We start from the raw sequence: 57,671 nt of genomic DNA on the forward strand, positions 1-57,671 counted from the left end.
AATAAAATTATGGCACCAATTAGCATTATCATATTGCTCAGGAATGTCTATGCCGCTAAAAGCAAGCATACCTTTGATCCTGTTTTTGCAGCGGGTGAGATCTTTCCATATTCTTTTACGATGCCTGAAAAATACACGGTCAGCTTCCTGTTGTTCATCCGGAATGCGAATACTATGTAGCACTCCTGATTGCAGACGCAGAGCTATGTTACGAGCGTCACGAGGATCTGTTTTCTGCAGCGTGTCTTTCTGAGACTTAGGAATATCAGCAGGATTAACTACCAAACACTCAATGCCTAACTGGGTCAACTGGCGTTGTATCCAAAATCCGAACTTGCCAGCTTCATAAGCAGCTTTATACTTTGCTCCAGGAAAGTGTTGGTTGAGGAAAGCAGCCATAACAGAAGGATTTGGTTTTTGATGAATATTTTTGATAAACATGTCATTTAAATAAATGCCCAGGTTCCAGCTGGCTTTATGAATATCCATGCCGACAAAAATGGTCTGACCTTGGAAATTTGTTTTAATTTTATTCATACTGTTGAGGTTTTTATAATGAAATTAAAAGTTAGTGTAGCGTTTTTAAAATGACTACTTTTTTAACTGCCTCAACAGTTCTTTAAAGGTTACATGGAGTCTTTGCAATTGTGGGGCGGACAGTTATAAACTCAACATTTGTAATTCTATGGGCATTTGTACATATGTTGGGCTAGTGTTTTTCATATGTCCCACCATCGCCAATACGTAAACCGTTTGCAACCCTAACAAGCACTTCATGACAAACAAGGGTGTAGCCTGAAAAATAAATTTGGCATTTCATGGTGATATTTCTGAAATAAAAGCCACATACCTATAAATGCAAAGCTTATGACCATTGCGGAAATCGCATTCGATCTCAAAGACCCGCAGCAGCGTGAGAAAAACTTTGAACACTTATACAAGGAAGTATTTCCTATGGTCGCTGATATAGTAAGTATACAAGGAGGTTCGTTTCATGATGCGAAAGACATTTTTCAGGATGCATTAATAATTTTTTATGAAAAAACTGTAAATGGAGAGTTAGATGTAAAACTTTCAGATGAAGCCTATATCGTAGGGATTGCCAAACATTTGTGGATTAAAAAGTTCAAATCCCATTATAGATTATTATCACTTGACCTTTGGGAAAAAGAAATTAGACTTCCTGAAGATTACTCTGAAATAGAAATAACGAAAACAAACCGGTTACTTCATTTACTGGAAGTTGCAGGAAAGAAATGCATAGAACTGCTTCGCTCTATTTATTACGACAAACTATCTATGAACGAAGTATCGCAGGTACATGGATTTTCAAACCCTCACTCTGCATCGGTACAGAAATACAAGTGTATTGAGAAAATAAAAGTTATTGTAGAACAAAAATCATTAAACTATGAAGATTTCATGGAATGATACTCGTCATATCGAGCGGTATCTGAATAATGAGCTTTCAAAAGAAGAAAAAATACTATTTGAAGCACGACTTGTCCTCGAACCCCATTTTAAATTAAATGTTGGGTTACTAAAACAAATTCGTTCTCTCATCAAACTTTACGGACGCAAGAATATGAAGGTAGAGATTGGAAAAATACATCACAAACTCTTTCAAAATCCGGAGCATGTGATATTTCAGAAACGAATACAACAGCTTTTTAAAGACAATTAAATTATGATTAATTCCAGTATCATTCCGATGGTCATTGATGACAATGGCGGACGGGGAGAGCGTGCTTATGATATTTATAGTCTGCTGTTAAAAGAACGAATTGTTTTCTTAGGCACTCAGATTGAAGCCCAAATGGCCAATGTGATTGTTGCTCAATTACTTTACTTGAATAGTGTGGATAAGAAACAGCCAATTCATCTTTATATTAATAGCCCTGGTGGTCATGTGTATGCAGGTCTTGCCATTCATGACACCATGCAAATGATTGAGGCACCTGTTTATACCTATGCGATCGGTTTTACTGCCAGCATGGGCACGGCTTTACTGTGCATGGGTGAAAAAGGATATCGTTATGCATTGCCACATGCTACTATTCACATGCACCCCACAGGCGGCGGAACACAAGGATATACAGAAGATGTGCGTATTGCAACCCGTGAACAGGAACGATTGCAAACCCAGCTATTTCATTTGATGGGCAGGGGCACCGGACATTCATGGAAAGAGCTAGAAGACTATTTCTTACGGGATCGCTATCTTAATGCGGAAGAAGCAAAATCGTACGGATTAGTGGATGAAATTTTAGGAGATTCAAGTGATGTGGTTCATCTTGATTATTCTGAATTAATTATAAATACTCGTCAACAATTAGAAATTTGACATACTTTGTTGGCATGATTATTTTAATAATAAAACTAATGTTCTACTAGTCTAGTTTTGTTCCTGACCCAACAGATATATAGTTCCGCTAATTGAGAAAAATTGGTTGTCGAAGCTACTTCATGGAAAGAACACAAATGTGATCCCTAAAAAATAAGAGGCGATAATGAATTCTCGACATGGCGGGCCTTGTTAGTTGTGGAGGCCTTTGTTTTAGTTATCGTTTTTAAAGTAATCTAATCAACGAACGCTTTTTTAATTTTTTCTTCTGTTCTTTTCGGTCTTTTTATCTTTGTTCTTTAAACAAAATTGCATGGTTAACCTGCCTATCTTATTTGTTATTATTTATGCGCTCTGCATTGTAGTTTTTTTTCTTATACCAAAACAGGCATTTATCTCTTTAATACAAAGAGACATCGACAAAGATTTTGATGTTGACAATTTGAAAAAGGTTAATCCTTACGCTTTAAACTATTACCGACTTGTGTTACTAGTAGCAGCAATAGTTGCGGCTTTAATCCCATTTATATTAAAGGTAATTTTTTATTAGCCGCCATTTTTGGCTATCAGACACTATAAAAAGGATGGACACAAAGAAAGCCTTAATACTGCTACTAAGGCCTATTGTACCAGAGGGTTAATAAGCAATTTCTATGGATGTACTAAAGTAGGTATTATTTAAACACCACATCGTTATTAAGAGTAATTTATTTCTATAAGAATTGGCAGTCCTTCATGTGTTTGATGGTTATTAAAGAGGACATGAACAACTGCCGGTTATGAAGATTGAACGTGTTCCACTTTTCGCGTTGCAATTGTATTTATTATTCTTAGGGGTATTGCAACCTTCAAAGTCCAACACGAAGAAAAAGTAAGGTTAAGTAGCAGAATACATAAGTCTGTTTTGTAAATCAACGGGCAAAAGCGAAATCGAAGTTAGCGGCTGTTATTGTGGTTGACTTATCAAGGTGCCAAAAAGCCTACGGCATAAACACAGATCCCTCCTCACAAAACCCCTCATTTATTCCGTTTCCTTTTTGGCTCTTTTAGCCGCTCTTCTACTGCTTTCTTTTTTTCCGTTTTTTCTTTTGCAGAGCATTTTTTTACCAACAGATTAAACATAAAAGCAGTATGAAACACACGACACGCCTTTCTTATCTCTTGGTTCTTATCTGGGAAACGGAGTTCGAGCAGGCAATGAAAAACTATTTCACTTTCCCCTAATTCAATCAGTAATTAATATTTATTTATAACCACTTCAACTCCCCTTCAGGAGTTGGGGCAAAATTTACAGCTATGGTACTCGTAGGAAGAACTACAAAAGATGCAGCTGTTAATCAACTAAAAGATGACAAACAGGTAATCAATTTCACTTTGGCTATTAACGATTATTACAAGCCAAGAAACGGCGAAGGAAAAAACAGCGCAAACTATATCAATTGCTCCTATTGGATGAATGCAAAGTTAGCGGAGCGAATTACAAAAGGCACATTGGTTGAAGCAACAGGACGCATTTATGTTAATACTTACATGGGCATTAATGGGGAGCCTAAAGCCTCTTTAAACTGCCATGTAAACAGTATCAAATTGCATAGCACTGCAAAAACTAATAAAACAACAGAATGTGCATTAAACGCTGCCACCATCACTGAACCATTAGAAGACCTACCATTTTAAATTAATCAATTCAAAACAAACCGCAGTTGTATCGCCTGTGGGATATAAATTAAAGCTGGGTAATTAACTATGGTAGATAACATCAATTTCAATGAGCAAACAGGCAAACACAGTTTCTTTTCCGTAAAAGAGAAGTCATGGCATGGATTGGGACAAATAGTTGAAGAATATCCGGATTATACCGTTGAAAAAAGAAAGTTGTTTACTTATGATAACGAAAACAATAATGGCAATCTAGATATAGATATTATTATTCCTGAAATAGAAGTACGGAATTACTTCGTCACAGTAAGAACAGATACCGAGCAGGTATTAGGGTGTGGTAGGCAAAGACCATGAAATAGTACAAAATACAGACGCTTTTGCCTTCTTTGATGCTATTGTGGGGTGGAGAAGGTATTATGTATGAAACCGGCGGAGCTTTGGGAAAAGGAGAACGGATTTTTATTATAATACGGTTCACAAGTAAAGCAAGACCCTATTTTTTGCCTACGTCCGAGGATGATAAAACGGCTGATATACAAAAGGTAAAGTTGGCTGATGAGGATTTAGTTGAAATAACAGGGATTAAACCGGGAATAGACGAAAGAAGTGTTACCGCAGAACTTACAACCGAATACAAAAATGTCACCCCCTTTTCGGTTTTGACACCCATAAATTTCAAGGCGCGTCCCGTCCATAAAGCCTATTTTACTTTATATGACGATGGCTGGAGATTGGAAAAGAAGCGCTAATGTCGGAAGTATGACTGTCTGATTCAAAAGCGTACTCCTGTAAGCTTCCTTCCATTTTCCAAATCATTTAGAAGGACTAATATCCTAAAAAAACCGTCTCCCCTCGAGGGGACGGAAGGGGTGATTTAAAAACATTTACTCGAAGTGGTTAGTCATCATTAGTAAGAGCATTTGACTGGCTAAAATTTTGCCACGTATTGTTCGTAAATCTCATGAATTCTACCTTTATACAGACCGGGATTTTTTGCTGTATGAAGATGAAAATGAGGGGTATGAAAAGCAAAAACACAAATAGTGAGTGGTTCAAAAATTTGATTTTATTAGAAGGTTTTTTAGATTAAAATGTACTCTTTTTAATAGCTATTCCAACTCACGCCTTTCTTCAATTCATTTACTTATCGATAAAAAGGTTGCGGAAATCTCGGCAAGGCATTAATGTGCCTTGTACCGCACATGGGCACATGGCAAGATGTACAAACGTTATACGTTTGAAATCTTGCCCCTTCACTCGGAGCTCGTACGGGGTCACTATAGGACAGAAAAATAATTGTTAACAACATAGTTCACATTATGAAGAAGCCGGAGAATGAGGTGAAAAAGAAAATGGTGGTTATGAGGATGAATCATTCTGAATTGGAACGTTTGGAAAAACTTCAGAAACAAAGTACCGAAAAGTACCTGAGCAATTATTTAAGAAAAGTGGCTTTGCAAAAACCGGTAATAATTAAATATCGTAACCAATCAGCGGACGATTTTCTAAAAGACATGTTAGAACTTAAAAAAGAGCTACATGCAATAGGAAACAATTTTAACCAGGTGGTAAAAAAATTACACTTGCTCGACAAGATACCGGAGTTCCGGGGATGGATACTAGACAACAGGGCTTTGTTTCATGTTATGGTAAAGAAGGTTGACGAAATCAAATTGCGAATGAATCAACTCTATGAACAATGGTTGCAAAAATAACAACACCACACCGCATAAAAGATGCATTGAACTACAACGAGAGTAAGGTTCAAAAAGGACAGGCGGAATGCCTTCTGGCTGCAAACTATTTACAAGAGCCAAAATCTATGAGTTTTTATCAGAAATTGGCCGGTTTTGAGAACCTAAATATGCTAAATGACCGGGCAATAACAAAGACTATTCATGTATCATTAAATTTCGATCCACGTGAAAAGTTGAGTAAAGAGGTGCTTGCTACAATAGCTGCTGATTATATGAGGAGCATCGGTTTTGCCAAGCAGCCTTACCTGGTTTATCAACACCTTGACGCTGGTCACCCTCATATTCACATTGTCAGCACTACCATTCAGGATGACGGCAGACGCATCAGCACCCACAATATTGGAAGAGACCGATCTGAGAAAGCACGTAAAGAAATTGAAAGCTGCTACAATCTGATGAAAGCTTAAAACCAAAAACAAGATTTTGCGCAAATAAAAGCTGTTGATGTATCGAAAGCGCTATATGGAAAATCTGAAACGAAGCACAGCATATCTAATGTTGTCAATACGGTTGTAAATCAATACAAATTCACGTCGCTTCCTGAACTAAATGCTGCGTTGAAACAATTCAATGTAACCGCAGACCGGGCGCAGAAGGAGGGAGGATCCACAAAAATCGTGGTTTGGTTTATCGGATACTTGATGAAAATGGCAATAAAATAGGCGTTCCAATAAAGGCTAGTTCATTAAGTAGCAAGCCGACCCTTAATACCGTTGAAAAAAAATTCACAGCAAATGAAATGATGCGGGAGGTACTCAAACGACAAACAAAAGATATTGTTGAGGCGGTTTTAAAAGGGAATCCTCAACACTTTAAAGATTTTATGGATGAACTTCAAAAGAAGCAGGTGTATACAGTGTTGCGTCAAAATAAGGAGGGACTTATATATGGGATAACATTTGTGGACAACAGGAGCAGATGTGTTTTCAATGGAAGTGATCTAGGTAAGACGTATAGTGCGGCGTCTTTGCAAAGTCGCATGGCAAATAATGGAGGAGGAAGTAATAAAAATATTGCCGGGCAAAAATTATCAGACAGCATGAATTTCAATAGCAGTAGCAGAAACAGTTTAAATGTCGTGCAGAATGAGCAAAAATCCAAAGAAAAAGATTTGCATAATGAGACATTGCTGGAGAAACTCATAACTCCGAAAGAGGACAAAATGTTCGTGCCTTTCCAGCTGCTGCAAAAGAAGAGACATAAGAAGAATAGGAATTTAAGATTATAAACGTTAAAAAAATTAATCGCGATGTCAGCAAATACAGGTGAGAATGAACGGGGGCTTCGAAATGTAATTGAAATGACAAGAATGATCAGCATCGTTATCTTGTTACTACATTTTTATTATTACTGCTATCAAGCGTTCGCAGAAAGGCAGTGGACAACAATTCTAACGGACAGATTGTTATTAAACATAAAAACAGCGGGACTGTTTAATAATTTTCATATTTCAAAAATCATTGCTCTCGGATTTTTGTTTATTTCATTAATTGGAGCGACAGGAAGAAAGGATGAGAAATTAGTTTTTCAACCTATTATTATTCGTTTGTGTGCAGGTCTGCTGCTATATTTTTTTAGCTGCTTCATTTTTAAAATCAGCCTTTCAAATCAAACAATTGCTTTTGCGTACATTGTTACTACGGCCACAGGGTTTGTAATGGTCCTCTCAAATGGTACCATGTTAAGTCGGCTTCTTAGTGTTCGTTTATCCAGGGACATTTTTAATTATGCAAATGAAACATTTCCACAGGAGGAGAGATACCTGAGAAACGACTATTCAATTAACCTTCCGGCAAGATTCGTCTTCCAAAAAAAAGCAGAGGAAAAGTTGGATAAATATTATCAATCCCTTTGATTGTTAGTAATCGGGTGCCCTGGTTCAGGTAAGTCATGGTTTGCAATTCAACATGTAATCAAACAGCATATAGAAAAGGGATTCGCCATGTTTATTTATGATTTCAAATTTGATGACCTGACAAAGATTGCCTATAACGCTCTTGTAAATACTGAGCCCTGAATTGGAAGTGTTGATTAATCCATTTATTACCGCATACCAAAACGATGTGATGGAACAACTTGAAGGGCAGATAGGTACGACAAAAATTGGAATGGCAAGACTTGCCTCACCTCAGTTGTACTGGGTGTTGTCGGGAAGTGATTTTACTCTTGACATAAATGATCCCAAACATCCCAAAATTGTTTGTATGGCTAACAATCCGGAGAAGCAACTGATTTATGGAGCGGTACTATCCCTATACGTCACTCGTCTCACCCGCCAGGTTAATAAGAAAGGCAGGTTAAAATGGAGTCTTGTTTTTGATGAATTTCCGACTATATTCTTCAATCATATTGATTCGCTAATTGCAAATGCAAGAAGTAACAAGGTAGCAACTACTCTAGCCATGCAGGATTTTAGTCAACTCAAGAAAGAGTACGGTAAAGATCAGGCGGATTTAATTATGAATGTGACCGGAAACATTATCAGTGGGCAGGTGATGGGTGAAACGGCAAAGCAACTTTCCGAAAGGTTTGGCAAAATTCTGCAGGAGAGGGAAGGGGTTTCAATCAATCGAATAGATACTTCGGTTAGCCGTTCTACGCAACTTGACTTTGCCATTCCTGCTTCGAAGATTGCTTCACTATCCTCCGGTGAATTTGTAGGAATGGTAGCAGATGATCCGGATAAAAAAATAAGACTAAAAATGTTTCATGCAGAGATTATAAATGACCCAACAAAGCTTGATGAAGAGGCAAGAAAGTACAAGGACTTGCCGGTGGTTTCCAACGTGAGTGAACAACAGGTGATGGATAATTATTTTCAGATTAAGCTGGACGTCACAAAAATTATATCGAAGGGAGTAAGCCAATTAAAGAAGGAGAGGCAAGACGAGGAAAATTTATAGGTCAGGAAATTTTAATAATACTCTTTTTACCGTTGGGATTGTTGACTACTAAGCCATGCAAAATATGGAAGTCATGGTTGGATTAGCAGCTCCTCCAGGAGAAATTTTAATAGCATGATAGCGTTTCAAATACCAGGAAATTCTAAGCTAACCGAGGTAATAATTTGTCCTCAGATGTATAATTAATTCTTCTACATGTTTTGACACCCTGATTTTCGGATTCTCGGGACAAGGCTTACTATTAATAAGAGCTCTTTCCCCTTCTCGTTCATAATCCCGTTTCCATTTGTAATACGTCTCTCTGGAAACACCGAAATACCTGCAAGCTTTTGAAACATTTCCTATCTCTTTTCAATAATTAAGGACTTTTAACTTATAACGAATGTCTGCAATTCCTTTTGTATTCATATAACAAACTTTGATTAACAAGGTAAAAACTAAAAACTGTCAACCAAAGTCTGAATTTTCATAATTTACAAAGGACCGCGCCGCACCTCCGACTCCAAGCCACACAGCCAGCTTTTTCCTGTAGAGTGGTGAAACTCACAGGCTTTCAATTTCTCGGTTCTCCTTTCTTGCTTTCCACCGGCTTCCATCTAAAAAACTTTTTACTAAAACCTGCAGCAGCAGAATGGCGGTGCCTAGTGCTAATATTATTTGTAGCCCATTAAACCCTAATAGATTTAATGCTATAATTTGTGATAATTGTTTCATAACGAGCTTCTATTTGTATCGATGAATACTTGATTTGTCTAATAATTTTCCTTAATCGCATTTACTTCTCACTTCCATCCTCCGCCCAACGACCGGTATAGCTCTACCTTTGCACTTAATTGTTCACGCGTTATTGCAGCTAACTCCAGCTCGCTTTGCAATACATTGCTTTGCGCTGTAATTACTTCGAGGTAGTTTGCCATACCGGTTTGAAATAACATGTTGGCGTTTGATATCGCCTTTTGCAACGTGTTTACACGGCTTGTTGCGATGCTTTTTTCAGTTTGCAGTTTTTCGATTCTTACCAATGCATCTGATACTTCACCAACTGCATTCAGTACTGATTGCCTGAACTCTATAACCGTTTTCTCCCTGTTAACTTTTGCTAATTCGTATGCAGTTGTAAGCTGCTTTTTCTGAAATAGCGGTTGAACTACACCACCTGCAACAACACCAAACAACGAGGCAGGAATGTTGAACCAGTTACTTGCCCTGAATGAATTAAGACCGCCGCCTGCTGTAATAATTAATGATGGATACATATTAGCCTTTGCAATACCAACCTGGGCATTTGCTATGTTTAAAGCGAGTTCATTACTCTTCACATCAGGTCTACGGCTAACCATTTCTGAAGGAACACCGGAGCTCAAACTATCGGCAATATTTACCTGAGCTAGCAAAACATTTCTTTGTATTCTGCCAGGTAATTCGCCTGCTAAAATGCTTAAAGCATTTTCCTGTATGGCAATGTTTTGTTCGAGCTGTGGTACGAGCGATGCTGCCGTTTGTTGTTGTGCTTCGGCTTGCTGAATGGCTAAAGCAGTTACTTGTCCGGCATTGTATTGTAATTTTATAATTCTTAATGTACTGTCATTTAAACCAATGTTTTTCTTTGCAATTGCCAGTTGCGCATCAAGCATCAATAAGCTATAAAAGCCTTGTGATACACTTGCTACAATGTTGGTTTGTATTGCTTTTTTAGCTTCTTCGGTTTGAAGATACCCGGCTAATGCACTTGCTTTCTGGTTTTTTATTTTGCCCCAGATATCTGCTTCCCACGATAAGTTTATGTTAGCAGAATAATCTTCGACATGAGTGGTGCCTAAAAAAGATTTAGCACTTAAACCGTTTAAACTATTATCTGAAGGACGGTTAGAATTTGCTGTCACATGAAGCCTTGCATCAGGCAAATATGCCCATTTGGTTTGTTTCAATAACAACTGGGCAGCTTCAATATTTTTTACAGCCAATTGCATGTCGTAATTTTTAGCAATGGCCTTGTCAATCAGCTTTTGCAATAAAGCATCTGTGAAGAAACGTTTCCATTGTATGTCTGCAATGCTTGTCTTATCTTCTGTAGCTGCGTTTCTAAAGTTTGCCGGCAATTGTGCTGCGGGCTTTTCAACATTTTTTGAAACATTACATGCAGCCAACACTACAAGTATCAGGATAAAAGCTGCACTATTTTTAATTCTGGTCATTTTGTTTTGTTTTAGCCCCAAACTCCTAAAGCGGCTTTTGAGCTGATGATTATTTTGTTACAGTACAACTGTGCGACGCAACGATGATGCTATGAAAACCTGAAGCTGGTACCATAATTCCTTCCCTTTTTTCTTCGGTTTCGTTCAGCTCATTGAGGAATTTTTGGTAGCCAACATTTGTTCATTTTTCACCTCCCGTTGTGTCACTCACTTGTACGGTTTCTTTTTATGGCAGCGTTGGCTTCGATACCATAACTGCTTTTTTTATTCATGTTTCTTACATCTCACATTAAGCCAAAACGGCGTTTTGCTGATGCAATGGTTCTATATGATGTGGCCTGATAATCACCTTTGGCCTTCCGGTTATTTTTTCTTGTAACGATTGAAAAATGATAAAGAGAACCGGGATGATAAAGAGACCTAAGATTACACCTGTTACCATTCCGCCGGCAGCACCAATGCTTATAGAATGGTTACCCTGCGCTGATGGACCAGTTGCTATACTCATCGGGAATAGTCCGAAAACGAAAGCCAGCGAAGTCATGATGATAGGACGTAACCTCAACTTTGCTGCTTCTATCGCCGATTGTACCAGTCCAAGACCTGCTTTGCGTCTTTGAACAGCAAATTCAATAATCAGGATGGCGTTTTTAGCGAGCAAGCCTATTAGCATAATTAAGGCTACCTGTACATAAATGTTGTTTTCGATACCTGTTAAACCTAAGACCACAAACACACCGAAAATACCTGTAGGGATAGAAAAGATAACTGCAAGTGGCAAAAGGTAACTTTCGTATTGGGCAGCCAACAGGAAGTAAACAAACACCAGGCAAAGTATAAACACAATAACTGCCTGTCCACCTGATGAGATTTCCTCCCGTGTCTGACCCGAAAACTCGTATGCATAACCGGATGGTAACTGTTCTTTCGCTGTCTCCTGAATTGCCTTAATAGCATCGCCCGAACTGTAGCCAGGTTTTGGGATGGCATTTACCTGAATAGAGTTGAAAAGGTTATAACGTGACGCTGTTTCTGAGCCATAGACACGGGTTAATTTTACCAGCGTATTTATCGGCACCATGTCACCGGATTTGTTCTTTACAAACACACGGTCAATAGATGCAGGGTCCGTTCTATCAGCAACATCGGCCTGAACAACCACACGGTAATATTTACCAAAACGGTTAAAGTCCGATGCTTGTGCGCTACCAAAATAAGCTTGCATGGTCGCTAAAACATCTTTTACATTTACGCCCAATTGGTTGGCTTTATCATCATTGACCTCTAACTGCAACTGAGGATAATCTGCTTTAAAAGTGGTAAAAGCAAAGGCGATTTCTTTTTTCTGCATCAGCTTGCCGATGAAGTTGTTGGCCACACCGCTGAACTTATCGAGCTTGCCACCGGTTTTATCCTGCAGTACAAGGTCTAGCGCCTCCACGTTACTAAAACCAGGTACAGTTGGAAAGCTGAAGACGAAAAATGTCCCGCCATTTACTGCTGCTAACTGTCCACGTATGATGTTTTGTATGGCATTGATGTCCTTTACTTCACCCCTGTCTTTATTTGGTTTTAACAGTACAAAAACTACCGCTGCTGAAGGACTGTTTGAAGACGTCAATAAGTTAAAACCTGATATCGCTGTAACAAATCTTGCTGATGGCAAAGCCCTTAGTTTTTCTTCGGCCTGGTTAAGGATTTTTGTAGTTCCGTCAAGTGATGTTCCTGACGGTGTTGAAACAGAGATAGCAACAAATCCCTGGTCTTCTGTTGGAATGAAACCTGACTTGGTAGTGTTTACAAGGTAAACGGTAATCAAAGTAACCAGCGCAAGTCCACCCATGCTAATCCATTTGTGACGGATAAGAAATTTTACTCCGCCTACATAACGGTTGGTAACGGTATTAAAGCTGCTATTAAAACCATCGAAGAATTTTTGTTTGAAGCTTCTCTTTTTGATGATAGCACCATCTTCGCCAGCTACATGTTTATCTTTCAAAAACAAGGCAGCCAAAGCCGGACTTAGCGTTAAAGCGTTCACCGCTGATATTACAATAGCTATTGCCATCGTAAAGGCAAACTGCCTGTAAAATATACCAGTTGAACCACTCATAAAACCGACAGGCAGAAACACTGCCGCCATCACCAAGGTGATAGAAATAATAGCACCTGTAATTTCATGCATTGCTTCGGTGGTAGCTGCTTTTGCAGGAAGATGCTTCGTTTCCATTTTGGCATGGACGGCCTCTACCACCACAATAGCGTCATCTACTACAATACCAATTGCCAATACCAATGCAAACATGGTAAGCAGGTTGATGGAAAAACCAAAAAGGCTCATGAAAAAGAACGTTCCTAAAATCGCAACAGGAACTGCTATTGCCGGAATTAGTGTTGACCTAAAATCCTGTAAGAAGATAAACACTACAATAAATACCAGGGCAAAGGCCTCAAGCAATGTGTGCTGAACCTGGGAGATGGATTCATCAAGGGCAGTTTTGGTTCGATAAAAATTGTCGTACTTAATTCCTGCAGGAAAATCTTTTGATGCTTTTTCCATCAGCTTATCAATAGCTACCTGAATCTCGTTTGCGTTTGAACCCGCTAATTGAATGACACCAATACCAATACCGTCTTTGCCATTTAAATGTGTTGCACTCGTATATGAATACGCTCCCAATTCAACACGGGCCACATCTTTTAAGTGTAAAACAGAACCATCTGCATTTGCACGGATAGCAATGTTTTCATACTCCTCCGGTTTCGTCAGCTTGCCTTTGTATTTAATCACGTATTCAAACACCTCACTGCTATGTTCGCCTAATTTGCCGGGAGCTGCTTCAAGGTTTTTGTCCTGTATTGCTGCCATCACTTCAGCCGGAGTAATTTTGTAAATCGCCATCTGACTTGTGTTAAGCCAAACACGCATGGAATAATCTTTCACTCCACCAAATATGGTTGCAGAGCCTACGCCGGGAATACGTTTTATCTCTGGAATAATATTAATCTGTGCATAGTTGGCAACAAACGTCTGGTCATATTTTTTGGAATCCTCTGTGTAAATACCAATCGCTTCTATGAAACTGTTTTGTTGTTTGGTAGTGGTTATACCTTGTTGCACCACTTCTGCCGGTAATTGGCTAGTAGCCTGTGTTACACGGTTTTGCACGTTTACTGCCGCCTGGTCAGGACTAGTGCCTTGCTTAAAGAAAACGGTGATAGCCAATGAACCATCGTTGCTGGCGGTAGAGCTGATGTAACTCATATCTTCCACACCGTTGATGCTTTCCTCAAGCGAAGGAGCAACGGAACGCAAAACGGTCTCAGCGTTTGCGCCCGGGTAAACAGCCCTGACTAAAACTGCAGGCGGAGCAATATCAGGAAACTGCTGCAGGGGTAAGCGGACTAATCCCAGCACGCCTAATATGACTAATAAAATCGAAATGACTGTAGCCAATACAGGCCTTTCTATAAATCTTTTAAACATAGTAATGAATTGAAGTTGAAATTGTCTGAACCTGGCTTTATAGGATTGAAGGATTTTTTGGAAATGGAGATTATTGAATATTTCTTTTCTTTCGTTCTAGTAAACCTGTTTTTTCGAAGTCAGCAGAAGTTTTCTAATTAAGCTCCGGTTGTGTCACTCACTTGTACTGTATCTTTTCATGGCTGCTTTTCTCGCCTTCTCTTTTGTCTGAACTGGGATTTATGGGATTATTGGGAAATGAGCTCCCCTACCCGTCATTGCGAGGAGGAGGAACGACAACGAAGCAATCTGCTCTAAAATAACAGCAGGTTCTGATACAATCATCAGATTGCTTCGTCGTACCTCCTCGCAATGACGATACAAGTGCAACCGTACAAGTGAGTGACACAACGATGTTGAACAGTGTTGTTTAGCTCACTACCAAATCAAAGTTTTTGAGGTGTTTTTACGATTTAGCCGGCTTTCCCGCCATCGTGACTTCTGCCGTATTTTTTGCTTTTTCCGGTTTTACAATAAGGCCTTCAGTCAGGTGGTCGAGGCCACTGAAGACAATTCGGTCTCCTGGTTTTACGCCATCTTTTACGATGTAGTCGGTTCCACTTTTTCCAACGATATTGAGGGCCTGTTTGCTTACCTTATTGCTGTCGCCGACAGCGTAAACAAATACTTTATCCTGCACCTCAATAGTAGCAGTTTGCGGTATCAATAAGGCATCGGTATGTTGCTGCTGCAACCTGATTTTACCGGTATTGCCAGAGCGTAAAAGGCTTTGAGCATTGGGGAACACAGCACGAAGGGTGATAGCTCCGGTGTTCTTGTCGAACCTACCGTCAACCATATCAATTCTTCCCTTTTGAGGGTAGAGGGTGTTGTCAGCCAAAAGGAGTGAAACCGGCGGTAGTTTCTTCAATTTATCGTTCAGCGTATTTCCCTGGTATTGAGATTTAAAACGAATAAAATCACTTTCGCCGAGAGAGAAATAGGCATAGACTTCATGGACGTCAGAAAGCTGGGTAAGCGGTTCTGGGTCAGTCGGTGAAACGAGGCTCCCACGTTTTTTAGGAAGCCGTCCGATAAAACCACTAACTGGCGCTTTTACAAGCGTATAACCCAGATTAATTTTTGCGGAAGAAACAACTGCTTTTGCCTGTACAGCATTGGCTACGGCAATTTTGCGTGCTGCCTGGGCAACCTTTAACTGGTAGTCAGAAACCACTTTGTTTTGTACCAAAGGAGTCAACTTATCAATTTCTAACTGCGCATTTGTAATCGCTGCTTCAGCAGCCTGAAGACTTGCAGATGCATTGTTTAATTGCGCATTATAAGTTTGCGCATTGATTTTAAAAAGGGGTTGTCCGGCGATTACATACTGTCCTTCATCCACCAAAACTTTTTCGAGAAATCCTTCTGCCTGCGGCCTAATTTCTACGTCAACTTTTCCTTGTAGTGATGCGGTATAATCTTGCTCGGTCACAGCAGATGCGGTGGCGACGGTAATAACTTCTGCTGAAGGAGCTTCAGCAACCGGAGTAGCAGGTTGTGGTTGTGAACATCCGACGATAAGGATGATTGCACTTAATAGAATACTAATACTTTTCATAATTAAATCATTTAACAGCGTTAAGCTAGTTGGTCAAAAAAAACGGTTTTTCAAACCGGCAAAAGCAACCGTACAAAAAACAGCGGTACAACATTAACAGCACTAAGTAATTTAACGGCGTTAACCTTTCGAAAAAAAAAAAGGGTTATGCAGTAATAGCCCTTATAATACCATCAATAGCGTCTTTTAGAACTTGTTTATTCATCTCGTCTGACGTACCACGGTTAACCAGGTTGATAGAAACAAGACCATGTACTACAGACCAAAATGTATAATATCTCCTGCATACTTCGTCTTCAGATAGCTCTTTTCCAGGCATTAGTTTTCTGATAGCGTCCGTAATTAATTTTCCTGGCGCCTCAGCTTCAGGTGTTTTTTGCATTGAACAACAGTTCATCTGAACGCCGAACATCAACTGGTACAATTCCTTTTTCTTAAAAGCGAAATTCCAATAAGCCATCCACATCGCCTCCAGCTGTTGGGCCGGATGCTCGTGTTTGTTTTTCGCTTCTTCCATTTCCTTTGCTAAATAGAGATATCCTTTCTTATTAAGTTCTGCTAATATTGCTTCTTTGTTAGAAAAATATTCATAAATAATCGGCGCAGTATATTCAATCTCGTCGGCAATCTTCCGCATGCTCAACGCCTGCCATCCTTCTTCTTTCACGATCTTATAAGCTGCCTCCAAAATTTTCATTTTGGTATCTTCTTTTAATCGTTGAATTCTTTCTTTACTTGCCATTGCGTTTTTCCTTTACACACATAAATCGTTTAACACTGTTAAGTAAAGGTAAGAACGTTTAAAATTAATATCCAAATTTTTTTTGAAAAAAATTTAAAATAATCCTTCCTGCTCAATATTGCGATTAGCATGATAGTAGAGGTCTTCTATAGGAGCTTTATATCGGAAGCGGGCATTAAGTAATCCTCTTTCTATTCGTCTGTTTTGCCTGTCATCCCATTCTGCTTCTACCATGTTTGCTATCAGTTCATCAGGTATAGTTTTGTATCTGATTAGTTTCCAGGCTGGCCTTAAAGGCTCTGAACATGCCGAAGAACTTCATCTTTCGCATTTTGTCGAGCGTGTTTGTGTTCATGTTGTTTATTGTTTGATTATTGATAATATTGTTGACCTCGTATGTTATCATAGGTAGGCATCAGCATGTTGTCTTCACTGTTTTCTTCATCGTAGAGGTCCATACCTTTTTATAAAATAGTTTGTATGTTTTGTAGTTGTAGATGCGATCAGCCCAATGCTCTTTTGCATGCAGGAATCAAGCGGTAGTTACTTGCTTTTCGTCCACAGCTTAATATACCTGTGCACGATTTATAAGCTTGTTCGGGTTGCTGTTTTCGGTCAAGTATTTTGACTATGTAAAGGTTTACGTCATCATTAATGGATTCTGCTCATTCAATAAAAACGTTCAGGTGTCCATTCGGTAACAAAGCGATGGGTAGAGGCAAGACGTTCCTTATCCGTAGTATAGGTGTATGGACTTTTGGTGCGTTTATGTAACGCAAATGGGCTCATAATGAAGAAGACTTGAACATTACACTGCCTGATGAATGAGTTGTTAAATTGGATTTATTTAATGTCCCACCTTTAGCAACACTGAAGAAAACCATTGCCCCTGCCAATCCGTTTTCTTCCGCATGCAAAACTTTCCACTGCAAGCAGCTTCTAAAGTTGTTTCCCTGGCTTACCCTTTTTGGTTATTACCTAGAAGTAAAACGCCAATTATAAGTGTAGCAAAAAGCCAGTCGTTTCAAACAATGAGCTGTTTTCTCATTACTGTATACATTTTTACAACCGCTAGTTTATCTCGGCTACAGGTTGTTTTTAACCAAACGGACATATATTAGTTACGAGAAAAAAAAGATTCTAAATATAAGTCTATAAATTTGGTGGACTAATATTTTAACTTACATTTGTAATGAAATCATTAACTAATTCGATTGGATTGGCCATAGGAAACAATGTTAACGTTCTAACTTTAATATCATGAACATTTTAACTACAAACGGTCTTTTAACGTCATTTAGTTACAACACGAACGTACGTGTTTCACGCTCCGCTTGCTGCAACTCTATGGGTTGTTGTTGCTAATCTTTTCCACTCAAATCCGTTTTGCCCCAACGGCATTTTCTATTTCTTAATTTATTTCTGATTACTTGCAGTAACTGTATAAACTTAAGTTTACCGGGAGGTAGCTAATGTACTGGTACGTTTAATTAAACAATTAACAGGATAGTTAGTGAAATACGTTCCTCTTAAAATTTATAAATGAAACAGCTATTTATAACCCCAACAGCTAATCGCCCCAGTTCAATTAATGTATGGTGTCAATTAAGACTTTAAAAATCGCTAAAATAAAGGGGAGCTTTTTAGTTGCAGCTAAAAAGTATTCTCCAGCAATTCATACATAAAAGGTCAGAACTGTTTGCAGCAGTTCTGACCAGGAAAAACAAGACCTGGCGTGGGAACCAGCATACAGTAAAACACTGTATAGGCATCTTATTTTTTAAACCTAAAACAAATATAATGAAAAAGCATTTACTCCTATGGGTATGGCTTATAGTACTATCTCCTGTTGTTATTTACGCTCAATCCGTTAAACCTACTATCAATTCAACTCTTTCAGGGAAAGTTATAGATGATAAAACGAAGGCAGCCTTGCCTGGAGCAGTTGTTCATATCAAAGGCACTACACATGAAGTGGTAACCGATGAAAATGGTGAATTTGATTTCATTACTGGGCAAAAATTACCTTATACACTTGCAATTAGCTATGTTGGTTATAAATCAGGCGAATTTATAGCACACAAAAATTACGTAGAAGTATCGCTACATGCAACAACTAACCAACTAGATGAAGTGGTAATTGTTGGTTATGGAACGCAAAGAAAAAGTGATATAACAGGTTCTGTAGGAACAGTTTCTAAAAATCTTTTAAATCAACCCGCAGCTTCTTTCGATAATTTATTACAAGGTGCAGTTCCCGGGGTGGCCGTAACACAAAGCTCTTCGCAACCCGGAAGCACGGCTACAATAAGGGTGAGAGGAGGAAACTCTATCAGTTTCGGTAATGACCCTTTATATGTTATAGACGGTTTTATCATTTATAATAACAATAGCTATGCAAATACTGGTGCTTCCAATGGGGTAGGAGTGAATGCATTATCAACTATTAGCCCCAGCGACATAGAGTCGATAGAAATTTTAAAAGATGCATCAGCAACTGCAATTTATGGTTCCCGCGGTGCAAATGGAGTGGTTATAATCACGACAAGAAGAGGCAAAAAAAGTGGTACTGAAATTAATTACAGCACTTATTTCGGAACGCAGAAAATCAAGAAGAAACTTGGACTGCTTAATGCCTCTCAATGGGCTTCTCTTGTAAATGATATCAATGTTAGTGATAACAAGCCTATCATCTTTTCAGACTCTGCCATAGCAGCTCTCGGTGTTGGCTCAGATTGGCAAAGTGCCGCTGTTAAAGATGCGTCCATTCAAAACCATGAACTATCCTTCTCCGGTGGCGATGACAAGTCAAGATTTTTAATTTCAGGCAATTATTATAACCAGGGTGGAAATGTGGTAAATACTGGTTTTAAGAGATATTCCGCAAGAATAAACTATGAAAGAAATATCTCCGAAAGATTTAAAATTGCTACTAATGTTTTTGGCAGTCAATCAGTAGAAGACAAGCTTTTTGGTAATGCTTATAACAGTATCAATTTTCAAAGCACTTCATTTTCAAACCTGTTGCAGTTATCTCCTGTTCCTAAAATTTACAATGAAGATGGAACGTATAATACGTCAAGCCCTTATACTGCAACCCCTACAAATCTTTTGCAGGACATTACAAAAACTACAAATCGTAGTTATTTAACGAGAGTATTAGCAAATGCATCGCTCGAATACAAAATAATAAAAGATATAACACTTAAAGTAACGAGTGGTGCTGACTTGCTTAATACAAAGCAAAATTACTATTCACCTTCTTTTGCCGGTTCTCCTGCTGGTAGTTCTACAGGTTATTCTACACAAGGTTATGCTTCTGTCGGTACTGCAAACGTTACCACCTGGATTAACGAAAACACGCTAACCTATGACCATGTTTTTCAAAGCAAACATTTTGTAAATGTTTTGGCAGGGTACACGACGCAGCATCAAAAAGATGAGACTGCTGTTGCTTCGGCTCAGAAATTTCCTAATGACCTTACGACATTCAATAACCTGAATTTCGCAAGTACGCCTGTGCTTTCTACATCAGACGCCCGTGAGTCTTCTATTAATTCGTTTTTAGCAAGGGTAAATTATTCTTACCTGCATAGATATAACGTTACTTTATCTGCCCGTGCTGATGGCTCATCAAGACTAGGTGCTAACAATAAATGGGGATATTTTCCTTCTATCGGTTTATCGTGGAATGCAAGCCAGGAGGATTTCTTTAGTAATATAAAAGGAACGTTTAGTAATTTGAAAGTGAGGTTATCTGCAGGAAGAACAGGGAACTCTGAGGTTCCGCCTTATAGTTCATGGGCAGCGCTTACACCCACTAATTATTACTTCAGCAGCACGTTGGTTACTGGCATTGCACCCGTTCAGATCGCCAATCCTAATCTAAAATGGGAAACAACAACACAATATAATGCGGGCGCAGATGTAGGATTTTTTAATAATAGGGTAAACGTGTCTTTTGATGCTTACTATAAAAAAACAAGTGACCTTTTATTGAATGTGCCCTTCCCTTTATATTCAGGATATGCAAGTTCGCTTCAAAACGTTGGAAGTGTCGAAAACAAAGGCATTGAATTCAGCATTAGTTCAGACAATATAAGAAGTCGTGACCTTACCTGGAAATCGACCTTGGTTTTTGCCGCTAACCGGAACAAAATTCTGAGCCTTGGAAAAGGTACAGAATATTATTTTCCAATTGCGCCGACCGGGTATGTGTCGCCAGTAATCGTAAAGGTTGGACTACCTGTGGGAACTTTTTGGGGGTATAATACGGATGGCTTGTTAACTGCCGAAGATGTTTCAAAAGGTACACCTGTTTTAGCAGGAGTGCCACAGCAGCAGGGAGATAGGAAATATATTGATACAAACGGGGACGGAGTGGTGAATACAGCCGATAAGCACAACCTTGGAAGTGCACAGCCTAAGTTCACCTTTGGCTTCTCCAACTCAGTAAACTATAAAAACTTCGATTTATCCTTTTTCTTCCAGGGTTCTTATGGTAATAAGATATTCAACTTTTTACAACAAAAACTTGAATTACCCACTTTATCCTTAAATGCGTCTTCAACCTTACTCGACAGGTGGAGCCTAAGCAATCCTAACGGCAAGGTTCCAAGAGCTACCAACGCGCCTGTGTCACAGGTTACAGACCGATATATTGAAGATGGTTCTTACCTAAAGTTGAAGAACATTTCTTTAGGCTATAGCTTTTCAAAAGGTCTTATTGAGAAAATTCATGCTAAACAACTCCGCCTATATGTATCAGCACAAAACTTGGTAACCCTAACCAAATACACAGGTTACGACCCAGAGGTCAACTTCTTCGATACCGATAATACTAAACAAGGAATTGACTATGGCGCTTATCCAAGTACAAAAACATTTCTCGCTGGTCTGAACATTACGTTTTAATCGTGAAAAGTCAAAAGTCGAAATTAAAAAGTAAAAAACAGCTATTATTCACGGTTCACCATTCACCATTTACTACTCACACAACTCACTTTAAAACAATGAAAAAGTTATCAATATTATTTGCATTAGGAGCGGCGGCATCTTTGTCGTGCAATAAACTGGTTGAACAACCGAATTCAATCATTACCAATTCTCAATTTTATAAAACACAGTCTGATGCAATTGCAGCAGTCAACGCGGTATATAGCACGCTAAATTCAGACCCTGCCGGAGACTTTCCTATGTATGGCAGAAATCTAAATTTGCTTACCGGTAACGGCAGTGATGACCAAATATTTAGTCAATCAAACACCAACCCTGACGTAAGGGCGCTTGGAACCGCAACTTATGTACCTGCAAACGACCGTATAAAGAAAAACTGGCAACAGCATTATTTTGGGATTAGCCGCGCAAACGTAGCTATAGACAATATCCCCAATATTGCTTTCGATACCACTTCGCGCTCGCGTCTTGTTAGAGAAGCAAAGTTTATAAGAGCATTATTGTATTTTAACGTAGTTCGTTTTTGGGGTGATGCTCCACTTATTTTACACGACCCGGCAAGCATTGATGTTGATGCATTGAAAGTGAAACGATCACTTAAGGATAGCGTATACGCACAAATTATTGCTGACCTTACTGATGCTACAAACCTTCCTAAAACTTATGGCGCTTGGGATAAAGGAAGAGCAACAAGCGGGGCAGCCCATGCTTTATTAGCTAAGGTATATGTTAACCGCAAAGAGTGGGATAAGGCTTTGGCAGAATTAAATACAGTAATTAACGGAGGCTATGGATATGACCTTTTTCCAAACTATAAAGATGCCTTTCAAAAAGCGACAAAAAATGGAATTGAACATATTTTTTCCGTGCAATTTGAAACTGCCCTTGGTGCAAAGAACAGTACACAAAATTTGAGCACTGGAAATTTCGGTTCTTTTAATCCTTCTGTATATCCTGGTGACCTACCTGCAGACAGCACCCTTTACCTGATGTACTCAACTGATGATACAAGGAGAGATGTTACATTTTTTACCAGCCAATACAACGCTGCTACAGGTCAAACCGTAGATTTTGGTGCACCTCGTCTAGCAAAATTTATCGATTATTCTTTATCACTGCTTACCAATCAATCTCAAAGCGGGATAAACTTTCCCGTCATTCGTTATGCAGATATTTTGTTGCTACAGGCAGAAGTCTTAAATGAATTAAATGGTGGCCCAACAGCCGAAGCGTATACAGCAATAAACCGGGTACGAGCAAGAGCCCATGTTCCTGACCTTACCACAGGACTTAGTCAAGCTGATTTTCGCGACTCTGTTTTTGTGGAAAGAAGGAAAGAATTCATCCAGGAAGGAATGCGTTGGTTCGACCTGTCAAGGCGTGGCGGTACTTATCTCTATGATGCACTTAAAAAGTTTCCTGCAAAAACAGGCGCTGCAGTCAAGGATACTTTGTTTCCTATTCCTCAGGCTGAAATTGATTTGAATCCTTTGCTTAGCCAAAATCCGGGATGGTAGTCTGAACTGGGATAATTGTCTAAACTGGGATAATTGGGATACCGGGAAATTATGGGATAAGATTGATGATAAGATATCCATATCCCACCTATCCCAAAAATCGCACACATTCCAGTTCGGACAATATCAGACAAACCAATAGCAATAATTAAAACCAAATAAAAGTGAAAACAAAACAAATACTAACAACAGCACTTCTGATTGCAGCAATGCAAGCGAAGGCACAAACCAACGGACAGGAGTTCAAAGGAACCGTTGGAAAAACATTTGCGGAATCAAAAGAATGGTGGCCGGAACCGGTTAAGGCGCCGGCAGGTGCGCCAAACGTTGTGTGGATAATGATTGATGATGTTGGCTTTGGCGCCAGCAGTACATTCGGTGGCATTATTCCTACGCCAACTTTCGACAGTCTTGCAAACAATGGACTGCGATACACTAACTTCCATACTGCTGCCATTTGTGCCCCTACGCGGGCAGCATTGCTTACTGGTCGCAACCAGCATTATGTACACATGGGCGGTTTTGCGCACTACTCAACTTCTGCCGGCTTTCCAGGTTATGACGGGTATATACCAGAGAAAGATGGTACAGTTGCCGAAATATTAAAAAGCCAAGGTTACTCAACATTTGCTGTTGGTAAATACGGAGTGACTCCCGATGCTGAAGCTACCGATGCCGGGCCCTTTGACCACTGGCCTCTTGGTAAAGGCTTCGAACATTTCTTTGGATTCTTAGCTTCCGAAACAGACCAATATCGTCCTGCTTTGGTTGAAGATAATGCCTTTGTTACTCCTGACGGTCGTCACCTGAGCGAGCAGATAACTGATAAAGCGATTAGCTACATTACTAAACAAAAAAAGGCAAATCCTGATAAACCATTTTTCCTTTATTATACTCCCGGAGCTACACATGCTCCCCACCAGGTTCCTGACAAATGGAGAGATATTTATAAAGGAAAGTTTGATGAAGGCTGGGATGTTTTTAGGCAAAAAGTTTTTGACAATCAAAAGAAGTTAGGCATCATACCTTCTTATGCGAAATTGCCCGAGCGCAATCCTTTGGTCAAAGCCTGGGATTCTTTACCTGCCGCCGAGCAAAAATTGTATGCACGTTTTATGGAAGTCTATGCTGCTTACCTGACTTATACAGATTACGAAGTAAGCCGGGTTGTAAACACGCTCAAAGAAATCAACCAGCTCGATAACACACTGCTATTTGTAATAATTGGCGACAATGGCGCAAGCAAAGAAGGTTCAGACAATGGGGTGGTTGAAAAAGCTTGGGGACCGCGATACGACAAAGGGGTAACACAGGAGCAGTACATAAAAAAGAATGAAGAAGCTATTGACAAAATTGGCACTCCTGAAACAGAACCAAACTATCCTCTAGGCTGGGCGCAGGCATGCAATACGCCTTTTAAAGACTGGAAGCAGGATGCGAATTCAGAAGGCGGCACTCATAATCCATTAATTGTTTTTTATCCTAAAAAAATTACTGATAAAGGTGCCATTCGTACACAATACGGATATGTGAGTGACATTCTTCCAACTACGTTAGAGATAACAGGCATCAAAGCACCCGCAGAAATAAGGAACATTAAACAAGATACATTGCAAGGGGTTTCGCTTGCATATTCCTTCGATAATGCAAAGGCTGCGTCACATCGGATACGCCAGTATTATTACATTTTTGGTGCACGCGCTCTTTACAAAGACGGTTGGAAAGCTGGCGCAGCACACCATCCTAACGTTATTGATTTGGCTTCTTTTGGCAATAAGCCATTACCTGAGAGAAATTACGATAAGGACGTATGGACGCTATATAACCTGAACGAAGATTTCAATGAACGTATCGATTTATCAAAAAAATATCCTGAAAAGTTAGCCGAGCTAAAAGCCGAGTTTGCCAAAGATGCCGAGCGGTATCATATCTATCCCTTTATAGATTGGCAGGATGTGTTCGAGAAGAAATTTATCAACTCGAAGAAAGCGCCTAACTACTCAACTCCGCCGCCACCTCCAGGTAAGAAGTTGGCCGCGAAATGATAAGTGTAGTTAGAGCCAAACGCACATATTTTTTATGAACCAGTCATTTGATTAACATGAATCGTCCGTTGCGTCGCACTCTTGTACTGCAGGAACAACACGCAGCAAGACCGAACATAAGGCTGAAGCTGACCTATGATTTGCCGATGAACGGAATGCGACGCAACGATGATTCATTAAAGAACAAATGTTGGTACCAAAAAAATAAAAATGAAAAAGTTCTATTAAACGAAAATACTTATGAAACGTTTCTTTTTGTTAACTGCATGTAGCGCTATGCTGCTTACTTCCCGAGCACAAACAAAAGATGTGATAAGAATTACAGGGACAAGATTTCCATTTGAAATCGTGCAAAAATGGATTGAGGTATATAGGCAAACGCATCCGAATGTGCAATTTCAACTAAGCAAATCGGTACCGGCAGATAGTGCAGATTTAATAATTGCGGCACATGCTTCAGACCGGGAGAACTGAAGGATGGTCAGGCAATTGTAGCTGTAAACAGGTACGCTCAATTGCCAATTGTAAACAATAAAAGAACAGATTTGCAGCTTTTGCAGAAAAAAGGATTTACGCAAAACGATTTGAAAAAGGCTTATTTCAACCGTGACGAGAAAAAGGAAAAAAGCCTTTTTAGCTATCCTGTCGTTGTCTACAAACGTGATAAAAATGTTTGTGCCTCGAGGTCGTTTGCAGAAAACGTTACCGGAAGTCAGACAGATGTTTCTGGCATATTCGTAAGTGGCGATGACAGGGCTTTATCGGCTGCGTTAAGACAAGATGTAAACGGAATTTCTTACAATAACCTTGGGCTTGTTTACAACCTTCAAACACGTAAAGTTGCAGACGGTATTGCTATCGTGCCGATAGACTTGAATGAAAACGGAACAATAGACGCTGACGAGAATATTTATGCAACGCTTGATGATGTTCTTAATTATTTTAGTACTACGGACAACACGGTCATTCCTCATGATAACGTAAATGTTGTTTTCAATAAAAACACAATTAGCAAAAACAGTCTTGATTTCATTAATTGGATTATTACTACCGGTCAAGAATACAACCGTCGCTATGGGTTTTTAAATCTCGATAAATCTGTTGCTGCTAATGAGTCGCAAGTTGTGAATGGGTTGAAAAAAGACAAGACGAAATAAAAAACTAAAAAGAAAAAAGGAAGAAAAAGATTTAATTTTATCAGTCTATAAATTTGGTGGACTAATATTTTAAAATATATTTGTAAAACAATCTCAAAGCGTAAATCGTGTTGAAGAAAGAGCCACTCCTTTTCAAAATATCATTCAATGAAGGCTGCAATTATCAACAATACCAGAAGCGAAAATATTTATAACAATCGATTTGTTATGAACTGTTGTTGTAAAGGTTGCTGTTAATTGAAGCACTTTCCGCTCCTCATTACTGTAAAAAAATTTATTTCCTCCTCATCGTTTTAGTACTATCGTTTTGATGAGAATAATTGTTTAAACAAAAAACATCCTTAAAAGATTTAAATCATATTATCAATGACTTTATCAGATATTACTCTACTTACTAAAAAGATTTTATTAGGAATTCTGCTTGTTATTATTCCTTTCCTGATACTAATGGGAGGAATAAAGCTCAGTTTAAAATTGATAAATGCTAACCAGGTAGATACCACTTCAGTAACTAACACCGTAAAAAGATAATTTATGAAAATGGACCCTGCTACCAAGCAACAGATTTTAAAAAATGCATTACTAAGCCTTTTGATTTATGCATTGCCCGTACTGCTCATGTTTGCCACTTTTTATTTCACCGGGCAAAAACCATGGCTTAACAAAACGAAACCATCAACAGTTGGATATAAAATCAGGAATTAATCTTTTAAAATAACTATTACTATGATTAAGTTTATCGAAAGTATTTTTGTCAATTTAAATGGCTGGGGTTTTGTTGCCATTACTTTTATCTTAGGCATTTTTGAGTTCTCGTTTGGACTTTACGAGAAGAAGTGGAATAGAAATGAAATGTTTACTGACATTGCTTGTTATGCTTCTTCAAAACTTTTAGTTCCTCCCGTAGTTGGGTATTTCGGGCTAAAGATGCTGCCTGTTATTTTACCGGCCTACAAAGATGCTTTATTGTGGATTCCATTTGCATGGGGCGCTTTTATCATTGCTATCTATGACGACCTTACCCAATATTGGTATCATCGCCTTCACCATCAACTTCCTTGGTTGTGGCGCTTTCATCGTACGCATCACTCAGCTAACTACATGGGTATGGCGATGGCAAGTAGGCAGAATATTATTTACACCATTTTCTTTTCTCAAACATACCTTACTACCATATTGGTTTTTGTAGGGCTTGGTTATCCTGCGTTGTTTGTAAAGGGTATTAAATCTTTGATTACTTTATCGGCACATTCTAGCATTCCCTGGGATAAATCTTTTTATAAGTATAAATTTCTTCATCCTATCGCCTGGGTTTTAGAAAGAACTATCTCTACACCCGCCACCCATCATGCACACCACGCTGATACAACTGATGATGGCATTGGTTATTATAAAGGGAATTTTGGCAACATGTTTTTTATTTGGGATGTTATTTTTGGCACTGCGTTAATTACCCGTCAATATCCAAAATCTTACGGTATATCTCACTACGAAGGCGACCAGTGGTATGCCCAGTTATTGTGGCCAATTCTTAAATCAAAAGTTCCCGGAAGCGAACTTGCAGCAGGTGGTCCCATAGTTAGGGAAGATGTGTACCCCGTTCCTGCTTTTGAGACAGAACAATTAAATGGAGATTCTGTTCAAGCAGACGAAGAAGATTTTGTTTTCGAGGTCGTTCCGTTAGCGGTAAATGAGGAAATAAAAAAATAACCATGTATTGGAACCTCGAAGACGCAAGAAGACTTGTGATATTTTATGTCCTTAATGCCATTGTGGTTTAGAACTATATAAAATGATTAGATTGACTATTTATTTGATTTTCATTTCTTTTTTAGCTGGGTGTAATCAAAAAGGTGACAATACTTTGCTTGCATCTTCTAAAAAAGATTGTATTTCCTGCAGGGCTACTTCACGCTTAGCAGCATTTGCATCTGTTGCTAATAGGGAAAACAAATCAGCACAAACCAAAGATGAGATGGTTTGGATTGCAGGAGGAACATTTCAAATGGGTGCCGATGATTTCCCTGATGCCAAACCTATACATGCTGTTACTGTTGACGGTTTTTATATGGACGAACACGAAGTAACCAATGCACAATTTGAAAAATTTGTAATGGCTACAGGTTATCTTACGGTTTCAGAGCGTCCTTTAAATCCTGCAGATTATCCCGGTGTTCCTGCCGAAAAACTTGCTCCCGGTTCTGCGGTCTTTACACCTCCTGATCACAAAGTTTCTTTAGATGACCCTTTGCAATGGTGGCAATATATTTCCGGCGCTGATTGGAAACATCCTCAGGGACCTGGAAGTACAATAAAAGGACATGAGAACGAGCCGGTAACACAAGTCAGTTATGTAGATGCAGCCGCTTACGCAAAATGGGCAGGCAAAAGATTGCCAACAGAAGCAGAGTGGGAGTTTGCCGCAAGGGCAGGAAAAAACAATTCAAAATATTACTGGGGTAATGAATTAAAGCCCAAAGGAAAGTGGGTAGCAAACATTTTCCAGGGAAGTTTCCCGGAGGCTAATACTATTGAAGATGGGTACAAAACAGTAGCTCCTGTCAAATCATTCGCCCCAAATGGCTTTGGATTATACGACATGGATGGCAACGTATGGGAATGGTGCGAAGATTATTACAGACCGGATTACTACAAAAACAGTGTTAGCAAAAATCCTAAAGGTCCCTCTGACAGCTTCGATCCAGACGAACCCGGAACAGTAAAACGTGTGCAACGAGGTGGTTCATTCCTTTGCAGTGACCAATACTGCATACGATATAGGGCGGGTAGTAGGGGCAAAGGCGAAATCAGCAGTGCAAGTAATAATCTTGGTTTCAGGTGTGTAAAAGTAAGTGCTATTAAAAACTTATAAGCTCTTTGAATTGAATTTGAAAAAACTCATACTTTTAACTGGATTTAACCGTAAAACGGATGGGGTAATAATGGATGGTAAGTTTCAGAAGAGATGAAGCGCAACATATTCAACTATAGGCACCTTTATTCCTTCCCACAAACAGTTCTGAGGTAGTGGCACTAATAATGTGTTTTAAAAAGCTGCTACTCTTTTTGTTACCGATAGCAAAAAAAATAAGCAATCGGTTACCAATATGGTTATACTTTTCACTGTGGATTGTAGTACTCCATACACCTTTGCTTTTGTGGATTATTTCCCATGCAAACTATTTTCGGTTCTTTCGGGTTGTTGATGTCAAGTGTGAAATCATTTCGGAAGAGGGTGTAATACATCTGTCGTGATGATAATCTTGGGAGGCTAATCTTGGCACTTGCTATTTATAATGATGTATTCCACCTCAACTAATAAAAAGGATATTGAGTCATGTTCTTCATTAGGAGCTGATTGTTATGTAATAATGACCATAAAAATATACATTCTTCCATGACCGAATACTGCAACAAAAAGCTTACATTCATATTGTATTATGGCAAAGAAAGACATTATAGTTGTAGGCGCTTCAGCAGGAGGTGTAAATGCCTTAAGGTCATTTGTAAAGTATTTGCCAGTTGATTTTACGGGGTCAGTTTTTGTCGTTCTCCATATACCTCCTTTCTCGGAAACAAGATTGGCATTGATACTTACAAAATCAGGCCCCCTTCAAGCAGTGCAACCGAGGGATGGTGAAGAAATTAAACCAGGGATAATTTATGTAGCGGCTAATGACCATCATTTGCTGCTTGAAAATGGAAAAGTGGTCGTTAAAAAAGGTCCGAAGGAAAATCGATTCCGCCCTTCTATTGATGCACTGTTTCGGTCAGCAGCTTATGTTTATGGTCCACGTGTGGTTGGAATAGTTTTATCTGGTTTATTGGATGATGGCACATCGGGACTTTGGTCAATTAAGAGGCTGGGAGGAACAACAATTATTCAGCAACCGGAAGATGCAGAGTACCCACAAATGCCTAAAAATGTTCTGGAATATGTTGAGGTTGATTACACTGTTGCAGCTGCCGAAAGGGGAAGGTTGCTGGAAAACCTGATTACCGAAAAAGCACAGAAAAAAATAAAGCTGAGCAGTGATGAAATGAAACTGCTGAAGATGGAAGTAATTATCGCTACAAATGATAATGCTTTTGAAATGGGAATTATAAATATGGGCGAACTTACCCCCTTTACCTGCCCTGAATGTCATGGCTGCCTTGTCCGATTGGTGGATGGAAGTATTATCCGATTCAGGTGCCATACCGGACATGCTTTTACCGCCAGTGCACTTTTGGCTGATGTAACAGAGTCTGTAGAAGAAATGCTTTGGATGGGCATGTGCGGCATGGAAGAAATCAACATGCTTTTGAAAAATATAGAAAAACATCTTAAACAGTTAGGATACAAAGAGCAAGCGGAAATATTTGCTGAAAAGGCAGAAGATGCATCCCGCCGAGCGCGCATTATTCATGATTCTGTTTTTAAGCAAGAATTATACAGTGAAGACATTCGTTACCAGGAAAAGGCTTTTAAACAAGCAAATAAAAAAAATAAAATTAAAAATAAATAGTCCGGCAAAGGTTTACATGAAAAGCGTAGGTTCAAGCCGGTAATTCACTATCTCTTGTAATCATTAATGCTGGCCGGCTTTTTTAACAATTACTCTATTTGTGCTCTCCTTAGCAATTTACAGAATAAACTAAGTGCACAACACAAAGCTAGTGCTTGCTTTTTTTCTATCTCTTTTGTTACTAACGGCATAAAATCTAAATTTATTTTTTCCGCCTATGTATCTTAGTCAAGGATAGATCGTCATCGAACAAATGCAGAAGAAATGGAACAAACTTTGGCTAGCATCAAAGAAAGCCGTTGGCGAAATTGGATGATCCTTGTTTTCAATTCCAAAAGGTAGCTTAGATTCGATTAGGCCAAACACCTCGGTACCTATGCATTAGTATAGTGAGTGGACTCCTCATCTGGAAAGTTTTCATCACTTTCTGATTTCTTTTCGCAGGGAGGGCAATTCAGGGCGACATTACTGTTGGCAGTAGTAAAGTAGTATTGATACAAACTAATAAAATCTTGGAGTAGAAGTATTCAACATTCGCACAAAACCGGGAGGTTTAGTTATTGGTATGAAATACCCTTTAGTTTAGAAGGTTCATAAAAAAATGGAATCAAATCAGTATCGATTGCGTTGCATGAAACACTCATCTCCTTGAACAAGACGTTCCCAAAAAGATTTGCGACAGCAGTATCAGCAGCATCTCGTCCCGTAGCTATCTTAACAATGCCATTTAGAGGAACCAACTTTGTAGCATCGAACAGAATCCATTCATTACCAAGAAAAGCTTCAAAGCATGCGTGAAAATCAGGGGATTTAACTTATATGCAAACCCGGTAAAGTAACGGGCAGGAATTGTCAAGGCGCGACACAATGCTATGCCCAAGTGCGCAAAATCCCTGCAAACACCAGTTAATTCTGCTATAGTATCATAAGCGGAAGTTTGAGAATTTGTTGAGCCGCCCACGGTTTTTATAGCTCTTAATTCTTATAACAGGGCGTGCAATAGAATCCGAAAAACATATTATATTACTTACTTCTTAATAAATTTGCCAGCTAGAAAAGTTTTATTAGGCAGTAATATCTTCAACTGGTAAAGACCACTAGCAAACTTGCTTATATCAATGCTTTCTACAGCCAGCGCTCTTTCCGTACAAGCGGTAGATTCGGTCAGCACTAATTTGCCTGCAACGTCGTAGACCATTATTACAGCATTACCGCTTTGCTTTGGAGCCACCTCTATCCGTATCCGCTGTGTCGCAGGAATGGGATATATTTTAATAGGAATGGGATACACTTTGATAGGAACAGGCTCGTATCCTTTTATGGAAACAATATTTGAATAAGTAAAACTTGTGTCGCTATTGCGTTGTTTAATCCGGTAAAACGATAGGGAGCGGTATTCATTAATGTCGGGCAAATGATAATTAATTTTAAAACTGGCTGCTTTAGAAGCTGCCGCAAAATTTACGGGTACAAAATGAAGTGAATCCCCTAACGACCTTTCAATATCAAAACCTGTTGTATAAAACGCGTATTTTGTTTCCCACTGCAGACTTGCAGTTAACTGGTCTGTCCGTTCTGCTTTTAGTATCAATGTTGCTTCAAATTTTTTTAAGTGGTCGCATGCGACCTGTTGCAAATTCGCGGGGACTTTATGATCGAGTGAAACAACAATGGGTTTAAGAAGGTCAATATGTACAGGCACAAAGATGGTTGAAACGCGTGTTATATGTACCGTTGGGATCTGCAACAAGCGGTTTTTTTGTACACCGAGCAGTTGTGCAAAAGAGGTTTTTGCAAAACTGGCAATCAGCAGAACATACAGGAGCAAACATTTTCTCATCTTCCTGATTTTTTTATCACGAATGAATCGACTGGGGTCTCGGTTATTAATAATAACGCCATTCTACGTTATTAATAATATCCCAGCCAAATGATGTCTTATGGGTGGCATCGGTAATCTGTTGCCAGGCCATTCGCTGAGGAACCAAAGAAACTGAAAAGGTTGGGATTTCACTTGAGGCAGACTCCTGAATACTTTCCACAGTAACACTATCCATGTGTATCTTATAGTACTCGAGTGGAGTTGTTCCTCCTTTTATAGAAACAACATCTACCGATTTTAGCTTTGTTCCGGTAAGCAGTAATTTCCTAAAAGATATAGTAGCAGAACTAAGGGATATCATAAAAGCGAAACTCTGGAAATTTGGTTTAGAACATTCGGCGCATAGAACTTGCCCCGAGGAATTAGCAAAGACATCAATCTCATTAAAATGCCCAGGCACAGTAGAGCCGCCATTTAATTTCGTAGTTCCAATAAATGCTTTCATTACAACTGATGTTTGTGTAAATACTTCACCGCAGCTAAACAATAATGCCACAGGAAAGAGTGAATAGATAAATTTCCTCATAGCGTTTATTTTTAAAATAATAAATGACGTTTTATGTAAAAAAGCAGGACTTCAATATCAAATTTTACCCCTAATTACAACAGTGTTTTTGCTAAAATTGTCCAATCTTGGTTAGCTGCGACAATTCTTTGGTTCAAAAAGCAGCCACATAGTAAAGAAAAAAAGTACTATTGAAATAAATAGCATGGCAAAAGGTTTTTTTGTAATTGGACCTTTTGCCTAAAAATATAATCCCTAATCGTGAAACTAGGTTTGAAAAGTAGGTTTTTCAGGTATAGAGAAAATCGTTTCTATGGAAGCAAAGCCGCGTATTAATTCCATCACCCATTGTAGAAAAGATTAATCGTTAATCCCTGGTGTTAGGCTGAATAGGTGGTATGTTCTTTTAAGCTTCAACGAAGTTACGTCTTGTTATCAAGAAATGCAATAGAATTGTTAAAGATCATTAGGGACACATGCTATTAAGTCCAGAACGATCGGGTTTAAATCAAAAATGCCCTCTAAACTTGCTTCCTTGTTAGCTTTTTGTGTAGCGGTTAGTATGCGAGTTCTGTCGCGTGTACAATTGATTGATTTGTTAAAGGACTAAGTGTGCTGGATGTTTAAGGGTGATTGTCTCTGTAGGTAGATTATTTTACAAGCTGTATATTTTAAATTAAGGTCTAGCCTTAGTTACCGTGATTTGGAAGAGTTATTGTCTATCAGAGGAGTAGCGGTTAATCACATACAATACAAAGATGCGTATATGAGTTTACACCATTAATTGAAGCTGAATGCCCGGTTTTAAATACAGCAACAATTTTGCTTTTTTACGTATTCCCATCGTCTTTAAGATACCTGTACAATACTTTGGTATTGTATACTTCTTCTGGGCACCAAATTGTTGCAAATCATTTCTCCCCCACAAATCGATAGAAAATTTAAGTGAATCGTTGTCAAATGTCTGAAGATAATTTTTGTCAACACTATTGTAATCACTATACTCAGAAACATAAATTTTGTTGTTACAGCTAATTACAATGGATGTAGTTAATGCAAAAAGAATAATGCGATAATTTGAATTCCTTTTTAACCAATATCTAATCATATTTTTCGATTCTTTTTTCTGCTCTTCGGTGTATTTAATCTTTCCTCATTTTTCAAATATTTGATGCCAAACAACGGTGGTTTACTAAAGGTAAAAAGCTCAAACCAGATTCTTCCGTCAACATAATAAAAGTGTGATCCTCTTATTTAAAAACCTTCTTTAGATTATCATTAACCTGGTTGTAACCATCACCATCTTGACAATACTCGTTATTATAAATTATTTTCCCTCTTTTATTTGCGCTAATTACAAAAATTTTTATTTAAATTGTATAATACTTATTTTACTTATAACTTAATCGTACAGCTTGCCTATTAAATTTGGTTCCAGCCTTTTATTTTATCTATTGCTTACATCTGCAGTAACATTTGCACAAACCCCTGCAACTAATTCTGTAAGTGAACTTTTTACAAAATTTAGACAAATAAGTAACGATAAAAACATTGTGCTCTTAAATACCAGGAACATTTACATAGCTGGGGAAAAAATATGGTTTACGACTTACATAGTAGACGCGAACAGCGGAAAACTTGATTTAACAACAAAAAATTTGTTTGCAGATCTTGTTAATGAACGGGATAGCACAATAGAGCAAGTTGTGTTGGATAATAAAAGTTTGCATACAAAGGGTGCTTTTAAGTTGCCTGCATCCATCCCAACAGGTTTTTATTGGATAAGATGTTATACGGCGAGGAATTTGGAACGTAACGGCGACGGCATTCTTCTTCATCCGGTATTTATTTTAAATAAACAACTCCACGATGAAAGCTCGTACGAAAAACAGTTTAAAAAACGATTGGAAAAGAACACTACTTCGGGTCCAAACATTCACTTTTTCGCTGAAAGACTGACGGCTCTTCAGGGGATTATTTCAACGGGTGTAATTGAGATTAAAGATTCTTATCAAAATCCCTTGTCAGTAAAAGGTGAACTTGTAAACAGTAAAGATTCTATAATCACCACCTTCAACACCAATAGCCTGGGACTTGCGCGCCTGACTTTTGTAAATGCTCCTGGAGAACCATACACCGCTGTTTTCCATTTAAATGGTCAAAACATTAAATATCAACTGCTAGATGTTGATAAAAAGGCTATTCAACTTTCTGTTGTTAATCAAACTGAAAAAACAGTAAAAGCTATTGTAACACTTGAAGACTCGGTACCGCCTAATACTCAAACTACTCTTTTAGCGGTACAGCGCGACAGCTTGTATTATGCAGCCGTTGGTACGGGCAACTTTGGGCTTACCATACCAATTGATCGTTTGCCTGGTGGCATTGCCCGGTTATTATTGTTTGATGAGAATAAAAACCTGGTGAGTGAACGAAAAATATACATACCTAAAGAAAATGTTTCAGTGGAAATTAAGCCCGACAAAGAGCAATATTCAAAAAGAGCACCTGTAAATCTTCATATTAAGGTTAGCGGACCAAACGGGAAGCCTGTTGCATCTGTAATAAACGTTGCAGTAGAGGATGCAGGGATTGCCCAAATTTCAGACAGCATCGACGCAAATACACCACCTCCTTTCGATACATTTCTTCTCAATAACTGGCTGCACCGATACCATACAAAATATTCTGCTGATGATATCGATCTTTTGTTGGCAACAAGAAAAGCAAGTTTCCAGCAGCCGTCGGGCAAAAGTATAAATAGAGAAAGCCAGGATTACGACGATAACAAAAAGCTTAAAAACTTAATAGGGAAAATAGCAAATAGGAACAACAATGGTATTAGTGATCGCATTGTTACGGCAATAGCAAGAAACTCCCGGGATTTTTTTATAGATGTTGATACAACAAAAAAAGATGGTTTATTTAATTTATCAATGCCGCAGGGGTTTGACAGTTTGCAACTTTCTTTACAGGTAGCTGATAAACACCAGGTGCCAACGGGAGACAGCATAAAAATAGAAACTTTTCAGTATCCAAATTTTTCAACGCCATCCTCTCTAAAACAACAATTTATTGGTTATAGCAGGAACGCTCTCGCTTTATTACAAAAGTATCGTGTTGATACAGCAATGACTTTCCAGTGCAAAGGCTGGCTTGCACCGGTAACGGTAAAAACAATAAAAAAAGAAGAATTAAATTACGATGCATCAAAGCGTATAAACCCGGTTTCTCAAATTCTCACAAGCGACAAATTCAGGTATGGTGGTTATAATGCCCTTGGTAATGCGATCCTTTTGGTTCCGGGAGTATCGTTGTCATTTGGAGATATTTCCATCTTTGGACCAAGTAATGACCTTCGCGGAAACATTGGGCGTCCATTGATTATCGTGGATGGATCTGAAGTTTCGCTAACACACTCAGATAATCGAAGTGTGTTAGACTATTTAAACGCTTTAAATCCTGCCGATATAGATTTTATAGAAGTGCTGAGAGGCGCCGAAGCAAGCATTTATGGTATGCGGGGTGGAAGCGGTGTTATCTCGATCAATACAAGGCATGGTGGTAAAACGGACTTCAGCAGAAGTAAATTACGGCTATTTAACCCGGTAACCTATCATGTTAGTCCAGATTTTGAAATGCCCGACTATTCAAACAAGGAAGTGAAGAATACTTTAATTGCAGATCCACGTACAACCCTTTACTGGAAGGGAAATGTGCCAACAGATGCAAATGGAGCAGCGGATGTAAATTTTTATACAGGCGATAATGTTACAAATTATACAATTACAATAACTGGGTTAACAACAAAAGGAGACCTGATTTATAAACGTGTTATTATTAGTAACACAGGAAAAAACTAAAAAAATTTCTGCATATCTTTTTAGCAGTAAGATTTCGTAAATACTTCAAAATTGCTGCTAACTTCGAAGTATTATGAAAGTTGGCCATTCTAAGATATCATCACGGCTTACCCAAGTGCATGTATCAATTTTCTCAATAAATCCCCATGCGGAATGATCTCGCCAATTTTCTATCCTTTGAATGGTTCGCAAACTTAAACCGGAATTACCTGCTATTTCTTCTTGAGAAAACCTTTTCTTTTTCTCGATGTTTTAATGTTTGGAGCTAAATTCTCTTTGCCCATAATAAAATGTTTTTAATACGAGACTAAACTATAAAACACACTTTTACAGTGCTACGTTACCTTTACGACATCTTTACGTCATAAGCGGCAATATCAATTTAATGGAACAGACTTAGAGTGACATCATTATGTCAACTTTGCAAAGTCGGTATGGCATACAACGTCAAAGCATTGCTATCAGGTGTGGCGTTGGCAATATTCAATGTTGGCTGTAGTTGTTTGGCCAAATGCAAATGAAAATATAACCAGGGAACAGGCAGTAATTGCGTATACAAAAACAAACGCATTTGCCGAATTTAAAAAAAAGGACAAAGGGATGCTAAGAAAAGGAATGCTGGCAAACCTAGCCGTATTGTCACAGGATATATTTACTATACCGATTCAACAATTGCCTGCAACTACAAGTGTGCTAACGATGATTGATGGCAAGATTGTATACCGGTAAGTTACTAGGGCAGAGAGATCATCAGCATTACTATTCACGACTTTGCTGCTGCTATGCGCAGGTTCTCTTTTTTAAGAAGGCAAGGTTCAATACAAGATTTTTTGTCATCCTTGAGCTTGCTCATTACGAAAACAAATGTTTACGAGACCAGAAAAACTAGTTTCTTTCGCTGGTACTAAGACAATATAAATGATAGGTTTATCAAAAGTATTACTATAAGAGCTACGAGTGATATTGGTAACGACTCAGAACGGCGCACTTTATAGAACAATTCCGATATTCAACTTAAGTGCTGTTGCATTTCCGGTAGCCACTTCCATTCCTGTCGTCTCAATCCATACACTAGCCGCTTATCCTACCTGATGCGGCTTCGGGGAGATACAAAGAAAGTCGAAATGCGGCGTTCATAATGACCATAGGTGCAGTAAAACGTAAGTCTATCATCAAGATAGAAATCTCTTGTATCCCAACAACACGACCTACAAGATAGACTTAAATAGAAATTGGTGCAAGAGTTCTTAAACGGAAGATGTAACCTCAAAATCTTGCAAATCTTATCAATAATTGTGTAACAGAAAAGGGTGGCTATGAATCTACTTTTGAGTTATAAATCAAAATAAAAAATTATGATAAAGTTTATGGGCTTAACAAGCCACATCCAGACAAGTAAGACCTGTGGTAATCCGAACTGTACATGTGAAGTATGTACATGTGGAAGCTGCTCGTGCGGTAAAGGTTAATGATAACCCGGCAGTATTGACGTAACTATTGGAAGGGTAACGCAAATGAACCCAAAACGTTCTAAAATAAGGTGCACTAACAATGCGCCTTATTTTTTAACGTGATAAAGCTGCTTCAATCAGTTCTAAAAACCCCACCAAACGTATTTGTCCGTTTCTGACACACTATCGTCCTAAAAAACATTTTAATCAGTAACAACTTTACATCACCAAAACAAACAATTAAGATTATGAAAAAGATTAAAAAAGTACTTTTGACCCTATTTACAGTATTCGTAGTTATTAGTGTAGTTCTCTACTTTGCTCTTCCGCAAGTCTTTTCGCAAAAATTAAAAGTCTATAAAGGCAGTGACTTATCAGGGTCAAAGCCTGCCTTTGACAGCGCAAAAAAGACAGTTATCATCATTGCAGATAATGATGGTACAGAAATGTTTGACCTCATGGCTCCCTTTTATTTGTTTAATGCTACTAAAAAAGCCAACGTGTATGTAGTGTCGGAGAAAAAAGCGCCCATCCTCTTGGTAAACAGCCTTTTCATTCTTCCTCATTACTCTTTTTCAGAAATAGATTCACTGCACATCACTCCCGACGTCATTGTTATTCCAAATGTGACTGTGCATCTAATGACCCCTCCAAAATCATCTACTGTAAATTGGATTAAGCGGCATTATACCGGCAGTAATATAATCCTCTCTATCTGCGATGGATCAGCAACAGCGGCGGCCACAGGATTATACGATGGCAAACCAATAACTACCCATGCTACTGACTATAAAACACTGCAAAAACTATTTCCCAAAGCCGGTTGGGTGCGAAATATAAGTGTTACCCAAAGCGGAAATTTATTTAGTACCGCCGGAGTTTCCAATGCTACTGAAGGAAGCCTTACGGTAATCAAGAGGGTGTTTGGAGAACAAACAATGCAGTCTGTGCTTTATGAAGTAGCATATCCTCATGCCGATATTAAGGTTGAGCACCAAAGCTTGGCTGTTAACAAAGGTGCGGTTATAAAAATAGTATCAAAGATGTTATTTAGAAAAAACTACAGACTTGGTGTGTTACTTTCGGATAGCTTGAATGAGTTTCAATTAGCGAGTGTCCTGGATACCTACATGCGAACTTTCCCAAAATCTATAAACTCCTATTCCGTAGGTGGAAAAAACATAACATCAAAGTATGGATTAACCCTTTATCCAACAGGAGATTTAGACAAAGACCAAGTAAATGAAGTTCATGTGCTAGATCCAAAATCATTTAATACGTCAGAACAAAATCTTTTTATAAACGCAAGCATAGTAAAATACGGTGCAGAGCGAAAGCTATATCCAATAGAAACTTGTCTTGAACGTATTGCAACTATGTATGGAACTAATTTCAAGAACTGTGTCAAGTTGACCCTGGACTATAATTAATTTATTTGTATCTCTTCAGGCTCTCAGTTGATTTGCTTTTGAGCGTTTACTTTTTCTTGTTTTTAGAAGTCCAAACAATTCCCAAGCGCAATTAATAAACGCTCTTAGCCGATGTCCGTTTTTGACATCTAACTGTCCTTTAAAACCTTCTTTTACACTTTAACTTTACACTATTATAAATCTATTAAAATAATAAAAATGAAAAAATCAATTTACATAGGGCTGTTTTTATTCTTGTCCTACTCCTCATTCGGCCAGGCCGACACCTCAAAAATTGAACAGTATTGTCAGGTTATCGCAACTCCCAGGCTTTTAAGCAACAAGGTCACTATCGACATCGACTTTGGCGAAGAGAAAAGTTTTTGGAGAGACACCAGGCTTAAAACCTATGATGGCAGATTAAAGAAATTCAATACGATTATTGACGCTTTGAACTTTATGGGCAAGGAGGGATGGCTTTTTATTAACGCATACCCTGTTAGAGATAATCAAACTGAAATATATCATTTCGCGTTTAGAAAGTTATTTTCAAAATCAGAAATTGAAGGACTTAGATAAACTACTATTTACCCATACCAACCTTCAGCGATGATAACATTAGCATTCATAATACCGCCAAACGTTGAACTTCTTGATCTTGCAGGACCAGTGCAGGTATTTACAGAAGCTAAGTCGTATGGACTTGATGCCGAAATAAAGTTTTACACCTACAGCGACGAACCAACATCTACATCAGGACTGGGATTTGATAAAACCCGGGATTATAAACATGCGCAGCTAAAGGAGGGAGACTATGTTTTTATACCAGGGATGAATTGGGAGTACGTTAATAGTATTTCTTTCAGAGCAGAACGGCTATTCTTTAAATGGCTAAGGGAGTGTTCGGAAAAGGGAATAACAGTTTGTTCCATTTGCAACGGTGCTTTTGCTCTGGGTGAAGCCGGCTTGTTGAAGAACACAGAATGTACCACTCATTGGAAAAGAGTGAAAGCCTTACAACAACAATTCCCTGACGCCAAGGTAGTTGCTGATATTTTATATATAAAAAGCAATAACGTTTATACAAGTGCGGGCATTAGTGCCGGAATTGATTTGGCGTTAGGTATCCTTGAAAATATTAAAGGACCTCTTTTTACCCATAAGGTTGCAAGGGAACTGGTTGTTTATCATAGGCGCAGTGGAAGGCATAAGCAGCAGAGCATCTATTTAGATTATAGAAATCACATTAATCCGCAAATACACCAGGTGCAGGATTATCTTATTGACAACCTATCCAAAGAAAACACCATAGAAGATCTTGCTGCAATGGTTGGTATGAGCGCCAGAAATCTTAGCAGGGTTTTCAAAGAAACGACTGGCTCTACGGTGTTAGAATACCATACACAATTACGCAAGGAGTTCGCCAATACAATGCTAAATAATCCCGAATATACCATTGAATACATTGCTTCAAAGTGCGGATTTAAAACAGAAAGGCAATTACATAGAATTTTGAAAAAATAACAAGTACAAATCGAGAGCTTCAACTAAAAATCGTCCTCGCATTCCTTTACCGTCAACAGCTTAACTCATAATGAGAATAGGAATATTTTGTTCTCATTTCGCTTAACCTATGTGTTCTTACAGTATTAGCCCTGATTGTTCGAATTGTGGCTGCAATAACCTTTGACCAACTCTGCAGCTTTCTCTTACCATTTGTTATTGGAGATGAAGAAATACAATCTCAAAATTTTGTAAATCATATCTGTAATTCTGTAACAGGGAGCGCAGGTCGTAAAAGTAGCTTTACATCACATTAATTATAAACGATAAATCAAAACGAAAAATGAAAACGATTTTTTTATTTATTGCCATTGTGCTTTCAGTAGCAACAAAAGCACAGGTTAGCAAAGTCTCTTTACAGGCAAGTGGATTAACCTGTAGCATGTGCAGTAATTCTATAAACAAGGCTTTAAAGACACTTGATTTTGTTGACAAGGTTGATGCCGACATTAGGACCTATACTTTTGAGATATCATTTAAACCAAACAGCAATGTCGATTTTGATAAGATAAAATCGAAGGTGGAGAAGGCCGGCTTTAGTGTCTCAAGTTTTGTTGCTACTATTCTTTTCAACAACGTGCAGGTGAGGAATAATAATCCAGTAACAATTGGAGACAAAACTTTCCTTTTTGTAAAAGTGAAAGATCAGTTATTGAATGGCCTAAAACAAGTCAAGGTATTAGACAAAGGTTTTGTATCTCAAAAAGAAAATAAAGTTTATTCTTTTTCTGCCTTATCTCCACAAACTTTTCACGCAACCATTTAATCCCCCACCTTTGAAATTAGTTAATATGAAATTACAATTCTTATTAGTTGCGGTGATACTTTCATTATCAGGTTACGACCAGGAACTATATTCAGCAACTGAACCCGCCAGTAACATGTCTGCACGAAGTATCGGCTTCAGAGTAGATAATTCTATCATGGATGAAATAACTTCCTCCAAAGTGAACTATCACCTTATACCTCAAATAAGGTTAGGTGTGTCAAAAAAACTAATGATAGAGGCAGGTGCTTTTTTTAGCAATCGTACTGAAAAGCTGAGGGCAGAAGGTGGAAGTTTTTACGCCAAGTATAGGTTTTTAAGTAACGATGCTATGCAAAGACATTTTCGTATGGCTGCCTTTGCCAGAATAAGTTATAACAACAGCGACATTCACCAGGAAGAGATTAATATGTATGGACATAACAGTGGCTTTGAAACTGGTGTGGTTGCAACTCAATTGCTTCGCAAGGTAGCTATGTCGTCTTCAGTGTCCTTTCTAAAGGCAAGGGATAATGGGAATAACAATAAGTTTATTTACGGTTCTACAAACAGCAAGGCGGTCAACTATACATTTTCAATTGGAAAATTAATGCTGCCGAAAGAGTATAAAGATTACAGGCAAACCAATGTTAACCTGATGGTAGAGTTTTTAAACCAGGTGAATATAGGTTCAGGAAATTACTATATGGATGTAGCTCCTTCCGTACAAATGATATTTAATAGTCAAAGCAGGGTAGATATAGGCTACAGAAAAGAACTAAGCAGTACTTTATTAAGAACTGCACCAAACGGTTTCTTTATCAGATTGGAACACAACTTCTTCAACGCCTTTTAAGTAATAGCGTGTAAAAGACGCAGAAAAGCCATGCACAAATTTAAAGGTGTAAGCTTCTGTTCATGTTGCCGCACTTGAATGCAATGACGGCAAAATTACAGTAATTCATTTTGTCCTTATTTGACACAGTATCGTCCTAAAAACCATTTCCATTTATCGCATCTTTACATCCTAATAAAAACATAAATATGTTAGAAACCAAAGAAAAGAGTTAACGACCTTTCCATGTTTCTATTGGGTTATGATTTTTATTGACCGCCTTTGATCAACCTATCGCAAAACACCAACCATCACTTTTTTTCATTTACTTATAATTATTGGTTATGCTTAATGCATTTATCAGGCTATGCCTAAAGTGTCCTTTATTGCCTTTAATATTGTCGTCTTTAAGTGCAATGAGAAAGGTTTTTGCAATTATTTTTCTCTTGATATTTTCTTCTTGTTCAAGGAAAATAATTAACCCCAGCGAATATGCCCTCTCAGCACGCCGTATATAATTTTGAAAGACTATATTCTGTTCTCGATCTCAGAAATGATCTGTAATAGTCAAAGAAGGGCACATTGGTTATAGAAAAGAGCTAAATAGCACGTTATTTAGAGCACTACTTAATGTTTTTTTTATTAGATTTGAGTATAATTTCTTCAATGCTTTTTAGTTGTTTTTTTTCTGGAAAAACACTCCATAAGTATCAGCATACTTTTCTGAAAGCTAATTTATGATACATTAATGCTGGCCTACAAAGACACGGAAAAGTGACTTCTTTTTTTAAGTTCGAATCGTTTGTTGATTAATCTGTGACGGTATAAAATACTGTAAATCATAACCATAATTGTATAACACTAACCCTCATTACTCATATTAGTTTTGCGTTATCAATATAAAAACATTTACTAAAACAAACTAAAACTAACGTTATGCAAAGTCAATCAAAAGTAGTGGATTATCTACTCGAAGCTAATGAATTCAATTGGGAAATTGCACCCGGCAAAATAGTAAAGGCTTGGGGGTTTAACCAGCAGTTACCCGGACCTACCATCAAGGCACGAAAAGGCGAAACAGTATCAATTAAAGTGAAAAACAACTTACAAGAGCCCACCATCATTCACTGGCATGGCATAAGGCTACCGGCAGCAATGGATGGAACAGACAGCGTACAAAAGCCTATTGAACCGGGAGAAGAGTTTGAATATAGATTTGTTGTACCAGACGCAGGAACATTCTGGTATCATTCACATTACAATGAAACAGTACAGGTAGAAAAAGGAATGTATGGTGCTATAGTAGTGGAAGATGAAACAGACCCGGTATTAGATGATGAGAAAGTTATTATGATAGATGATATGAAACTTTCTGCTGCCAACGAGTTTACTAAACCTTCCTGGTTTATACCTCGCATAGTTGAAAGGCATGATGGACGTGAAGGGGACACATTACTTATCAATGGTAAAGAAAATCCTACTTTAGAAATTCATGGAGGTCAGATGGAGAGATGGCGGTTCATTAATTCGTCAAGCGCCCGCTATTTCCTTTTGCATTTCGAGGGTAGACAATTTAAAATAATCGGGACAGATGGCGGGTTACTTGAAGCTCCAATAATAGCAAGCGAAGCATTAATTACGCCGGGAGAAAGATTAGACATTGTTGTAGGCCCTTTTGAAGAAGGGGAAACTTTTGCGCTGGAAAGTTTAGGATATAACCGGATGACCTTTCTTAAAGCAAAACGTCAAACATTTGCAACAGTAAAAGTAAAAGAGCCAAAACCTTCAGTGGCATTCGTACCCGATAACTTAAGAAGAATTGAGCAGTTAGCGCCACAGGATACTCCTGTCTCAAGAAAGGTTGTTCTATCAGTAGGCCCAAGTTTAAAGGACGGAATGAACTTTCTTGTAAACGGCAAGATGCATGTAAATGACAAGTCAGTCGTAGTAGGTGAAACACAAGTGTGGGAAGTTTCAAATTCAAGTATGATGGATCACCCGTTCCACTTACATGGTTTCTTCTTCCAGGTTATTGAAGAAAATGGTAAAGCACCAGCTTACTTGGCGTGGAAAGACACTTATAACCTGAAACCAAGAACAAAGATCAAGATTGCATGGATGCCTGATAATAGGCCCGGAACCTGGATGTATCATTGCCATATTTTGGAGCACCATGCAGCAGGTATGATGGCAAACTTTGATGTAATTGATGGAAGTAAACCATACGAAGAAAAGCCAGCTACCCACATGCATCACCATCATTAATGTTGCTAACTTCAGCTAGAAAAGCACTCATCACGACAATGTTATTCAAGCATTTAGAAGGTCAGTTTAAGGTTTTGTATTACTAATATGAAATAAATTAGTAGGCGACATAACTTTGAAAATAATATATATTAAAAACATGGAAGGCATCCTTGCATCCTCGTTGTACAACAGGAACTGCAAAAGCTGGACATCGACCATTGTAAAGTTACTTTGATGAAGTAGACAGCGGAGTGGAAATACTAAAAAGCGATGTTGTCCACTAACCGTTATGCCTTGGAGGAAATGTGGCATCTTGGCTTAAATGCTCATCATGGTTTGAAAGCGAAACGATGTTTGGAAGGTACTTAGGCGTTAATCAAGTGTTATTTCCTTATGTAGGCTTTGTCTACCAGTATAAAAAGATAGATGGCGACCGTGGAGCTGGCCTACGCAGCGGCCCAGTTAATGAGTTTGGGCAGTAGCAAGGCAAAAGAGATTTGCAGATTATATGCAGAACTTTGCGAAGCCTGCGGCAACGAATGTGGAAAGCATACACACAGTAGCCATTGCCAAGAATGCAGAGGCATGCAAGGCTTGTGCAGAAGAATGCAGAAAGACGACAACATAAACATTATTTAGTTTCAACTTAGCAATTGGAATTTCATTCAGCCTTTTGCCCTTACAAAGGCAACACCGTTTGTTAAAACTAAAAATCAACGAATTATGAAAAAGCCAGTATTTGTTTTAGGCAGGGGTTTAAGAATATAAATCACATTAGTAGGCATACTGTTACTGTTTTAGGAGTATAGAAAAAGTTGAGTACAGGCGTTGAGGAAGTGTAAATGGTAAAGATTCAGTTCATGACTTTCGTAAACATCACCTACTTTTTAGTGCGTGCAATACAAGAAGGGGAGGTAGCCACAAATCACTGATAACGCGGATGATGTGCATACGAGTAATTTTTAACTTTCCCATTGGTATGTTTTCAGAAAAAGAAGTATCTTAAAATAAAGTTGACGGTCGCTGTCGTTTACTTCAGAAACCCCATATGGTACAAAGAGAAACTTTATAAACAAACAAGCGAGTATTGGCGATTGAAGGATTTCCTGATAATACTAAGCCACTTACAAATCACAAAATGATACAGGACAAACAATACGATGTAGTAATAGTTGGAGGCAGCTATTCAGGTCTTGCGGCTGGTATGGCATTGGGCAGAGCGCTAAGACCAGTTTTGATTATTGACAGTGGAAATCCCTGTAATAAACAAACTCCGCATTCACATAACTTCCTTACCAATGATGGAAAGACTCCAAAAGAAATCCTCACTCTTGCAAAAGATCAGGTGCGGATGTATGAGACAATTGAGTTTCTAGATGCATTGGTATTGCACGGCATTAAAACTGAAAGTGGTTTTGAAGTCCGAATACAGACAGGCGAAACATTCTCAACAAAAAAACTGGTGTTCGCAACAGGCATTAGGGACATTATGCCGGAGATTCCCGGTTTTGCAGAATGTTGGGGGATAAGTGTCCTTCATTGCCCATACTGTCACGGTTATGAAGTACGACATCAAAAGACAGGTATTCTTGCCAATGACGAGACGGCTTTTGAATTATCATCTCTAATTTCTAATTGGACAAATGATTTAACCCTTTACACCAATGGTCCATCGACGCTGACGATGCAACAGGTAGAGAAGCTTCAAAAACACAAGATCAACATAGTAGAAACGGTTATCGAGCAGCTTGAACAGGAAGACCGTTATATCAAAAACATTATTTTCAAAGATGGAACGAAAGCACCGGTAAAAGCTTTGTATGCCCGACCTTCATTTGTACAGCACTCATCTTTTCCGGAAGTGTTGGGGTGTGAAATAACTAACGAAGGTTATATCAAAATTGACGCATCACAAAGAACCACCATCACAGGCGTATATGCTTGCGGAGATAATAATACACGAATGCGAACAGTTGCTAATGCGGTATCAATGGGTACAACAACAGGATTAATGGTAAATAAGGAATTGATAGAAGATCAATTTTAATATTCTCGCTACTTTCCCTAAACTGTTATTCCTTCTGGCAATAGTACGAACACATTATTGGGTGGCATAAAGGGTAAAGCCACCTTGAAAAAAATTTATGATATGAAAACAAACAGGCGAAGAGCAACGGGCACAGGTGTATTTTTCATAATAGCACCATTTGAAGCTATCGTAAAAACTGCGATGGTCGATTGTTTTGCTAAATAAAAGTATGATGAAAGCCTTTATAAAAAACAAATACGGCGGTCCTGAAGTACTACGGCTGGAAGAAGTAGAAAAGCCTGCGGTTAAAAAGGATCACATTCTGGTCAAAGTATACGCCAATTCAGCTAATCCGGTAGATTGGCATATACTAAGGGGGAAACCTTTTTTTGCACGGTTTACATTTGGTCTCTTAAAACCAAAAGATAAAATTTTAGGCGCTGATTTTGCCGGTATAATAGTGGAAGTCGGTAAAGATGTAAAGCTGTTCAAAGCAGGTGATCGGGTATTTGGCGAAACACTAAAAGGCGGTGCCTTTGCAGAATATGTTAGTGTACCGGAAACTGAATGTGCAAAAATGCCGTTAGGCAGTAATTTTGCTGAGATGGCGAGTGTACCTACTGCTGGTCTGACAGCTTTTCAGGCTCTTATAACACATGGAAAATTAATAAAAGGAGAAAGTGTTCTTATCAACGGTGCTTCAGGTGGTGTCGGTCATTTTGCTGTGCAGATTGCAAAAGCTTACGGAGCAACTGTAACGGGCGTTTCTTCAAGTAGAAATGTTGATTTTGTCAAGTCTTTAGGTGCTGACAAAGTAATAGCATACGATAAGGAAAACATTCATCAACATAATGAGAAGTACGATCTGGTTATTGATGCAAATGGCAATCTTTTCCACGATGATTACAAACGAATGGCAAAGAGAGGAGCAACGATAGGCTTCACTACAATGATTCATATGATAACCCTTCTGCTGCAAAAAGCCATTAGTAAGCTACCATTAGTACAGTTTACAGCTGAAGCGAATACTAAGGACTTGAACACGTTGGCAACACTTATTGAGGAGGGAAAAATTAAACCTCAAATTGAAAGGTCATATTCCTATAAACAAATACCGCAGGCAATCAGTTATATTGAAGCCATGCGTACAAGAGGTAAAGTGGTAATGATCTGGAGCCACAAAAAAAGTTGATTAGCGGATTTCTGAAACGCCTCGAAATACGTGGTATACATCTCAACGTTTCATCCGATCTCAAGCGTTAGATAAGAAACTAAAGGTCTCCAGCACCGGTTTCAGAAATCCATTTCCCACCCCGGAACACCCTTCCTTGCAAGAGCAAGTTTTATGGTATTCTTCTAAAGCATCGTAATGTCCTAAACAGAAAAAGCTGTTTCGGTAGCTTTTGTCTGTTTTATTTAACCAGCAGTAGGATTTCTATTCAGCGATTTAGGTTCAGCGGTTACTCCCAGCTGCAGCTATGCTTTTTTTAGCCGCAGGCGCTATTACCTTTTTTCATAGATATATAAAGTGGAGAATTCCGAATATGCTAGGTTTTAAGAGTTTTGAATCAGCATCAAGGGCGTTATTAGGGATAGAAATAGTAAGGATGATTAAAAAGGATCAAGGTGGTCAGCCTCCTGTTGTTCATCTGGAATATGAATACCATGCAGCGCTCCTGATTGTAAGCGCAGAGCTATATTACGTGCGTCCCCGGGATCTGTTTTCTGCAGCGTGTCTTACTGAGATTTTGGAATATCAGCAGGATTAAGTACCAAATATTCAATGTGTAACTGGGTCAACTCGCGTTGTACCCAAAATACGAACTTTCCGGCTTCATAAGCAGCTTTATAGTGAGCTTCAGGAAAGTGTTGGTTGAGGAAAGCCGACATAACAGAAGGATTTGGTTTGATGAATATTCTTGATAACATGTCATTTAAATAAATGCCGAGGTTCCAACTGGCTTTATGAATGTCCCTGCCGACAAAAATGGTCTGACCTTGGAAATTTGTTAAATTTTATTCATACTGTTGACGTTTTTATAATGAAATTAAAAGTTAGTGTAGCGTTTTTAAAATGACTACTTTTTTAACTGCCTGATCGGTTCTTTAAAGGTTACATGGCTTTGCTGCAAGCTGGGCTGACACAGCACCGCATCAGCGTTAGTTTCGCTGTTCAGTTTCAGCGCGACGGAACGTAGGTAAAGCATTTGTAGTAAACATCAGCAATAAAACATTAATATAGCTTCGGTATCCGCTGACATGGCGCTATTGCCCCGCCTGCAGCAATACCGATGGCAAGCCCTGTTTCACCGGTGATGTCCAGCACCACTACATCCAGTCTGAGATTGAGCAGTCTTTCACATCGGTTTTCTTGCCGTCGATGTTTTTAGCAAACTTGCCATTGACAAGAGTCACTTTCAATCCTGCTTCTTGTAATGCAATATACAAGTTCTGCCAATAAGTACCTGTGCTTTCCATCGCCACCGTATCAACTTTGTTTTCCAGCAGCCAACCGGCCAATGCTTTCAAATCTTCTGAATAAACGCCAAACTCGCAGATATCTTCTTTTGCTTGTCCAACGGCAGCAAAATGGAAACGGGTCCCCACTTCAATAGCGGCTGAATTTGGATTGTTCACTTCAAGAGAAACTTTTTTCTTTTTTGTCATAAACAGTTTTTTGGTTGATGAATAAAAAGGCTCTTACAGGAAATGTATTTTTAAGTTGTAATTATTCTGAACGGGGTAGTAAAACTCCACCACTGAAATTATCACAAAAGGCTTTGATTGGGAAGACCAGAGGCTTTTTTACATTCCAACCAGAATGTCCGTCGGGTTTATAAACGCCAGTTGCTATATGGGTTTTGCTATAGATACTACCATTATAAAACAACTCTTGTTAGCCGGAGAAATTAATTTCGACTGCGAAAAATGTGGGAATGACCGCTAACGGTCCATCATTGAAGCAGTGTGCAAAGGAGAAACGAGTGTGGAAGCCCTGGCATCCCTTCGGCACTACAACCGCCGAAAATCAAAAGAAGAAATCCAAAAAGTCCTGCAGACAAATGGCAGGAAAGATTACCTGTTTGCCCTTACACAAGAACTGGAACTGTATAAGGCAGTACAGTAGAAAATCAGCCAGTATGATCAGGCAATTGAGCAGTTGGTTGCAGAGCAGCTTTCGGCAGAGGAAAACAAAAGCGAGTTAAAGGCAGAAGCCAAACCACACAAGCGGGTGAATAAGAATACGCCTAAGAACATTGACATCAATTAGGTGGCCTATCAGTACTTTGATAGTGTGGATTTGATGGCCATAGAAGGGGTGAGCCACAATCTGGTGATGCCGCTGCTGGGCGAAGTGGGAGCAAAAGGCAAAAATAAATTTGCTTCTGCAAAACAGTTGCATCCTGGCTCAGGCTTTCGCCCGATAACAAGGTCTCAGGTGGTAGGGTATTGAGTAATCACATTCCTAAGGGAAGCAACCGGCTAAAGATTGCCCTCAGAAACACAGCCAATGTTATTGGCAACCTCAAAGACACGCATCTTGCCAACTTCTTTCGGCGCATTTGCTTTCGAAGAGGAAGAGCGGCAGCCGTATCCGCCACAGCCCGAAAGCTGGCATTGATTATCTTGAACATGGTAGTACAAGGCATTGCTTACAATCCGCCCACCACCTATGAGTTCCTCGACCAGAAAAGAAAAAGAAAGTTGCAGGAAATAAAAAAACTACTCACTAAGTTTAATCTTACAACGCATGAACTGGGCCTAACTACCAGCTCGTTGTAAAACGTTAGTCAGAATTGTAAAGAACTTGAGTCGGCCCCAATTTTACAAATACAATTGTTATGTGCTGTGTTGAATAAACTGCCATTCCTGTACTTAGTCTCGCATTTTCCCCGACCGAATGTTTTCTACAGGCAATGATACATATACTAATCATTGATAAAAATGCCAAACAGACAATTTCGAAACTTCATTTTATTGTTTTTACTGAATACTTCTAATTGTACATTTCGTACGACTCGCTAATTCAGGAAACCTAATATAATAACTAATACTTGTAATAATTTCGCCACTTTTTAAATTGCCGTTTAGCAAACACTATTTTTATATTCCAACTTCTTACGGTGCCCTAGTAGATATGCAACCGTTGTTGGTAATTACTGAAATGTACATTCGAAAGTTGCTAAAAGAAGATTTTGGTGATATGTTAACACTGCAAAAAAACCTCACCATTGTACCACACTACAGCTCGATAATCTTTTTAATCAATCTTTTAGAAAATAAGTTGCTGTCTCAGTTGAAATTGAAAGCAAAACCACAACAATTGCAAAATTTATTTGCTTGCATTTATAAAGCAAATAGGATGTGAGTAAAAAAAGCGCTAACCTAAATATAATTAAATAGGGCAGGTCTAAACGGTGAGACGATTTTGGTGCGGCGAAAATAGCTCCATAACGAGATCACCAAAATAGGTAGCATGATGGCTAGAAAATATTTTATTAATGCGCTGTTTCCTTTTTGAAATCCGATATTATTCTAAACATACTTGTTTAATTATTTCAAATGCTTCTAAATAAAAGCCTCCTCACAATTTTCTACTTTTATTTGCAAGCTTAAACTCAGTTTTTTAAATTTACCTCGGTTAAAGCATAACGCTTTTTCACCTCATTCGTGATTGATAACTACAATTTTGCTAGTCTTTCCAAGCCATTTTTAATTCCTAACTTAATCATTTTTCCGTATCCGTCAACAGGCAAACTATTTATGTAAGACAAAGCTGATTGATAGTTTTCATTAGCTTTATCTAGATCGTTTAAATCCTCGTGGCATTTGCCTATGTTTAAATAAAGTGAGGGATAACTGGTATTTAGAGTACCGTCATCAATTTTTAAAGCAAGCGATAAAGCTGTTTCATCCCACTTTAATTTTTCTTCAACGGAGTCTTGGTGCCTGGCAAGATAATGAGCTGCTGTAAATTTTTCAAAATCATTTGTCGCTTCATTCCATGCTTGCAAAAAAAGTCGTTTTGCTTCGTCGGCGTTTTGATTTACTTCGACTTCCATTCCTATTGTACAAAGTCTAACTACATTATTGTTAGGATCAAACTGCATAAAATATCTTTATTTTTTCAATATCCGATTTAAATTGCCTGTAATATTGACAAAATCACTGGCAGTATCCAGCTAAAAAGTTTATTTTTCTAAATTAGCATATACCAGGTCTTTATAACTTCTGCCAATGGGAATAAATTTTCCTTGAATTTCTACATCAGTAGCAGAAAAAGCATCTACTTTATCTTTAGCAACGATAAAAGAACGATGAATGCGTAAGAAATTCTTGTTTTTAAGAAGGTCTTCAGTCTGACCCAACTGGAACTTTGTGAGAATATATTTATCCTTTGAGACGATTTTAATGTACTCTTTCAGGCTCTCGACGTAAAGAATTTCATCAAGAAACATCTTGACCTTCTTTTTACCAACGTTGAAAAACAAAAAGGCTCTATCAGTTGCTATCTGTGAGGTGTCCAATAAACGAGAAACTTCCATTTGTTGTTGTGCTTTATTTACTGCATTAACGAAACGGCTCAATTCAATTGGCTTGAGCAAATAGTCTACTACATTCAATTCGTATCCTTGTAATGCATAGTCCTGATAGGCGGAAGTGATGATTATTTTTGGGGGATTATTCAACGTTTTTATAAAGTCCAATCCTTTTAATTTAGGCAAATGAATGTCTAAAAAGACGAGGTCAATTTTTTCTCTTTGCAATATTTCCAATGCAAAGATTGCATCCTCACATGTTTGAACTAAGTGTAAAAACGGAACCTGGTTTATGTAGTCTTCTATTACTTCAGCAGCTAAGGGTTCGTCCTCAACTATAAGACAGGTTATTTTTTGCATAAGTGGTAAGGTTAATGGTCAGTAATACAATAAAAACAGAAGTTTCATTTAGCACCTTCAAATCATAATCTGTGTACAACAACTCCAATTGCCTTTTCACATTATTTAGCCCAATAGCCTCAACCAAACATGTGCTGCTGCCGGTGTTTTCTTTTGAATTTTTTACGCTAAATATGAGAATACTGTCATGCAATTTCATTTCAATTTGAATGAAGCTTGCAAAGCGACATTCGCTGGCGCCATGTTTAAACGCATTTTCGACAAATGGCAATAAAAGTAAAGGAGAAATCGAGCTTTGTTTATCAGTAATGTCTTTTTGAAAACTCACCGTTAGCTTATCATTGTATCGCATTTTTTCCAAATCAATATAATCTTGCAGCATTCTAATTTCTTCATCAATGCTGATTAAAGGTTTTGCCGCTTCGTACAACATAAAGCGCAGTAGTTTTGACAACTTCATTACAGCATCAGCAGTTTGCTCAGACTTTTTCCTTGCTAAAGCATATATATTATTAAGTGTATTAAATAGAAAGTGAGGATTCGTTTGATTTCGGAGATATTTTAATTCCGTCTCCAATTTCTCTCTTATTAAAACCTGTTCCACTTTCGCTCTCCGTAATTGTTGCCTGATCTGTTTTATAGCAATCGCTGCGCCCGATACAAAGCCTATGTCCATAAGTGCAACGGGAAATGCTAAAGGGAAGAAAAATGAAGAAGTGGGACTATACAATGGCGAAGTAGGGCCATCCCAGCGATAAATTATCGGATCAATAAAAAAAACAGCCAAGGCCCGGTAAAGTAATAGTGTCGCCAGAAGGGCAAAAACCGAATAAAGGGCCCCTTTTTTTTTGAAGCCATCCCTAAGTATCTTATTTAACGTGACATACAAAATAAAGTAAGTAAACAGCAATTTCGGTAAAAGCAATACAAAACAGTTTTCGAAGGATAGCAAGAGGTTTTTAGCAGTATCCGTTTGTAATCGAGTGGTATTTAAAAGAAATATCAGTAAAACGTTTTGAAACAAATAAACCACCCAGAAGGCAGTATGCAGCAAAGCTCTTCTCATACGATGTAAAATTCATTAAAAAACGTCAACTTTCTGGATGTTTCTACCAACTGCATCGAGGGACCTACAAAATGACGGTTTGATCGGCCGGAAAACAAATTTCAAAATAGATATTTTTTAATTGAGGAGAGTGAACGGCTAGAAAAAATTTATAAAAGCCCAAAATGGAGTGGTCACTTAATAGAAATGGCTATAAAAAATGGATTATACACGCATGCTTTTATTCATCATCATAATAGAGTACTGCGATATTGTTGCAAATACGAAAGCCTTGCGATAATAACAACATTAGCATGGCACATTAGTTAGATCCATGTTAAATTGCACTGCCAGAGCGAATGAATAAAACTATAAAAAAAGAGTTTTGCCAATGATATATTGGCCAGCAAAAACAAACTATCCAGGCAGTAAAGGAATCCATTGGGCTTTACTCCAACTACCGTCCACACTAATGCTTATCTTTGAAAACCTCTTACCAATACATGAAAACTCCGACTGCCAGTGACAGTTGGAGTTTTTGAAAATCTTTCCACTTATTTTAGGACTCAACAAACTAATAATTTTTGATATTAAAGATTGAAAAACTTTTTTTGTATTGAGCTTGGATTTAAGTCCATAAATGCAAAAACATTAAAACGTTAGCTTAAAATAGGGAACCGGTAGAAAGCCTTGCTGGTATTGAGAAACAATCCTGTTCGTGCCTCTATTGTATTTATTAACAAATATGTTATCATGCATGGTAAAATTTTTCAAATCAATTCCAAATTCCAAAGTTGATTTCTTATTGTTTTTTCGATACCCAAGTTTCATGTCTGCTCTGAAGTAAGGAGCCTGCTTTAAAGAAAAGGGCGAAATGTTTTCATCATAAGTTGTCGTGTTACTATTCTGAGATGCAGTTACATCAATCGGGGAAATGTATTTACCGCCTATGCTGCTGAGTTTTGCATTCACCGAAAAAGTATTATTCTTTTTTCCTACTTTGAAATCTCTTCCTGCAAGCACGTTAAAAGCATATTTTGTATTGAATGCTGTATTACGTTCTATTCCATTACTGCCTTTATATTTCGAATCAAAAAAACTTGCTGTAATTAAAAAATAAGAGCCTTTTGTAAAATACTTTTCAAGCGTATATTCAACTCCATAATTGCGGCCTTTTCCATTGTTTACCAGGCTATCTCTTAGTTCAGTTCCAAAACCAGCTCCTTCGTTTAAGAGTGAGAAACCATTCGGTTTTGTTTCAACCGGTGCATCTGTAATTAACTGATAATATAATTCTGTTTTCAAATGCATGTTGTTGCTGATATTAAAATCATAGCTGCCAACAAATTGTTGGCTTTTTGTAAATCCCAAATTTTTGTTTGTATTAACTACCGCACCATTAGCCAATGTTTGATAAAAGTAAACTAACGGACTTTGTATGAATGAATAAAAACCATATCCAAAAGAGAGTATATTCTTATCAGGAGTAACATACTTTAATCCAATTCGTGGCTCTAATGCACTTTTATTATTTAATGTTACGGTTTGGAAATGCACTCCAGCGTTTAAAGAAATATTTTCAGAAAAGCGGTGCTTCCATTGAGCATATGCTTGTAATAAAGTCATATGATTTTTCTGGTCAAGATTTATCTTTTCAGAAATGCCACCCCCATATATCCTTTTGTCAAATAAGTCGAAGAAAATAAGAGAGTTGTTCGTGCCAGCAACAATGCTGTTTTTGGGATTGAACTTATGAGAAAGCATATAGCTCAACGAGAAGCGATTAGTTGTATACTCATGTTCTGCATCTCTAAATGCTTTTTTTGCACTTGCACTAATAGAATCATGTTGAATATTTTCTGAAGTATTGCTAAAGCCGATACTAAGCTTTCCGTATGTTTTTTGACTAAAATTTGTTTCTACCGTTGAACCTATAATACCTGTAAAATATTTTGTAAATAAATTTTCATTTTGTGCGCTATACAGATTTTCATTTTTAGAATCTACATCTGCTCCTAAAAATGTTATTTTACTTGGCCCTCCAAGACCAAAAAATGAAATTTTTGTCTTTTCCGAAACAGGCAGTAAAACTTTGAAATTTAAGTCCTGGTATTGTGGAGCCGCTTTACCTGTCCCAACGTTTAATCCGAAAGTATTCAGAAGACCAACAGTAGAATACCTGTAATTAAAAATGTAGGATGACCCATGCTTCATAGAAATCGGTCCTTCTGCTCCCAGTTCAAACCCCGTAAAACTAACCTCAGCTAGAAGCTCTTTTCTGTCGGTGTTTCCGTTTTTTAATTTAAGGTCGAAAACGCTTGCAATAGCATTGCCATACTGCGCCGGGAATGCACCAGTTAAAAAGTCGGATTTCCCGAGATTGTTGGTATTTAAAATACTAACCGGACCACCCGTTGAGCTCAAAGAACCATAGTGATTAGGATTAGGTATGTCAATACCTTCAATCTGCCATAGTAAGCCTGTCGGAGAATTGCCCCTTACGATGATGTCATTTCTCGAATCATTAGAGCTGGACACCCCTGCGAAAGCTGCCACCATTCGGGAAGGGTCGCCTAATGCACCTGCATATTTTCTTGCATCATCAGAATTAAAAGAGCGACCGCTAACCGTTACCATCTCATTGTTTACCACTCTTTTGCTGCTTCCTTTAACGACGACTTCCTTTAACTTAGTAATTTTTTCTGTGAGAGAAGCATTGATAATCGCTTCTTTGCCCGATGTTACCAGTATTTCATTGATAACCTGATTTTCATATCCTACAAATGAAATAACAATCGATTGTCTGCCGACCGGGACTTTTGTAAGTGAAAAGAACCCGTTCTTTTCGCTGATAGCGGTTACTGATGAATTGCTAATCAAAGTAATGGTAGCGCCTTGTATTGGGGACTTTGAAATTTCATCAACGATTTGACCTTTAAGGGTCTGCTCCAATAATTTTTGTGAATTAACCAGGGTAATTGTAATAGTAAGCCAAAAGAGTAAGGTAAATCTGATACACGTTTGCATGTGAAAATAAATTTTGAAGAATAATTAATATCACAGCAAATGTTAGCAAATCAAAAAACTTTTTACTTGATGGAGGTTATGAAATAAAACAACTTTCTTAACCTAAGTCAATTACTTTTATTTTGGTTGAAGCTTGTTAATTCTTTTTCTGATTCTGCTCAAACTTTCCGGCTCGACTCCAACGTAGGAAGCTATATGTTTAAGAGGAATTAACTCTATCAACGATGCGTTTTCTTTCAGAAAAGTCAGATACCGTTCTTCTGGTGAATCTAATATGAGGGACATATTTCGTTTAAA

Annotated in this window: 53 protein-coding genes (1 of these 53 running past the window's edge); 34 read left to right on the forward strand and 19 right to left on the reverse strand. The window is 38.3% G+C overall.

Features of this window, described 5'->3' with window-relative positions:
* A partial coding sequence (locus B154_RS0113060; protein WP_018614705.1) for an IS110 family transposase occupies positions 1-537 on the reverse strand: 537 nt, incomplete at its 3' end.
* 330 nt (positions 538-867) lie between these two features.
* On the opposite strand from B154_RS0113060, the gene B154_RS0113065 reads away from it, so the two are divergent.
* The 11 genes from B154_RS0113065 (at position 868) to B154_RS33370 (ending at position 8,666) form a co-directional block, all read left to right on the forward strand.
* Positions 868-1,431, forward strand: a complete 564-nt coding sequence (locus tag B154_RS0113065; protein ID WP_018614706.1) for an RNA polymerase sigma factor — start codon at positions 868-870, stop codon at positions 1,429-1,431.
* On the forward strand, positions 1,412-1,684 hold the full coding sequence (locus tag B154_RS0113070; RefSeq protein WP_018614707.1) for a hypothetical protein: 273 nt from the start codon (positions 1,412-1,414) through the stop codon (positions 1,682-1,684). The genes B154_RS0113065 and B154_RS0113070 overlap by 20 nt, the downstream gene beginning before the upstream one ends.
* A 3-nt stretch (positions 1,685-1,687) precedes the next feature.
* Positions 1,688-2,344 (forward strand): ClpP family protease, encoded by a 657-nt coding sequence (locus tag B154_RS0113075; protein WP_018614708.1) that lies wholly within the window; start codon positions 1,688-1,690, stop codon positions 2,342-2,344.
* Between the two features lie 1,296 nt (positions 2,345-3,640).
* Positions 3,641-4,021, forward strand: coding sequence for a single-stranded DNA-binding protein (locus tag B154_RS0113090; RefSeq protein WP_018614711.1), 381 nt, complete (start codon positions 3,641-3,643; stop codon positions 4,019-4,021).
* A gap of 69 nt (positions 4,022-4,090) precedes the next feature.
* Entirely contained in the window at positions 4,091-4,360 is a 270-nt protein-coding gene (locus tag B154_RS30125; RefSeq protein WP_026260172.1) for a DUF932 domain-containing protein, read from the forward strand.
* 23 nt (positions 4,361-4,383) lie between these two features.
* Positions 4,384-4,755, forward strand: coding sequence for a hypothetical protein (locus B154_RS33075; RefSeq protein ID WP_211217493.1), 372 nt, complete (start codon positions 4,384-4,386; stop codon positions 4,753-4,755).
* A gap of 570 nt (positions 4,756-5,325) precedes the next feature.
* Positions 5,326-5,721 (forward strand): plasmid mobilization protein, encoded by a 396-nt coding sequence (locus B154_RS0113105; protein WP_018614713.1) that lies wholly within the window; start codon positions 5,326-5,328, stop codon positions 5,719-5,721.
* Positions 5,706-6,170, forward strand: coding sequence for a relaxase/mobilization nuclease domain-containing protein (locus B154_RS31835; RefSeq protein ID WP_051084306.1), 465 nt, complete (start codon positions 5,706-5,708; stop codon positions 6,168-6,170). Before B154_RS0113105 ends, B154_RS31835 begins: the two co-directional genes overlap by 16 nt.
* A 215-nt stretch (positions 6,171-6,385) precedes the next feature.
* Positions 6,386-6,991, forward strand: a complete 606-nt coding sequence (locus tag B154_RS31840) for a hypothetical protein (protein ID WP_051084307.1) — start codon at positions 6,386-6,388, stop codon at positions 6,989-6,991.
* A 21-nt stretch (positions 6,992-7,012) separates the two neighbouring features.
* Positions 7,013-7,618 carry a YWFCY domain-containing protein gene (locus B154_RS33365; RefSeq protein WP_245542596.1) on the forward strand — a complete coding sequence of 202 codons (606 nt, stop codon included), beginning with the start codon at positions 7,013-7,015 and terminating at the stop codon, positions 7,616-7,618.
* 211 nt (positions 7,619-7,829) lie between these two features.
* On the forward strand, positions 7,830-8,666 hold the full coding sequence (locus B154_RS33370) for a type IV secretory system conjugative DNA transfer family protein (protein WP_245542597.1): 837 nt from the start codon (positions 7,830-7,832) through the stop codon (positions 8,664-8,666).
* Positions 8,667-8,813: 147 nt separating this feature from the next.
* On the opposite strand, the gene B154_RS33875 is transcribed toward B154_RS33370, so the two are convergent.
* The 7 genes from B154_RS33875 to B154_RS33080 all read right to left on the reverse strand — a co-directional run bounded on the left by B154_RS33875 (position 8,814) and on the right by B154_RS33080 (position 16,924).
* Entirely contained in the window at positions 8,814-9,011 is a 198-nt protein-coding gene (locus B154_RS33875; protein WP_157580735.1) for a helix-turn-helix domain-containing protein, read from the reverse strand.
* Between the two features lie 198 nt (positions 9,012-9,209).
* The gene (locus B154_RS32365) at positions 9,210-9,380 is read right to left on the reverse strand and encodes a hypothetical protein (RefSeq protein WP_018614716.1); all 171 of its coding nucleotides are present in this window, start codon (positions 9,378-9,380) and stop codon (positions 9,210-9,212) included.
* A 68-nt stretch (positions 9,381-9,448) separates the two neighbouring features.
* Positions 9,449-10,861 (reverse strand): efflux transporter outer membrane subunit, encoded by a 1,413-nt coding sequence (locus tag B154_RS0113130; protein WP_018614717.1) that lies wholly within the window; start codon positions 10,859-10,861, stop codon positions 9,449-9,451.
* 289 nt (positions 10,862-11,150) lie between these two features.
* Complete coding sequence (locus B154_RS0113135) at positions 11,151-14,348, reverse strand: efflux RND transporter permease subunit (protein ID WP_018614718.1); 3,198 nt, start codon at positions 14,346-14,348, stop codon at positions 11,151-11,153.
* Positions 14,349-14,793: 445 nt separating this feature from the next.
* Complete coding sequence (locus B154_RS0113140; protein WP_018614719.1) at positions 14,794-15,948, reverse strand: efflux RND transporter periplasmic adaptor subunit; 1,155 nt, start codon at positions 15,946-15,948, stop codon at positions 14,794-14,796.
* Between the two features lie 145 nt (positions 15,949-16,093).
* Complete coding sequence (locus B154_RS0113145; protein WP_018614720.1) at positions 16,094-16,690, reverse strand: TetR/AcrR family transcriptional regulator; 597 nt, start codon at positions 16,688-16,690, stop codon at positions 16,094-16,096.
* A 93-nt stretch (positions 16,691-16,783) separates the two neighbouring features.
* Entirely contained in the window at positions 16,784-16,924 is a 141-nt protein-coding gene (locus B154_RS33080; RefSeq protein WP_018614721.1) for a hypothetical protein, read from the reverse strand.
* Between the two features lie 1,566 nt (positions 16,925-18,490).
* Between B154_RS33080 and B154_RS0113165 the strand changes: the two genes are divergently transcribed.
* The 10 genes from B154_RS0113165 (at position 18,491) to B154_RS0113215 (ending at position 30,873) form a co-directional block, all read left to right on the forward strand.
* The gene (locus B154_RS0113165; RefSeq protein WP_026260173.1) at positions 18,491-21,604 is read left to right on the forward strand and encodes a SusC/RagA family TonB-linked outer membrane protein; all 3,114 of its coding nucleotides are present in this window, start codon (positions 18,491-18,493) and stop codon (positions 21,602-21,604) included.
* Positions 21,605-21,702: 98 nt separating this feature from the next.
* Positions 21,703-23,163: a RagB/SusD family nutrient uptake outer membrane protein gene (locus B154_RS0113170; RefSeq protein WP_018614725.1), complete on the forward strand. Its 1,461-nt coding sequence runs from the start codon at positions 21,703-21,705 to the stop codon at positions 23,161-23,163.
* A gap of 164 nt (positions 23,164-23,327) precedes the next feature.
* Positions 23,328-25,208, forward strand: a complete 1,881-nt coding sequence (locus B154_RS28510; RefSeq protein ID WP_018614726.1) for an arylsulfatase — start codon at positions 23,328-23,330, stop codon at positions 25,206-25,208.
* 240 nt (positions 25,209-25,448) lie between these two features.
* Positions 25,449-25,682, forward strand: a complete 234-nt coding sequence (locus B154_RS0113185) for a hypothetical protein (RefSeq protein ID WP_018614727.1) — start codon at positions 25,449-25,451, stop codon at positions 25,680-25,682.
* Between the two features lie 41 nt (positions 25,683-25,723).
* A complete protein-coding gene (locus B154_RS0113190) occupies positions 25,724-26,365 on the forward strand; it encodes a hypothetical protein (protein WP_018614728.1) in 642 nt (213 codons plus the stop codon).
* A 366-nt stretch (positions 26,366-26,731) separates the two neighbouring features.
* Positions 26,732-26,896, forward strand: coding sequence for a hypothetical protein (locus B154_RS32370; RefSeq protein ID WP_018614729.1), 165 nt, complete (start codon positions 26,732-26,734; stop codon positions 26,894-26,896).
* Between the two features lie 3 nt (positions 26,897-26,899).
* On the forward strand, positions 26,900-27,070 hold the full coding sequence (locus B154_RS32765; protein WP_018614730.1) for a hypothetical protein: 171 nt from the start codon (positions 26,900-26,902) through the stop codon (positions 27,068-27,070).
* Between the two features lie 21 nt (positions 27,071-27,091).
* Positions 27,092-28,075, forward strand: coding sequence for a sterol desaturase family protein (locus tag B154_RS0113205; RefSeq protein ID WP_018614731.1), 984 nt, complete (start codon positions 27,092-27,094; stop codon positions 28,073-28,075).
* Positions 28,076-28,157: 82 nt separating this feature from the next.
* The gene (locus tag B154_RS0113210; RefSeq protein ID WP_018614732.1) at positions 28,158-29,237 is read left to right on the forward strand and encodes a formylglycine-generating enzyme family protein; all 1,080 of its coding nucleotides are present in this window, start codon (positions 28,158-28,160) and stop codon (positions 29,235-29,237) included.
* A gap of 568 nt (positions 29,238-29,805) precedes the next feature.
* Positions 29,806-30,873 (forward strand): chemotaxis protein CheB, encoded by a 1,068-nt coding sequence (locus tag B154_RS0113215; protein WP_018614733.1) that lies wholly within the window; start codon positions 29,806-29,808, stop codon positions 30,871-30,873.
* A gap of 727 nt (positions 30,874-31,600) precedes the next feature.
* Here B154_RS0113215 and B154_RS33715 read toward each other — a convergent pair.
* From B154_RS33715 to B154_RS0113235, 4 genes are all read right to left on the reverse strand, one after another.
* Complete coding sequence (locus B154_RS33715) at positions 31,601-31,834, reverse strand: transglutaminase domain-containing protein (RefSeq protein ID WP_071595291.1); 234 nt, start codon at positions 31,832-31,834, stop codon at positions 31,601-31,603.
* A gap of 66 nt (positions 31,835-31,900) precedes the next feature.
* Entirely contained in the window at positions 31,901-32,713 is an 813-nt protein-coding gene (locus tag B154_RS0113225; RefSeq protein WP_018614734.1) for a T9SS type A sorting domain-containing protein, read from the reverse strand.
* A gap of 46 nt (positions 32,714-32,759) precedes the next feature.
* The gene (locus tag B154_RS0113230) at positions 32,760-33,281 is read right to left on the reverse strand and encodes a type VI secretion system tube protein Hcp (protein WP_018614735.1); all 522 of its coding nucleotides are present in this window, start codon (positions 33,279-33,281) and stop codon (positions 32,760-32,762) included.
* A 751-nt stretch (positions 33,282-34,032) separates the two neighbouring features.
* On the reverse strand, positions 34,033-34,368 hold the full coding sequence (locus B154_RS0113235) for a hypothetical protein (RefSeq protein ID WP_018614736.1): 336 nt from the start codon (positions 34,366-34,368) through the stop codon (positions 34,033-34,035).
* 307 nt (positions 34,369-34,675) lie between these two features.
* Between B154_RS0113235 and B154_RS0113240 the strand changes: the two genes are divergently transcribed.
* From B154_RS0113240 to B154_RS33090, 12 genes are all read left to right on the forward strand, one after another.
* Positions 34,676-37,123 carry a TonB-dependent receptor gene (locus B154_RS0113240; RefSeq protein ID WP_018614737.1) on the forward strand — a complete coding sequence of 816 codons (2,448 nt, stop codon included), beginning with the start codon at positions 34,676-34,678 and terminating at the stop codon, positions 37,121-37,123.
* A gap of 465 nt (positions 37,124-37,588) precedes the next feature.
* Positions 37,589-37,852: an amidohydrolase family protein gene (locus tag B154_RS0113245; protein ID WP_281166866.1), complete on the forward strand. Its 264-nt coding sequence runs from the start codon at positions 37,589-37,591 to the stop codon at positions 37,850-37,852.
* A 970-nt stretch (positions 37,853-38,822) separates the two neighbouring features.
* Complete coding sequence (locus B154_RS0113250; RefSeq protein WP_018614739.1) at positions 38,823-40,004, forward strand: DJ-1/PfpI family protein; 1,182 nt, start codon at positions 38,823-38,825, stop codon at positions 40,002-40,004.
* A gap of 198 nt (positions 40,005-40,202) precedes the next feature.
* Complete coding sequence (locus B154_RS0113255) at positions 40,203-40,562, forward strand: hypothetical protein (protein WP_018614740.1); 360 nt, start codon at positions 40,203-40,205, stop codon at positions 40,560-40,562.
* 30 nt (positions 40,563-40,592) lie between these two features.
* Positions 40,593-41,507 (forward strand): GlxA family transcriptional regulator, encoded by a 915-nt coding sequence (locus tag B154_RS0113260; RefSeq protein ID WP_018614741.1) that lies wholly within the window; start codon positions 40,593-40,595, stop codon positions 41,505-41,507.
* Positions 41,508-41,829: 322 nt separating this feature from the next.
* On the forward strand, positions 41,830-42,312 hold the full coding sequence (locus tag B154_RS28520; protein ID WP_018614742.1) for a heavy-metal-associated domain-containing protein: 483 nt from the start codon (positions 41,830-41,832) through the stop codon (positions 42,310-42,312).
* A gap of 25 nt (positions 42,313-42,337) precedes the next feature.
* On the forward strand, positions 42,338-43,147 hold the full coding sequence (locus B154_RS0113270) for a hypothetical protein (protein WP_018614743.1): 810 nt from the start codon (positions 42,338-42,340) through the stop codon (positions 43,145-43,147).
* A 915-nt stretch (positions 43,148-44,062) separates the two neighbouring features.
* Positions 44,063-45,391 carry a multicopper oxidase family protein gene (locus B154_RS0113275; RefSeq protein ID WP_018614744.1) on the forward strand — a complete coding sequence of 443 codons (1,329 nt, stop codon included), beginning with the start codon at positions 44,063-44,065 and terminating at the stop codon, positions 45,389-45,391.
* Positions 45,392-45,838: 447 nt separating this feature from the next.
* The gene (locus B154_RS34075) at positions 45,839-46,012 is read left to right on the forward strand and encodes a four-helix bundle copper-binding protein (protein WP_483826379.1); all 174 of its coding nucleotides are present in this window, start codon (positions 45,839-45,841) and stop codon (positions 46,010-46,012) included.
* 448 nt (positions 46,013-46,460) lie between these two features.
* Entirely contained in the window at positions 46,461-47,420 is a 960-nt protein-coding gene (locus B154_RS0113285; protein ID WP_018614747.1) for an NAD(P)/FAD-dependent oxidoreductase, read from the forward strand.
* Between the two features lie 211 nt (positions 47,421-47,631).
* On the forward strand, positions 47,632-48,594 hold the full coding sequence (locus tag B154_RS0113295; protein WP_018614749.1) for an NAD(P)-dependent alcohol dehydrogenase: 963 nt from the start codon (positions 47,632-47,634) through the stop codon (positions 48,592-48,594).
* A gap of 352 nt (positions 48,595-48,946) precedes the next feature.
* Positions 48,947-49,171, forward strand: a complete 225-nt coding sequence (locus B154_RS33090) for a hypothetical protein (protein WP_211217494.1) — start codon at positions 48,947-48,949, stop codon at positions 49,169-49,171.
* A gap of 559 nt (positions 49,172-49,730) precedes the next feature.
* On the opposite strand, the gene B154_RS0113310 is transcribed toward B154_RS33090, so the two are convergent.
* On the reverse strand, positions 49,731-50,069 hold the full coding sequence (locus B154_RS0113310) for an IS110 family transposase (protein ID WP_018614752.1): 339 nt from the start codon (positions 50,067-50,069) through the stop codon (positions 49,731-49,733).
* A gap of 783 nt (positions 50,070-50,852) precedes the next feature.
* On the opposite strand from B154_RS0113310, the gene B154_RS30740 reads away from it, so the two are divergent.
* A complete protein-coding gene (locus tag B154_RS30740; RefSeq protein ID WP_018614756.1) occupies positions 50,853-51,185 on the forward strand; it encodes a hypothetical protein in 333 nt (110 codons plus the stop codon).
* Positions 51,186-51,788: 603 nt separating this feature from the next.
* On the opposite strand, the gene B154_RS33880 is transcribed toward B154_RS30740, so the two are convergent.
* From B154_RS33880 to B154_RS0113360, 6 genes are all read right to left on the reverse strand, one after another.
* Entirely contained in the window at positions 51,789-51,932 is a 144-nt protein-coding gene (locus B154_RS33880; RefSeq protein ID WP_157580739.1) for a DUF2568 domain-containing protein, read from the reverse strand.
* 152 nt (positions 51,933-52,084) lie between these two features.
* Positions 52,085-52,513, reverse strand: a complete 429-nt coding sequence (locus B154_RS0113340; protein ID WP_018614758.1) for a hypothetical protein — start codon at positions 52,511-52,513, stop codon at positions 52,085-52,087.
* A gap of 81 nt (positions 52,514-52,594) precedes the next feature.
* Positions 52,595-53,302, reverse strand: coding sequence for a LytR/AlgR family response regulator transcription factor (locus tag B154_RS0113345; protein ID WP_018614759.1), 708 nt, complete (start codon positions 53,300-53,302; stop codon positions 52,595-52,597).
* The gene (locus B154_RS28535) at positions 53,274-54,089 is read right to left on the reverse strand and encodes a sensor histidine kinase (protein ID WP_211217495.1); all 816 of its coding nucleotides are present in this window, start codon (positions 54,087-54,089) and stop codon (positions 53,274-53,276) included. The genes B154_RS0113345 and B154_RS28535 overlap by 29 nt, the downstream gene beginning before the upstream one ends.
* A gap of 909 nt (positions 54,090-54,998) precedes the next feature.
* Positions 54,999-57,374, reverse strand: coding sequence for a TonB-dependent receptor (locus B154_RS0113355; protein ID WP_018614761.1), 2,376 nt, complete (start codon positions 57,372-57,374; stop codon positions 54,999-55,001).
* A 117-nt stretch (positions 57,375-57,491) separates the two neighbouring features.
* Positions 57,492-57,671 carry the 3' end of a Crp/Fnr family transcriptional regulator gene (locus tag B154_RS0113360; protein ID WP_018614762.1) on the reverse strand. 405 nt of this gene lie beyond the right edge of the window, so the window shows 180 of its 585 coding nt (coding positions 406-585); the start codon falls outside the window, past its right edge — the gene reads right to left on this strand; the stop codon is at positions 57,492-57,494.

The sequence above is a fragment of the Segetibacter koreensis DSM 18137 genome (assembly GCF_000374045.1).
Lineage (GTDB): Bacteria > Bacteroidota > Bacteroidia > Chitinophagales > Chitinophagaceae > Segetibacter > Segetibacter koreensis.

Bases quoted from the DNA above. Each gene is read 5' to 3' on its own strand.
- B154_RS0113070 (WP_018614707.1), top strand. From the start codon at position 1,412: ATGAAGATTTCATGGAATGATACTCGTCATATCGAGCGGTATCTGAAT.
- B154_RS32365 (WP_018614716.1), bottom strand. From the start codon at position 9,380: ATGAAACAATTATCACAAATTATAGCATTAAATCTATTAGGGTTTAAT.
- B154_RS0113235 (WP_018614736.1), bottom strand. From the start codon at position 34,368: ATGATTAGATATTGGTTAAAAAGGAATTCAAATTATCGCATTATTCTT.
- B154_RS0113165 (WP_026260173.1), top strand. From the start codon at position 18,491: ATGAAAAAGCATTTACTCCTATGGGTATGGCTTATAGTACTATCTCCT.
- B154_RS0113215 (WP_018614733.1), top strand. From the start codon at position 29,806: ATGGCAAAGAAAGACATTATAGTTGTAGGCGCTTCAGCAGGAGGTGTA.
- B154_RS33365 (WP_245542596.1), top strand. From the start codon at position 7,013: ATGTCAGCAAATACAGGTGAGAATGAACGGGGGCTTCGAAATGTAATT.
- B154_RS0113255 (WP_018614740.1), top strand. From the start codon at position 40,203: ATGAAAAAATCAATTTACATAGGGCTGTTTTTATTCTTGTCCTACTCC.
- B154_RS0113145 (WP_018614720.1), bottom strand. From the start codon at position 16,690: ATGGCAAGTAAAGAAAGAATTCAACGATTAAAAGAAGATACCAAAATG.
- B154_RS0113310 (WP_018614752.1), bottom strand. From the start codon at position 50,069: ATGACAAAAAAGAAAAAAGTTTCTCTTGAAGTGAACAATCCAAATTCA.
- B154_RS0113140 (WP_018614719.1), bottom strand. From the start codon at position 15,948: ATGAAAAGTATTAGTATTCTATTAAGTGCAATCATCCTTATCGTCGGA.
- B154_RS0113185 (WP_018614727.1), top strand. From the start codon at position 25,449: ATGAAACGTTTCTTTTTGTTAACTGCATGTAGCGCTATGCTGCTTACT.
- B154_RS0113210 (WP_018614732.1), top strand. From the start codon at position 28,158: ATGATTAGATTGACTATTTATTTGATTTTCATTTCTTTTTTAGCTGGG.
- B154_RS0113295 (WP_018614749.1), top strand. From the start codon at position 47,632: ATGATGAAAGCCTTTATAAAAAACAAATACGGCGGTCCTGAAGTACTA.
- B154_RS0113170 (WP_018614725.1), top strand. From the start codon at position 21,703: ATGAAAAAGTTATCAATATTATTTGCATTAGGAGCGGCGGCATCTTTG.
- B154_RS0113225 (WP_018614734.1), bottom strand. From the start codon at position 32,713: ATGAGAAAATGTTTGCTCCTGTATGTTCTGCTGATTGCCAGTTTTGCA.
- B154_RS32765 (WP_018614730.1), top strand. From the start codon at position 26,900: ATGAAAATGGACCCTGCTACCAAGCAACAGATTTTAAAAAATGCATTA.
- B154_RS33090 (WP_211217494.1), top strand. From the start codon at position 48,947: ATGCTAGGTTTTAAGAGTTTTGAATCAGCATCAAGGGCGTTATTAGGG.
- B154_RS0113105 (WP_018614713.1), top strand. From the start codon at position 5,326: ATGAAGAAGCCGGAGAATGAGGTGAAAAAGAAAATGGTGGTTATGAGG.
- B154_RS0113260 (WP_018614741.1), top strand. From the start codon at position 40,593: ATGATAACATTAGCATTCATAATACCGCCAAACGTTGAACTTCTTGAT.
- B154_RS0113355 (WP_018614761.1), bottom strand. From the start codon at position 57,374: ATGCAAACGTGTATCAGATTTACCTTACTCTTTTGGCTTACTATTACA.
- B154_RS33080 (WP_018614721.1), bottom strand. From the start codon at position 16,924: ATGGTAGAAGCAGAATGGGATGACAGGCAAAACAGACGAATAGAAAGA.
- B154_RS34075 (WP_483826379.1), top strand. From the start codon at position 45,839: ATGAGTTTGGGCAGTAGCAAGGCAAAAGAGATTTGCAGATTATATGCA.
- B154_RS0113250 (WP_018614739.1), top strand. From the start codon at position 38,823: ATGAAAAAGATTAAAAAAGTACTTTTGACCCTATTTACAGTATTCGTA.
- B154_RS0113065 (WP_018614706.1), top strand. From the start codon at position 868: ATGACCATTGCGGAAATCGCATTCGATCTCAAAGACCCGCAGCAGCGT.
- B154_RS31835 (WP_051084306.1), top strand. From the start codon at position 5,706: ATGGTTGCAAAAATAACAACACCACACCGCATAAAAGATGCATTGAAC.
- B154_RS32370 (WP_018614729.1), top strand. From the start codon at position 26,732: ATGACTTTATCAGATATTACTCTACTTACTAAAAAGATTTTATTAGGA.
- B154_RS0113340 (WP_018614758.1), bottom strand. From the start codon at position 52,513: ATGCAGTTTGATCCTAACAATAATGTAGTTAGACTTTGTACAATAGGA.
- B154_RS33370 (WP_245542597.1), top strand. From the start codon at position 7,830: ATGGAACAACTTGAAGGGCAGATAGGTACGACAAAAATTGGAATGGCA.
- B154_RS0113275 (WP_018614744.1), top strand. From the start codon at position 44,063: ATGCAAAGTCAATCAAAAGTAGTGGATTATCTACTCGAAGCTAATGAA.
- B154_RS0113090 (WP_018614711.1), top strand. From the start codon at position 3,641: ATGGTACTCGTAGGAAGAACTACAAAAGATGCAGCTGTTAATCAACTA.
- B154_RS0113270 (WP_018614743.1), top strand. From the start codon at position 42,338: ATGAAATTACAATTCTTATTAGTTGCGGTGATACTTTCATTATCAGGT.
- B154_RS28520 (WP_018614742.1), top strand. From the start codon at position 41,830: ATGAAAACGATTTTTTTATTTATTGCCATTGTGCTTTCAGTAGCAACA.
- B154_RS0113130 (WP_018614717.1), bottom strand. From the start codon at position 10,861: ATGACCAGAATTAAAAATAGTGCAGCTTTTATCCTGATACTTGTAGTG.
- B154_RS30125 (WP_026260172.1), top strand. From the start codon at position 4,091: ATGGTAGATAACATCAATTTCAATGAGCAAACAGGCAAACACAGTTTC.
- B154_RS0113135 (WP_018614718.1), bottom strand. From the start codon at position 14,348: ATGTTTAAAAGATTTATAGAAAGGCCTGTATTGGCTACAGTCATTTCG.
- B154_RS0113075 (WP_018614708.1), top strand. From the start codon at position 1,688: ATGATTAATTCCAGTATCATTCCGATGGTCATTGATGACAATGGCGGA.
- B154_RS0113345 (WP_018614759.1), bottom strand. From the start codon at position 53,302: ATGCAAAAAATAACCTGTCTTATAGTTGAGGACGAACCCTTAGCTGCT.
- B154_RS0113230 (WP_018614735.1), bottom strand. From the start codon at position 33,281: ATGAGGAAATTTATCTATTCACTCTTTCCTGTGGCATTATTGTTTAGC.
- B154_RS0113205 (WP_018614731.1), top strand. From the start codon at position 27,092: ATGATTAAGTTTATCGAAAGTATTTTTGTCAATTTAAATGGCTGGGGT.